The organism is Brevundimonas sp., assembly GCF_051860745.1.
GTDB lineage: Bacteria > Pseudomonadota > Alphaproteobacteria > Caulobacterales > Caulobacteraceae > Brevundimonas.
Map to the genome: position 1 here is coordinate 1 of NZ_JBHYDN010000007.1, position 55,131 is coordinate 55,131.

56 protein-coding genes (1 of these 56 only partly in view) are annotated in these 55,131 nt (G+C 67.5%); 47 read left to right on the forward strand and 9 right to left on the reverse strand.

The window, feature by feature from the left end; all coding sequences use genetic code 11:
* The first annotated feature begins 324 nt into the window (after positions 1 to 324).
* The 16 genes from ACTIEW_RS09370 (at position 325) to nuoI (ending at position 11,866) form a co-directional block, all read left to right on the forward strand.
* Complete coding sequence (locus ACTIEW_RS09370) at positions 325 to 702, forward strand: NADH-quinone oxidoreductase subunit A (RefSeq protein ID WP_439477645.1); 378 nt, start codon at positions 325 to 327, stop codon at positions 700 to 702.
* Positions 672 to 1,343 (forward strand): NuoB/complex I 20 kDa subunit family protein, encoded by a 672-nt coding sequence (locus tag ACTIEW_RS09375; protein WP_439477646.1) that lies wholly within the window; start codon positions 672 to 674, stop codon positions 1,341 to 1,343. Before ACTIEW_RS09370 ends, ACTIEW_RS09375 begins: the two co-directional genes overlap by 31 nt.
* Positions 1,340 to 1,996 (forward strand): NADH-quinone oxidoreductase subunit C, encoded by a 657-nt coding sequence (locus ACTIEW_RS09380; RefSeq protein ID WP_439477647.1) that lies wholly within the window; start codon positions 1,340 to 1,342, stop codon positions 1,994 to 1,996. The genes ACTIEW_RS09375 and ACTIEW_RS09380 overlap by 4 nt, the downstream gene beginning before the upstream one ends.
* A 2-nt stretch (positions 1,997 to 1,998) precedes the next feature.
* Positions 1,999 to 2,403: a hypothetical protein gene (locus tag ACTIEW_RS09385; protein ID WP_439477648.1), complete on the forward strand. Its 405-nt coding sequence runs from the start codon at positions 1,999 to 2,001 to the stop codon at positions 2,401 to 2,403.
* Positions 2,396 to 3,655 carry an NADH-quinone oxidoreductase subunit D gene (locus ACTIEW_RS09390; RefSeq protein WP_439477649.1) on the forward strand — a complete coding sequence of 420 codons (1,260 nt, stop codon included), beginning with the start codon at positions 2,396 to 2,398 and terminating at the stop codon, positions 3,653 to 3,655. The genes ACTIEW_RS09385 and ACTIEW_RS09390 overlap by 8 nt, the downstream gene beginning before the upstream one ends.
* A complete protein-coding gene (locus tag ACTIEW_RS09395; RefSeq protein ID WP_439477650.1) occupies positions 3,655 to 4,026 on the forward strand; it encodes an SgcJ/EcaC family oxidoreductase in 372 nt (123 codons plus the stop codon). The genes ACTIEW_RS09390 and ACTIEW_RS09395 overlap by 1 nt, the downstream gene beginning before the upstream one ends.
* Positions 4,023 to 4,424 carry a hypothetical protein gene (locus tag ACTIEW_RS09400; protein WP_439477651.1) on the forward strand — a complete coding sequence of 134 codons (402 nt, stop codon included), beginning with the start codon at positions 4,023 to 4,025 and terminating at the stop codon, positions 4,422 to 4,424. The genes ACTIEW_RS09395 and ACTIEW_RS09400 overlap by 4 nt, the downstream gene beginning before the upstream one ends.
* A 172-nt stretch (positions 4,425 to 4,596) precedes the next feature.
* Positions 4,597 to 5,259, forward strand: coding sequence for an NADH-quinone oxidoreductase subunit NuoE (nuoE, locus tag ACTIEW_RS09405; protein ID WP_439477652.1), 663 nt, complete (start codon positions 4,597 to 4,599; stop codon positions 5,257 to 5,259).
* The gene (locus tag ACTIEW_RS09410; protein ID WP_439477653.1) at positions 5,256 to 5,522 is read left to right on the forward strand and encodes a hypothetical protein; all 267 of its coding nucleotides are present in this window, start codon (positions 5,256 to 5,258) and stop codon (positions 5,520 to 5,522) included. Before nuoE ends, ACTIEW_RS09410 begins: the two co-directional genes overlap by 4 nt.
* Before the next feature lie 3 nt (positions 5,523 to 5,525).
* Entirely contained in the window at positions 5,526 to 6,839 is a 1,314-nt protein-coding gene (gene nuoF, locus ACTIEW_RS09415; protein WP_439477654.1) for an NADH-quinone oxidoreductase subunit NuoF, read from the forward strand.
* Between the two features lie 131 nt (positions 6,840 to 6,970).
* The gene (locus ACTIEW_RS09420) at positions 6,971 to 7,444 is read left to right on the forward strand and encodes a hypothetical protein (protein WP_439477655.1); all 474 of its coding nucleotides are present in this window, start codon (positions 6,971 to 6,973) and stop codon (positions 7,442 to 7,444) included.
* Entirely contained in the window at positions 7,444 to 7,899 is a 456-nt protein-coding gene (locus ACTIEW_RS09425) for a TM2 domain-containing protein (protein WP_439477656.1), read from the forward strand. Before ACTIEW_RS09420 ends, ACTIEW_RS09425 begins: the two co-directional genes overlap by 1 nt.
* A gap of 36 nt (positions 7,900 to 7,935) precedes the next feature.
* Complete coding sequence (gene nuoG, locus ACTIEW_RS09430; protein ID WP_439477657.1) at positions 7,936 to 9,981, forward strand: NADH-quinone oxidoreductase subunit NuoG; 2,046 nt, start codon at positions 7,936 to 7,938, stop codon at positions 9,979 to 9,981.
* 3 nt (positions 9,982 to 9,984) lie between these two features.
* Positions 9,985 to 11,169 carry an NADH-quinone oxidoreductase subunit NuoH gene (gene nuoH / locus ACTIEW_RS09435; protein WP_439477658.1) on the forward strand — a complete coding sequence of 395 codons (1,185 nt, stop codon included), beginning with the start codon at positions 9,985 to 9,987 and terminating at the stop codon, positions 11,167 to 11,169.
* Positions 11,166 to 11,375, forward strand: coding sequence for a hypothetical protein (locus ACTIEW_RS09440; protein ID WP_439477659.1), 210 nt, complete (start codon positions 11,166 to 11,168; stop codon positions 11,373 to 11,375). The genes nuoH and ACTIEW_RS09440 overlap by 4 nt, the downstream gene beginning before the upstream one ends.
* Complete coding sequence (gene nuoI / locus ACTIEW_RS09445; RefSeq protein ID WP_439477660.1) at positions 11,375 to 11,866, forward strand: NADH-quinone oxidoreductase subunit NuoI; 492 nt, start codon at positions 11,375 to 11,377, stop codon at positions 11,864 to 11,866. Before ACTIEW_RS09440 ends, nuoI begins: the two co-directional genes overlap by 1 nt.
* A 4-nt stretch (positions 11,867 to 11,870) precedes the next feature.
* Here nuoI and ACTIEW_RS09450 read toward each other — a convergent pair whose 3' ends face one another.
* On the reverse strand, positions 11,871 to 12,686 hold the full coding sequence (locus ACTIEW_RS09450) for a methyltransferase domain-containing protein (RefSeq protein ID WP_439477661.1): 816 nt from the start codon (positions 12,684 to 12,686) through the stop codon (positions 11,871 to 11,873).
* Positions 12,687 to 12,921: 235 nt separating this feature from the next.
* Between ACTIEW_RS09450 and ACTIEW_RS09455 the strand changes: the two genes are divergently transcribed.
* The 22 genes from ACTIEW_RS09455 to ACTIEW_RS09560 all read left to right on the forward strand — a co-directional run bounded on the left by ACTIEW_RS09455 (position 12,922) and on the right by ACTIEW_RS09560 (position 35,770).
* Complete coding sequence (locus ACTIEW_RS09455; protein ID WP_439477662.1) at positions 12,922 to 13,551, forward strand: NADH-quinone oxidoreductase subunit J; 630 nt, start codon at positions 12,922 to 12,924, stop codon at positions 13,549 to 13,551.
* Entirely contained in the window at positions 13,551 to 13,859 is a 309-nt protein-coding gene (gene nuoK / locus ACTIEW_RS09460) for an NADH-quinone oxidoreductase subunit NuoK (RefSeq protein ID WP_439477663.1), read from the forward strand. Before ACTIEW_RS09455 ends, nuoK begins: the two co-directional genes overlap by 1 nt.
* Positions 13,860 to 13,861: 2 nt before the next feature.
* Complete coding sequence (gene nuoL, locus ACTIEW_RS09465; RefSeq protein WP_439477664.1) at positions 13,862 to 15,958, forward strand: NADH-quinone oxidoreductase subunit L; 2,097 nt, start codon at positions 13,862 to 13,864, stop codon at positions 15,956 to 15,958.
* An 11-nt stretch (positions 15,959 to 15,969) separates the two neighbouring features.
* Positions 15,970 to 17,448 (forward strand): NADH-quinone oxidoreductase subunit M, encoded by a 1,479-nt coding sequence (locus tag ACTIEW_RS09470; RefSeq protein ID WP_439477775.1) that lies wholly within the window; start codon positions 15,970 to 15,972, stop codon positions 17,446 to 17,448.
* 7 nt (positions 17,449 to 17,455) lie between these two features.
* Entirely contained in the window at positions 17,456 to 18,901 is a 1,446-nt protein-coding gene (gene nuoN / locus ACTIEW_RS09475; RefSeq protein ID WP_439477665.1) for an NADH-quinone oxidoreductase subunit NuoN, read from the forward strand.
* Between the two features lie 6 nt (positions 18,902 to 18,907).
* Positions 18,908 to 19,657, forward strand: a complete 750-nt coding sequence (locus ACTIEW_RS09480) for a biotin--[acetyl-CoA-carboxylase] ligase (RefSeq protein ID WP_439477666.1) — start codon at positions 18,908 to 18,910, stop codon at positions 19,655 to 19,657.
* Positions 19,657 to 20,424: a type III pantothenate kinase gene (locus ACTIEW_RS09485; RefSeq protein WP_439477667.1), complete on the forward strand. Its 768-nt coding sequence runs from the start codon at positions 19,657 to 19,659 to the stop codon at positions 20,422 to 20,424. Before ACTIEW_RS09480 ends, ACTIEW_RS09485 begins: the two co-directional genes overlap by 1 nt.
* Positions 20,425 to 20,431: 7 nt before the next feature.
* Positions 20,432 to 22,105 (forward strand): ribonuclease J, encoded by a 1,674-nt coding sequence (locus tag ACTIEW_RS09490; RefSeq protein WP_439477668.1) that lies wholly within the window; start codon positions 20,432 to 20,434, stop codon positions 22,103 to 22,105.
* A 201-nt stretch (positions 22,106 to 22,306) separates the two neighbouring features.
* Positions 22,307 to 23,047, forward strand: coding sequence for a UMP kinase (gene pyrH / locus ACTIEW_RS09495; RefSeq protein WP_439477669.1), 741 nt, complete (start codon positions 22,307 to 22,309; stop codon positions 23,045 to 23,047).
* Positions 23,048 to 23,082: 35 nt separating this feature from the next.
* Complete coding sequence (gene frr, locus ACTIEW_RS09500) at positions 23,083 to 23,640, forward strand: ribosome recycling factor (RefSeq protein ID WP_292064570.1); 558 nt, start codon at positions 23,083 to 23,085, stop codon at positions 23,638 to 23,640.
* Between the two features lie 30 nt (positions 23,641 to 23,670).
* Positions 23,671 to 24,453: a polyprenyl diphosphate synthase gene (gene uppS / locus ACTIEW_RS09505; RefSeq protein WP_439477670.1), complete on the forward strand. Its 783-nt coding sequence runs from the start codon at positions 23,671 to 23,673 to the stop codon at positions 24,451 to 24,453.
* Positions 24,453 to 25,268, forward strand: coding sequence for a phosphatidate cytidylyltransferase (locus tag ACTIEW_RS09510; RefSeq protein WP_439477671.1), 816 nt, complete (start codon positions 24,453 to 24,455; stop codon positions 25,266 to 25,268). The genes uppS and ACTIEW_RS09510 overlap by 1 nt, the downstream gene beginning before the upstream one ends.
* A complete protein-coding gene (gene dxr / locus ACTIEW_RS09515; protein WP_439477672.1) occupies positions 25,265 to 26,461 on the forward strand; it encodes a 1-deoxy-D-xylulose-5-phosphate reductoisomerase in 1,197 nt (398 codons plus the stop codon). The genes ACTIEW_RS09510 and dxr overlap by 4 nt, the downstream gene beginning before the upstream one ends.
* Before the next feature lie 23 nt (positions 26,462 to 26,484).
* Positions 26,485 to 27,699, forward strand: coding sequence for a M50 family metallopeptidase (locus tag ACTIEW_RS09520; RefSeq protein WP_439477673.1), 1,215 nt, complete (start codon positions 26,485 to 26,487; stop codon positions 27,697 to 27,699).
* A 32-nt stretch (positions 27,700 to 27,731) separates the two neighbouring features.
* Positions 27,732 to 30,176: an outer membrane protein assembly factor BamA gene (bamA, locus tag ACTIEW_RS09525; protein ID WP_439477674.1), complete on the forward strand. Its 2,445-nt coding sequence runs from the start codon at positions 27,732 to 27,734 to the stop codon at positions 30,174 to 30,176.
* 32 nt (positions 30,177 to 30,208) lie between these two features.
* The gene (locus ACTIEW_RS09530; protein WP_439477675.1) at positions 30,209 to 30,787 is read left to right on the forward strand and encodes an OmpH family outer membrane protein; all 579 of its coding nucleotides are present in this window, start codon (positions 30,209 to 30,211) and stop codon (positions 30,785 to 30,787) included.
* A 7-nt stretch (positions 30,788 to 30,794) separates the two neighbouring features.
* The gene (gene lpxD / locus ACTIEW_RS09535) at positions 30,795 to 31,796 is read left to right on the forward strand and encodes a UDP-3-O-(3-hydroxymyristoyl)glucosamine N-acyltransferase (protein ID WP_439477676.1); all 1,002 of its coding nucleotides are present in this window, start codon (positions 30,795 to 30,797) and stop codon (positions 31,794 to 31,796) included.
* A gap of 25 nt (positions 31,797 to 31,821) precedes the next feature.
* Positions 31,822 to 32,289: a 3-hydroxyacyl-ACP dehydratase FabZ gene (fabZ, locus tag ACTIEW_RS09540; protein ID WP_439477677.1), complete on the forward strand. Its 468-nt coding sequence runs from the start codon at positions 31,822 to 31,824 to the stop codon at positions 32,287 to 32,289.
* Positions 32,286 to 33,074 (forward strand): acyl-ACP--UDP-N-acetylglucosamine O-acyltransferase, encoded by a 789-nt coding sequence (gene lpxA, locus ACTIEW_RS09545; protein ID WP_439477678.1) that lies wholly within the window; start codon positions 32,286 to 32,288, stop codon positions 33,072 to 33,074. Before fabZ ends, lpxA begins: the two co-directional genes overlap by 4 nt.
* A complete protein-coding gene (lpxI, locus tag ACTIEW_RS09550; protein WP_439477679.1) occupies positions 33,071 to 33,913 on the forward strand; it encodes a UDP-2,3-diacylglucosamine diphosphatase in 843 nt (280 codons plus the stop codon). Before lpxA ends, lpxI begins: the two co-directional genes overlap by 4 nt.
* Positions 33,910 to 35,079: a lipid-A-disaccharide synthase gene (gene lpxB / locus ACTIEW_RS09555; protein ID WP_439477680.1), complete on the forward strand. Its 1,170-nt coding sequence runs from the start codon at positions 33,910 to 33,912 to the stop codon at positions 35,077 to 35,079. Before lpxI ends, lpxB begins: the two co-directional genes overlap by 4 nt.
* Before the next feature lie 130 nt (positions 35,080 to 35,209).
* Entirely contained in the window at positions 35,210 to 35,770 is a 561-nt protein-coding gene (locus tag ACTIEW_RS09560) for a hypothetical protein (RefSeq protein ID WP_439477681.1), read from the forward strand.
* Between the two features lie 143 nt (positions 35,771 to 35,913).
* Here the strand turns inward: ACTIEW_RS09560 and gltA are convergent, their stop codons facing one another.
* Both gltA and gltX read right to left on the reverse strand, forming a co-directional pair.
* Positions 35,914 to 37,215, reverse strand: a complete 1,302-nt coding sequence (gltA, locus tag ACTIEW_RS09565; protein ID WP_439477682.1) for a citrate synthase — start codon at positions 37,213 to 37,215, stop codon at positions 35,914 to 35,916.
* A 65-nt stretch (positions 37,216 to 37,280) separates the two neighbouring features.
* Complete coding sequence (gene gltX, locus ACTIEW_RS09570) at positions 37,281 to 38,705, reverse strand: glutamate--tRNA ligase (RefSeq protein WP_439477683.1); 1,425 nt, start codon at positions 38,703 to 38,705, stop codon at positions 37,281 to 37,283.
* On the opposite strand from gltX, the gene ACTIEW_RS09575 reads away from it, so the two are divergent.
* Complete coding sequence (locus tag ACTIEW_RS09575; protein ID WP_439477684.1) at positions 38,704 to 40,884, forward strand: ComEC/Rec2 family competence protein; 2,181 nt, start codon at positions 38,704 to 38,706, stop codon at positions 40,882 to 40,884. The genes gltX and ACTIEW_RS09575 overlap by 2 nt on opposite strands.
* Here ACTIEW_RS09575 and lexA read toward each other — a convergent pair.
* From lexA to ACTIEW_RS09595, 4 genes are all read right to left on the reverse strand, one after another.
* Entirely contained in the window at positions 40,865 to 41,557 is a 693-nt protein-coding gene (gene lexA / locus ACTIEW_RS09580; RefSeq protein WP_439477685.1) for a transcriptional repressor LexA, read from the reverse strand. The two genes, ACTIEW_RS09575 and lexA, sit on opposite strands and share 20 nt — an antisense overlap.
* 92 nt (positions 41,558 to 41,649) lie before the next feature.
* Complete coding sequence (gene trpC / locus ACTIEW_RS09585) at positions 41,650 to 42,441, reverse strand: indole-3-glycerol phosphate synthase TrpC (protein WP_439477686.1); 792 nt, start codon at positions 42,439 to 42,441, stop codon at positions 41,650 to 41,652.
* Positions 42,438 to 43,472, reverse strand: a complete 1,035-nt coding sequence (trpD, locus tag ACTIEW_RS09590; protein ID WP_439477687.1) for an anthranilate phosphoribosyltransferase — start codon at positions 43,470 to 43,472, stop codon at positions 42,438 to 42,440. Before trpD ends, trpC begins: the two co-directional genes overlap by 4 nt.
* Positions 43,472 to 44,062, reverse strand: coding sequence for an anthranilate synthase component II (locus tag ACTIEW_RS09595; RefSeq protein ID WP_439477688.1), 591 nt, complete (start codon positions 44,060 to 44,062; stop codon positions 43,472 to 43,474). Before ACTIEW_RS09595 ends, trpD begins: the two co-directional genes overlap by 1 nt.
* A 104-nt stretch (positions 44,063 to 44,166) precedes the next feature.
* Between ACTIEW_RS09595 and ACTIEW_RS09600 the strand changes: the two genes are divergently transcribed.
* Positions 44,167 to 44,349 carry a peptidoglycan-binding protein gene (locus ACTIEW_RS09600; protein ID WP_439477689.1) on the forward strand — a complete coding sequence of 61 codons (183 nt, stop codon included), beginning with the start codon at positions 44,167 to 44,169 and terminating at the stop codon, positions 44,347 to 44,349.
* Here the strand turns inward: ACTIEW_RS09600 and trpE are convergent.
* Positions 44,346 to 45,857 carry an anthranilate synthase component I gene (gene trpE / locus ACTIEW_RS09605; RefSeq protein WP_439477690.1) on the reverse strand — a complete coding sequence of 504 codons (1,512 nt, stop codon included), beginning with the start codon at positions 45,855 to 45,857 and terminating at the stop codon, positions 44,346 to 44,348. The genes ACTIEW_RS09600 and trpE overlap by 4 nt on opposite strands.
* Positions 45,854 to 47,782 carry a peptidylprolyl isomerase gene (locus ACTIEW_RS09610; protein WP_439477691.1) on the reverse strand — a complete coding sequence of 643 codons (1,929 nt, stop codon included), beginning with the start codon at positions 47,780 to 47,782 and terminating at the stop codon, positions 45,854 to 45,856. The genes trpE and ACTIEW_RS09610 overlap by 4 nt, the downstream gene beginning before the upstream one ends.
* A gap of 210 nt (positions 47,783 to 47,992) precedes the next feature.
* On the opposite strand from ACTIEW_RS09610, the gene tpiA reads away from it, so the two are divergent.
* The 7 genes from tpiA to ACTIEW_RS09645 all read left to right on the forward strand — a co-directional run.
* Positions 47,993 to 48,739: a triose-phosphate isomerase gene (gene tpiA / locus ACTIEW_RS09615; protein ID WP_439477692.1), complete on the forward strand. Its 747-nt coding sequence runs from the start codon at positions 47,993 to 47,995 to the stop codon at positions 48,737 to 48,739.
* Between the two features lie 84 nt (positions 48,740 to 48,823).
* Positions 48,824 to 49,240 carry a preprotein translocase subunit SecG gene (secG, locus tag ACTIEW_RS09620; protein WP_439477693.1) on the forward strand — a complete coding sequence of 139 codons (417 nt, stop codon included), beginning with the start codon at positions 48,824 to 48,826 and terminating at the stop codon, positions 49,238 to 49,240.
* Between the two features lie 88 nt (positions 49,241 to 49,328).
* Entirely contained in the window at positions 49,329 to 50,981 is a 1,653-nt protein-coding gene (locus ACTIEW_RS09625; protein WP_439477694.1) for a CTP synthase, read from the forward strand.
* A gap of 385 nt (positions 50,982 to 51,366) precedes the next feature.
* A complete protein-coding gene (gspJ, locus tag ACTIEW_RS09630) occupies positions 51,367 to 51,978 on the forward strand; it encodes a type II secretion system minor pseudopilin GspJ (RefSeq protein WP_439477695.1) in 612 nt (203 codons plus the stop codon).
* Positions 51,975 to 52,961 (forward strand): type II secretion system minor pseudopilin GspK, encoded by a 987-nt coding sequence (gspK, locus tag ACTIEW_RS09635; protein ID WP_439477696.1) that lies wholly within the window; start codon positions 51,975 to 51,977, stop codon positions 52,959 to 52,961. Before gspJ ends, gspK begins: the two co-directional genes overlap by 4 nt.
* Positions 52,962 to 53,075: 114 nt before the next feature.
* A complete protein-coding gene (locus tag ACTIEW_RS09640) occupies positions 53,076 to 54,473 on the forward strand; it encodes a multiheme c-type cytochrome (RefSeq protein WP_439477697.1) in 1,398 nt (465 codons plus the stop codon).
* A protein-coding gene (locus ACTIEW_RS09645) for a heme-binding protein (protein WP_439477698.1) crosses the window boundary here: on the forward strand, positions 54,470 to 55,131 show its beginning. The gene runs 1,315 nt beyond the window's last position; the window shows 662 of its 1,977 coding nt (coding positions 1-662); the start codon lies at positions 54,470 to 54,472; its stop codon lies off the right edge, out of view. The genes ACTIEW_RS09640 and ACTIEW_RS09645 overlap by 4 nt, the downstream gene beginning before the upstream one ends.

The window sequence follows — 55,131 nt, forward strand, 5'->3', positions numbered from 1 at the left end:
CTCGAACCCGCGACCTCCGGCGTGACAGGCCGGCACTCTAACCAACTGAGCTACACCCGCGTACTCCCGACGCGAAGCAGTGCTCCGCGGCGAGGGGCGTCGTTTAGGCGGGGGGGGCTCGCACTGTCAAGCGACGAAGCCGCGGCCCGCGACAGTTTTTCGGTCGCGTCAGGGGCCTGCGCAGAGCCCCGTCGAAGGGGCGGCAGGGTTGCGAACCGTTCGCAAGAAAAACCTTTCGTCACATGGGTTTGAACGGGCGCGGTTCCAAGGCTAGAAAGCGCCGAATCCGCCCCTCCCTTTGACGGCGGACAAGGTCCCTTCCGGATGAACGCATTCCTGCTCGAATATCTGCCGATCGTGATCTTTCTCGGGATCGCGGCGGCGCTCGGCGTCGGTTTCATGCTGGCGGCCTGGGTGCTGGCCCCGAAGAACCCGGACAGCGAGAAGCTGTCGGCCTATGAGTGCGGCTTCAACGCCTTCGACGACGCGCGCATGAAGTTCGACGTACGCTTCTATCTGGTGTCGATCCTGTTCATTATCTTCGATCTGGAAGTGGCCTTCCTGTTCCCCTGGGCGGTGTCGATGTTCGATCTGTCGCGCTCGGGCATGGTGTTCGCCTTCTGGTCGATGATGGTCTTCCTCGGCGTGCTGGCTGTCGGTTTCATCTACGAATGGAAGAAGGGCGCGCTCGAATGGGAGTGACGACCAATACCGTGCCGCTGATCGGCGTCGGCAACCAGGGCGCTTCGCCCGTGGGGCCGGCGTCCTCGCGCCTGGCCGGGCCGATGAGCACGACCATGTTCAACACCGGCGCCCGCTCGTCTGTCGAGGGCTATGACCCGGCCATCCACGACAAATTCTTCGAGGCCGTGAACGCCGAACTGGGCGAGCGCGGCTTCATCACCACTTCGCTGGATGACGTCATCAACTGGGCCCGGACGGGTTCGCTGATGTGGATGACCTTCGGGCTCGCCTGCTGCGCCGTCGAGATGATGCAGGCGTCCATGCCGCGCTTCGACATGGAGCGGTTCGGCATGGCCCCGCGCGCCAGCCCGCGTCAGTCGGACCTGATGATCGTGGCCGGCACCCTGACCAACAAGATGGCTCCCGCGCTTCGTAAAGTATACGATCAGATGCCGGACCCGCGTTACGTACTTTCGATGGGTTCATGCGCTAACGGTGGCGGGTATTATCACTATAGTTACAGTGTTGTTCGCGGTTGCGATCGCATTGTGCCGGTGGACGTCTATGTCCCCGGCTGTCCGCCGACGGCGGAGGCGCTGCTGTACGGGCTGCTGCAGCTGCAGAAGAAGATCCGCCGCACCGGGACGATCGACCGATGAACGCGCTCGCCCGTATCCAGGAACTCGAGACCGCCCTGACGCCGCTGGGGGCGGAGATGGTCGGGGCCCTGGGCGTCGAGGCCCAGATAGCGTTCGGCGAACTGACGCTGATCACCGACCGCGACAGCATCCTCGAGGTGCTGACGGCGCTGAAGGACCGGTTCGGCTTCCAGCAGCTGCTGGACATCTGCGGGGTCGACTTCCCTGATCGCGAGGAGCGGTTCGAGGTCGTCTATCACCTGCTGTCGATGACCCGGAACGCGCGCGTGCGGGTCAAGCTGACGACCGACGAGGTCCAGCCTGTGCCCAGCGCCGTGGGCGTCTTCCCTTGCGCCGACTGGTTCGAGCGCGAGGCGTTCGACATGTACGGCATGCTGTTCGAGGGCCACCCCGACCTGCGCCGGCTGCTGACCGACTACGGCTTTCAGGGGCATCCGCTCCGCAAGGACTTCCCGATGACCGGGTATGTCGAGGTCCGGTACGACGAGGAGCAGAAGCGGGTTGTGTACGAACCCGTCAAACTGACCCAGGAATTCCGGAACTTTGATTTCCTGTCGCCATGGGAGGGCGCCGAATATCCGGCGACGATCCTGCCCGGCGACGAGAAGGCCGTGGCCGGTTCGGCCGCGCCGCCGCCAAAGGGTGGAGCATGACCATGAACCGCACCGCCATCCGATCGGCCTCTTCCTTCTTTCTGGTGACCTTTTCGACGGCCTTCCTGTTCACGCTCGGGGCGCGGCTGACCGGCTGGTTCACGCGGGCGCCCGAGGTGGAGCCGGCGCAGCTGCAGTCGCTGGGGGTGGCGATCATGGTGGCCGTGGTCTGTCTGGCGGTCGGGGCAGGGATCCGTCGGCTGTCGGCCGGCGAGCTGCAGAGCGCGCTGCTCGGCGCCTCGGCGGTGCTGCTGTCGACGCCGCTGGCGCTGGCGGTGCTGACCGGCAACTGGGAGCTTTCGACCGCCGCGGTCTCGGGCATGGGCGTGCTGACGCTGGCCCTGGGCTGGCTGGTGGCGCTGACCCGCAAGGGGCGTTTGCACGACGAGGATTCCGTTGATGGCTGACGGCCACGCCCCCCAGACGCCGATCGGCGCCACCGACATCTTCGATGACGGCCTGACCGACCACGCCCGCGCGCTGGACGACCGGAAGTTCACGATCAATTTCGGTCCGCAACACCCGGCCGCCCACGGCGTGCTGCGCCTGGTGCTGGAGCTGGACGGCGAGCTCGTCACCCGCGTCGACCCGCACATCGGCCTGCTGCATCGCGGCACCGAAAAGCTGATGGAGGCCCGGACCTACCTCCAGAACGTGCCCTATCTGGACCGCCTCGACTATGTCGCGCCGATGAACCAGGAGCACGCCTTTTGCCTGGCCATCGAGAAACTGCTGGGCGTGGACGTGCCCTACCGGGCCCAGCTGATCCGGGTGCTGTATTCCGAGATCGGCCGCATCCTCTCGCACCTGCTGAACGTGACCACCCAGGCCATGGACGTCGGCGCCCTGACGCCGCCGCTGTGGGGCTTCGAGGAACGCGAGAAGCTGATGGTGTTCTACGAGCGCGCCTCGGGCGCCCGTCTGCACGCCAACTATTTCCGGCCTGGCGGCGTCCATCAGGACCTGCCGAACGACCTGATCGATGACATCGGTCGCTGGTGCGCGGAGTTCCCGGCGGCGCTGAAGGACATTGAGTCTCTCGTCACCGAGAACCGCATCTTCAAACAGCGCAACGTCGACATCGGCGTGGTGTCGAAACAGCAGGCGCTTGAGTGGGGCTTCACCGGCGTGATGCTGCGCGGCTCGGACATTCCGTGGGACCTGCGCAAGTCGCAGCCGTACGAATGCTACGCCGACCTCGAGTTCGACATCGCCGTCGGCAAGAACGGCGACTGCTGGGACCGTTACCTCTGCCGTATCGAGGAGATGAAGCAGTCGGTTCACATCATGGAGCAGTGCATCCACAAACTGCGCAACTGCCCCGGCGAGCCGGTGATGACCGAGAACAACAAGATCGTCCCGCCGCGGCGCGGTGAGATGAAGCGGTCGATGGAAGCCCTGATCCACCACTTCAAACTCTATACCGAGGGCTTCCGTACGCCCGAGGGCGAGGTCTATGCCTCCGTCGAGGCGCCCAAGGGCGAGTTCGGCATCTATCTGGTCTCGGACGGCACCAACAAGCCGTACAGGGTCAAGATCTCGGCCCCCGGATTCCGCTCGCTGCAGGCCATGGACTGGATGAACCGCGGCCACATGCTGGCTGACGTGAGCGCCATCCTGGGGTCGCTCGACATCGTGTTCGGGGAAGTGGACCGGTGATGTTCGACTGCGATCCCGCCGCCGTCATCGACCAGCAGCTCGCCGCATGGCGCGCGCGCGACGCGGAGGCGTTCGCGTCGCACTATGCCGCCGATGCGGTGATGACGGACCATCCGGGCGTGGTGACGTTCAGCGGACGCGAAGCCATTCAGGCGCGCTATGCCCAGGCCTTCGCAGCGAGGGGACCAGCGGAAGTCGTCATCGAGACGCGCATTGTCTCGGGCGAATACGTCATCGACGACGAGGCGATCTCGAGCGCGCAGGGGTCAGCACGCGGCGTGGTGATCTACCGGGTGCAGAACTGCCTGATCGGGCGGGCCGACTATCTGCCGTTCCAGAGGACCCCAGCCGCGACGGAGGCGGCCCGGTGACCGCCTTCGCCGTCGATCCGATCTTCACCCAACTGCAGGCGATTGCGTTCGCCGGGCTGCTGACGTTCGCCGTCGCGATTCAGTTTGCCTTCTCGCCCAAGCGGCGCGCCATCATGGGCGGGCTGAAATTCGCTCTGGCCAGCGCCGTGGTCGCCGCCCCGGGCCTGGCGGGCGTGACCTTCGTGCGCGGCGCTTACCGGCTCGGCTATCTGGAAGAGGGTCGGGGGTTCTGGGAGGCCAATCTGCGTTCGCTCGTCTGGATGAGCGGCGCAATCTTCGCGGGCCAGATGGCCGTGCGTTTCCTGCCGCCGATGTCGTGGCTTTTGCGCGATCTGCGCGACGCCGGGCGCGTGGTGTGGAGCGAGCGGCTCGGCCGCTGGATGGGGAGGGCGCGATGATCCCGGCCCACCCCAACCCCGTCATCCTCGGGCTTGTCCCGAGGACCCATGGCGCCGACCAGGGCAAGATCTCAACGTGCGTCCGAGCCTTCGGCGCACAACTTTCATCCGTCCATGCGGCGGGACAATGGGTCCTCGGGACAAGCCCGAGGATGACGGAGTTTTGGACACGATGAGCGTTCGTCGTCTCGCCAAGGTACAGCCGGCCTCGTTCGCCTTCTCGAAGGCGACCAAGGCGAAGTGCGACTGGTGGATCGCCAAATACCCCGCCGACCGCCGCCAGTCGGCGGTGATCCCGATCCTGTGGCTGGTGCAGAAGCAGGAGGGCTGGTGCCCGGAGCCGGCGCTGCGCGCCATCGCCGACCTGCTGGGCATGCCCTACATCCGGGTGCTGGAGGTCGCGACCTTCTACACCATGTTCATGCTCGAGCCGGTCGGCTCGGCCGCTCTGATCCAGGTCTGCGGCACCACGCCCTGCATGCTGCGCGGCGCCGGCGAGCTGATGGACGTCTGCAAGAAGAAGATCGGGCCCAAGGACGTGCTGAGCGCCGACGGCCGCTTCACCTGGCAGGAGGTCGAGTGTCTCGGCGCCTGCGCCAATGCGCCGATGGCCCAGATCAACGACTATTATTTCGAGGACCTGACCGCCGACAGCATGGCGCAGATCATCGACGACTTCGCCGCCGGCAAGAAGCCGAAACCGGGCAGCCGCGTCGGCCGGACCAGTTCGGAACCGGAAGGCGGGGCCCTGACCCTGACCGATCCCCAACTCTATGACGGCTCGGCGGCGAAGAAGATCGAAAAGCTGCCAAACTCTGATCCGGTGACGGGATGAGCCGGCCTGATCTGACCGACGAGGCGAAGATCGCGGCCTACCGAGCCGAGCTGCGCTCGGTCGGTCGCAACCAGCGACTGGGCGGGTTCGCTCTGGTCATCCTCGGCGCCATCGCCGTCTGGGGCGCCGGCTATGCGGGCGGTGCGGCCGAGGCGGTCCAGTGGGTCGGCTACGCCGCCCTGGCCCTCGGCTGGGCCCTGATGCTGGCCGCCATCTTCCTGCGCACCCGCTATCACCGCCACCGCATGCGGGAGACGAACTGAACCATGGTCGGCATCCTCGAAGACAAGGACCGCATCTTCACCAACCTGTACGGTTTCCATGACTGGACGCTGGAGGGGGCGAAGACGCGCGGCGCGTGGAACGCCACGAAGGACATGCTCGACCTCGGGCGCGACTGGATCATCTCCAACGTCAAGAACTCGGGCCTGCGCGGACGCGGCGGCGCGGGGTTCGGCACGGGGCTGAAATGGTCCTTCATGCCGAAGGAGGTGAAGGACCGGCCGCACTATCTGGTCGTCAACGCCGACGAATCCGAACCCGGGACCTGCAAGGACCGGGAGATCATGCGCCATGATCCCCAGCTGCTGATCGAGGGCTGCCTGATCGCCTCCTTCGCGATGCAGGCCCACGCCTGTTACATCTATCTGCGCGGTGAATATGTGCTGGAACGCGAGCGCATGGAGGCGGCGGTCAAACAGGCCTATGAGGCGAAGCTGATCGGCAAGAACAACGTCCACGGCTGGGATTTCGACGTCTACATCCACCACGGCGCGGGCGCCTACATCTGCGGTGAAGAGACGGCTCTGCTGGAGTCGCTCGAGGGCAAGAAGGGCCAGCCGCGACTGAAGCCGCCGTTTCCGGCCGGCGCCGGCCTGTACGGCTGCCCGACCACGGTGAACAACGTCGAGTCGATCGCGGTCGTCGGCACCATTCTGCGCCGCGGGGCCGAATGGTTCGCGGGCTTCGGCCGGCCGAACAACACGGGCACCAAGATCATGTCGATCAGCGGCCATGTGAACCGGCCGTGCAATGTCGAAGAGGCGATGTCGATCCCGCTGCGCCAGCTGCTGGAAGACCATTGCGGCGGCGTGCGCGGCGGCTGGGACAATCTGAAGGCCATCATCCCGGGCGGATCGTCGGTGCCGCTGATCACGCGCGAGATGAGCGAAGTCGCGCTGATGGATTTCGACAGCCTGCGCGACATGAAGTCGGGCCTCGGCACGGCGGCGGTAATCGTCATGGACCAGTCGACCGATCTGGTCCGCGCCATCGCCCGCATCAGCTATTTCTACAAGCATGAGAGCTGCGGCCAGTGCACGCCGTGCCGCGAAGGCACGGGCTGGATGTGGCGGGTGCTTGAGCGGATGGCGGTCGGCGAGGCCGATCCGACCGAGATCGACCTGCTGCTGGACGTTTCGACCCAGATCGAGGGCCACACCATCTGCGCGCTCGGCGACGCCGCCGCCTGGCCGGTACAGGGGCTGATCCGGCATTTCCGTCACGAGATCGAGGAGCGCATCTCCTCCTACCGCAGCCGCCGCGCGAATTTCGCCGGTCATGCGATCGCGGCGGAGTAGGGATGAAGGATCACCCCATTTTCTCCGTCATCCTCGGGCTTGTCCCGAGGACCCATGGCGCTCCGGCACGGGCGTCAGGGCTTTCGCGCGCTCGTGCGACGGACAAATGGGTCCTCGGGACAAGCCCGAGGATGACGGGATTGGGGGCGGCGGCGCTCCTTTCGCTGGCGGCCTGCAACGCTGAATCCGAAAAGGCGGCGCCGACGCCGGAGGAGACGGTCCCGGCCGCGAGCCCGGCCCTTGACGCCGAGCCCCGCGCGCCCGTCGCCCTGACCGACGCCGATCTGCGCCGGGTCTGCCGCGCCGGTCTTGCGGCTATCCACGGGCAGGATGAAAACTCGATCACCATCGACGCGCTGAATGGCCCCATCGCCCATGTTTCGTGGCGCGCGCCGGTCGACGGGGGACGCCGCCGCGCCCAGTGCCGGGTCGATGGCGATCTCGTCATCTGGAAGCCGGCGGATCGTACCAGCCCCATTGACGACCGCTGGATGGACCAGGCCGGCGATCCGGTGACGCGGTTCGTGCTCGACGGCGAGACTGTGACGATCAACCAGACCCTGCCTGACAGCGGCGCGGTCGCAGACGATCAAGGGCGGGGCTGATGCGCGGCAAGGTTCTGAGTTACGACGACTACACCGGCTCCGGTCTGATCAGCGGCGACGACGGCGTGCGTTATACCTTCACGCGGGGCAGCCTGATGGGCGGCGCGCGGGAGGCATTTCCGGGGTCGCAGGTCGATTTCGAGATCGCCGACGGCGTGGCGACCAATATCTACGTCATCGCCGGGGCCTCGCTGAATCTGTCGGGCGACAAGAACCGGATCGTCGCGGCCCTGCTCGCCTTCTTCCTCGGCTGGCTCGGCATCCACAAATTCTACCTCGGCAAGACAACCGCCGGGGTGCTCATGCTGCTGGGCGGGACGATCGGCTGGATCACCTTCGGCATTATTCCCTTCATCGTCGGCGTCATCGCCTTCATCGAATTCATCATCTACCTGGTCAAATCCGACGGCGAATTCCACCGCGACTATGTCGCGGGGAACAAGTCCTGGTTCTGATCCGGTCCGCTTGTAAGAACGCAGAGGTCGCGGCGAATGCCCATCGCGAAAGTCAACGGCGTAGAGGTCGAGTTCGAGCCCGGGATGACCGTGCTCCAGGTCGCCGAACGCGCCGGACAGGAGATCCCGCGCTTCTGCTATCACGAGCGGCTGTCGATCGCCGGCAACTGCCGCATGTGCCTGGTCGAGGTGAAGCCGGGACCGCCGAAGCCGCAGGCTTCGTGCGCCCTGCCGGCCGCCGAGGGCCAGGAGATCTTCACCGACACGCCGATGGTCAGGAAGGCGCGCGAAGGGGTGATGGAGTTCCTTCTCATCAACCACCCCCTGGACTGTCCGATCTGCGACCAGGGCGGCGAATGCGACCTGCAGGACCAGTCGGTCGGCTATGGCCGCGACGGCTCCCGCTATGCGGAGAACAAGCGCGCGGTTGAAGAAAAGAACATGGGTCCGACCATCAAGACCTTCATGACACGGTGCATCCAGTGCACCCGCTGCGTGCGGTTCGTGACGGAAGTGGCGGGCGTGCCGGACATCGGCATGATCTCGCGCGGCGAGGACGCCGAGATCACCACCTATCTCGAGAAGGCGGTCGACAGCGAACTGTCGGGCAACGTCAACGACCTGTGCCCGGTCGGCGCCCTGACCCACCGGCCGTGGCAGTACCACTATCGTCCGTGGGAGCTGAAGAAGACCGAGACCATCGACGTCATGGACGCCCTCGGCTCCAACATCCGCGCGGATGCGAAGGGCAGTGAGGTCATGCGCATCCTGCCGCGCGTCAATGAGGGCATCAACGAGGAGTGGCTGTCGGACATCAGCCGGTACGCCGTCGATGGCCTGCAACGCCAGCGGCTGGACCGGCCCTGGGTGCGCGAGAACGGCAAGCTGCGCGCCGCGTCGTGGGAAGAGGCTTTGGGCGTTGTCGCGGCCAAGCTGAACGCCGCCCCGGCCGACCGGATCGGCGTCATCGCCGGCGACCTGCAGGACGCGGAGTCGATGAAGGCGGCGCTGGACCTGTTCCGCGCGCTGGATTCGGCCAATACCGACTGCCGTCAGGACGGCTCGGCGCTGGGCTATGGGCCGCGCGAGGGCTGGCTGTTCAACTCGGGCCTGGCGGGCGTCGAGAACGCCGACGCCGTGCTGATCGTGGGCGCCAATCCGCGCACCGAGGCGCCGCTGCTGAACACCCGCCTGCGCAAGGCGTGGCTGGGCGGCAAGACCGGGATCGGTCTGATCGGCGAGCAGGCGAACCTGACCTATGACTACAGTTGGCTGGGCGCGGGTTCGAAAACACTGGCCAAACTGCCCAAGGCGGCGATGGACTTCTTGAGCAAGGCCGAGCGGCCGGCGATCATCATTGGTTCGGGCGCCGTGTCAGGCCCGGACGGCGCAGCCGTGCTGAACGCGCTCGGCATGCTGGCGAAGAAGGTCGGCGTGGTCACCGATGGCTGGAACGGCTTCAATGTGCTGCACAGCGCGGCGTCGCGGGTGGCCGGCCTCGACATGGGCTTCGTCCCGGCCGAGGGCGGCAAGACGGCGGCGCAGATGGCGGCCAAGGGCGCGCTGGATGTGCTGTTCCTGCTCGGCGCCGATGAGATTGACCTGTCGAAGTCCAAGGCTTTCCGGGTCTATCTGGGCAGCCACGGGGACCGGGGCGCTCATGGCGCCGACGTGATCCTGCCGGGTGCGGCCTATACGGAAAAGTCGGGCCTGTACGTCAACACCGAGGGCCGGGTGCAGATGGCCGAACGGGTCGTCTTCCCGAAAGGCCAGGCCAAGGAAGACTGGGCCGTGCTGCGCGCCCTGTCGGCGCTGGTCGGTCAGACCCTGCCGTACGACACGCTCGACGCCCTGCGCGGCAAGCTGATGGCGGACCACCCGACGTTCGGCCGGATCGACTATCTGCCGGCGCCGGCGTCGTTCGATGTCGGTTCGCTGGGCCGGAAGGGCGAGCTGGGCGACAGCGCCTTCGTTTCGGCGGTGCGCGACCCCTATCTGAACAACCCGATTACGCGCGCCAGCGTGACCATGGCCGAGTTGTCCGCCCAGCGGATCGCCCCGGTCGCGATGGCGGCGGAGTAAGCGATGACCGACGTCGTGAAACACCGCTCCAACCCGCTGGCGACCATCTTCCTGACGGTGGTCGGCCTCGCTGTGGCCGCCGGCCTCGCCTTCCTGGCGGTCTGGCTGTGGGGTCAGATTCCGCCGACCTTCTGGACCAGCCCGGTCGGGTGGCTGCTGATCACCGCCGGCGGCATCCTGCTGGTCACGGTCGGCATCCTGATCTCGCTGGCCTTCCTGCTGCTGGCGGACCGGAAAATCTGGGCCGGCGTGCAGATGCGCAAAGGGCCGAACGTCGTCGGGCCGTTCGGCCTGCTGCAGTCGTTCGCCGACTTCTTCAAATTCGTTCTGAAGGAAATCATCGTCCCGGCTGGCGTCGACAAGGTGGTGTTCCTGCTGGCGCCGCTGCTGACCTTCACCCTGGCGTTCGTCGCCTGGGCGGCCATTCCGTTCGCACCCGGCTGGGTTATTTCCGATCTCAACGTCGGCATCCTCTACATCTTCGCGATCAGTTCGCTGGGCGTGTACGGCATCATCATGGGCGGCTGGGCTTCGAACTCGAAGTATCCGTTCCTGGGATCGCTGCGGTCCGCCGCGCAGATGGTGTCCTATGAGGTCTCCATCGGTCTGGTGATCATCAACGTCATCCTGCTGGCCGGGTCGATGAACCTGACCTCGATCGTGACGCAGCAGTCGGGCATGTTCTGGAACTGGTTCGCCTTCGGCGGCGGGGCCGGGACATGGCCGCTGATCGTGGTGATGTGGCCGATGGCGATCATCTTCTTCGTCTCGGCCCTGGCCGAGACCAACCGCCCGCCGTTCGACCTGCCCGAGGCCGAGTCCGAGCTCGTGGCCGGCTATCAGGTCGAATATTCCTCGACCCCCTACCTGCTGTTCATGATCGGCGAATACGCCAACATCGTCTTCATGTGCGCCATGATCACCCTGCTGTTCTTCGGCGGCTGGAACCCCGGCGTGCCGCAGGACTGGCTGGACGCCCTGCCGGGCTGGCTGGAGCAGGGGATCTATCTGGTCACCTTCCTGGGCAAGACCGTGTTCTGGTTCTGCATGATCGCCCTGGTGAAGGCCTTTGTGCCTCGTTACCGCTATGACCAGCTGATGCGTCTGGGCTGGAAGATCTTCCTGCCGACCTCGCTGGTCTGCGTCGTCGTGGTCGCCGCCTGGCGCGTGTTCGCGGTGGGTGCATGAGCCGGATCCTGACCCTTCTGCTGGCCGCCGCGACGCTGTCGGCCTGCGCTCCCTATGAGCCCGAGCCGGTCTCGCCGTATCAGTGGCAGCAGCGGCAGGAGCGTATCGAGCGGCAGGAGGCCGAGCGCCTGCGCCGCTGTGCAACCATGGACCAACAGAGCGAGCGTTACGCCCGCGAGTGCCCGCGCACCGGAGCCAGCCAGTAATGTTGAACCGTCTCGTCCAGGCCGCGAAGGGTGCGCTTCTGATCGACGCCGTCGGCGCGATCGGCCTGTCGCTGAAATACATGGCCCGGCCCAAGGCCACAGTGAACTATCCGTTCGAGCGCAATCCGCAGTCGCCGCGCTTCCGGGGCGAGCACGCCCTGCGCCGCTACGCCAACGGCGAGGAACGCTGCATCGCCTGCAAGCTCTGCGAGGCCATCTGCCCGGCCCAGGCCATCACCATCGAGGCCGAACCACGCGCCGACGGCAGCCGGCGCACGACCCGCTACGACATCGACATGGTCAAATGCATCTACTGCGGCCTGTGCGCGGAAGCCTGCCCGGTCGACGCCATCGTCGAGGGCCCGAACTCGGAGTTCACCGTCGAGACGCGGGAAGAGCTGCTCTATGACAAGGACCGGCTGCTCGCCAACGGCGACCGCTGGGAGCGACTGATCGCGAGGAATCTGGAGATCGACGCGCCGTACCGGTGACCCGTCATACCTTCTCGGCGATGATCTCCAGCACCATCGGGGTGATGATAACCGCGTCCGGATCGGCCTCGGCGGCGTCGAAGGCGGCGGTGACGCGATCGGCCCAGGCCTGATCGACCTTGCCGGCCTCGACCAGATGGCGCGGATAGTTGCGCCCCCAGGTCGCCGGCCACTGCCAGACGAGATCGCCCTTGCGCACCGTCTCGACGAGGGGCTGCATCGAGCGGATGCGGAAGCCCGCTGCGGGCAGCAGGGCGGGCAGGAAGCGGCCGATGTCAGGCTCGCCGCCCGAGGCGCGCCAGTCGTCGACGACCAACTGCTTGAAATCCTCGATGGCCGGCTGGTCGGGCAGGATCGAGAATGTCCCGTAGTCCAGATACTCATGGATCACAGCCACGCCGCCGGGGCGCAGGGCCGCGTGCAGCTTGGCCAGGACGGCGGCCGGATCGTTGACGAAGGCCAGAACCCAACGAATCCAGAAGGCGTCGGTGCCGGTGATCGGCAGGGGATCGGTGACGAGGTCCACGGTCGCGGCGTCGATGTTGCGCAGGCCACGCGACGCGGCCGAGCGGTTCAGGACCTCGACGAACCGTGCTGACCGCTCCAGCGCCTTCACCCGGCCCTCGGGCCCGACGATTTCGGCCAGATCCAGACTGGCCCAGCCGGGGCCGGCGCCGGCGTCGATGACGGTCGAGCCCACCGTGATTCCGGCCCTGCGCCAGGCGTCCAGTACGCGCGGACGCCACACCCGATGCTGCAGGCCGAGGCGTTCGACCTCGGCGTCGTGGGTGCCCAGCAGATAGTCGCGCTCTTCGCTCATGACGGTCCCTTTGGTTCGCAATCAAACTGGGCGCGCGAGCCCCGATGGACAAGGCGTCGCCGAGCGGCAATCGGTCGTCGCATTCGGTCTTTGCAAAGGCCCCGGCGGCGGTTAGAAGTCGCGCGCTTTCCGAGGCTTTCCGGGCGGGATTCGCGCGCCGGGTTTCGGGTTTTGTCTGAACCGTCCGCTGGCCGCCGCCTCGCTCGCCGGCAAAGCGTGAGGAGCCGATCGCGCGATGCTCTTGCAAGGCCTGGCCTTCTATCTTCTGTCGGCTGTGGCCGTGCTGGGCGGCCTGATGGTCGTGACGGCGAAGAACCCCGTGCACAGCGTGCTCTGGCTGATCCTCGCCTTCTTCTCGTCGGCGGGGCTGTTCGTCCTGCTCGGGGCGGAGTTCCTGGCGATGCTGCTGGTCGTCGTCTATGTCGGCGCCGTCGCGGTGCTGTTCCTGTTCGTGGTGATGATGCTGGACGTCGACTTCGTGCGCCTGCGCGAGGGCTACGCCCGCTATCTGCCGCTGGCGGCCATTGTCGCGGGCATATTGCTGGCCGAGATGATCATGATCTCGCTGGCCGTGGTCAGCGGCGGCGCCGCCGCTGATGCGACCGGGCCGGTCGCCGCCACCGCTGACGCGTCCAATGTCGAGGCCATCGGGCGGGTGCTCTACACCGACTATGTCTACATCTTCCAGGCGGCGGGGATCGTGCTGCTGATCGCCATGATCGGCGCCATCGTCCTGACCCTGCGTCACAAGCCCAACGTCAAGCGCCAGAACGTCGCCCGCCAGGTCGGCCGCGATGCGAAGACCGCCATGGAGGTCAAGTCCGTGACCACCGGCGCCGGCGTCACCCCCGAGGATCTGGTCTGATGGAAGTGACCCTGCAGCACTATCTGGCGGTGGGCGCGATCCTGTTCACCATCGGCGTCTTCGGCATCTTCGTGAACCGCAAGAACGTCATCATCATCCTGATGTCGATCGAGCTGATCCTGCTGGCCGTGAACATCAATTTCGTCGCCTTCTCGGCCTATCTGAACGACGTGCAGGGGCAGATCATGGCCATGTTCGTCCTGACCGTCGCCGCGGCCGAAGCCGCCGTCGGTCTGGCCATTCTGGTGACCTTCTTCCGCAACCGCGGCGACATCGCGGTTGACGACGCCTCCGTGATGAAGGGCTGACCGTGGATCTCGTGCTTCTCGTCACCCTCGGCGTCTTCGCCCCGCTGCTCGGCGCGATTATCGTCGGCCTGAGCGGCCGGCGGCTCGGCGACCTGGTCTCCAAATCCATCACCACCGGCCTGCTGTTCTTCTCCTGCGCCGTCGCCTGGATCGTGTTCAGCCAGTGGACCTGGGGCGGTCTCGAGGCCTTCACGGTCGAGCTGTTCCCCTTCATCAATGTCGGTGATTTCCAGTCGGTCTGGTCGATCCGCATCGACGCCCTGTCGGCGGTCATGCTGGTCGTGGTCACCAGCGTGTCCTCGCTCGTCCACCTCTATTCGTGGGGGTATATGGCCGAGGATCCCGACAAGCCGCGCTTCTTCGCTTATCTGTCGCTGTTCACCTTCGCCATGCTGGCGTTGGTCACCGCCGCCGACTTCATGCAGCTGTTCTTCGGCTGGGAAGGGGTGGGGCTGGCGTCCTATCTGCTGATCGGCTTCTGGTACAAGAAGTCGACCGCCAGCGCCGCCGCCATCAAGGCGTTCGTGGTCAACCGCGTCGGCGACTTCGGCTTCGCCCTCGGCATCCTGACCGTCTTCTGGATGTTCGGCACCATCCAGTTCGCCGAACTGTTCCCCATGATCGCCTCGAAGGCGGGCACGGGCTGGGACTTCCTCGGCCACACATGGTCGGCGCTCGACCTCGCCGGAGCCTTGCTGTTCGTCGGCGCCATGGGCAAGTCGGCCCAGTTCTTCCTGCACACCTGGCTGCCGGACGCCATGGAGGGCCCGACCCCGGTCTCGGCGCTGATCCACGCGGCGACCATGGTCACCGCCGGCGTCTACATGGTCTGCCTGCTGTCGCCGATCTATGAATACGCCCCGGTCGCTTCGGCCATCATCGCCCTTACCGGCGCGGTGACAGCCCTGTTCGCCGCCACCGTCGGTCTGGCCCAGAACGACATCAAACGGGTCATCGCCTATTCGACCTGTTCGCAGCTCGGCTACATGTTCTTCGCGGCAGGCGTCGGCGCCTATCAGGCCGCCATGTTCCACCTGTTCACCCACGCCTTCTTCAAGGCCCTGCTGTTCCTCGGCGCCGGCTCGGTGATTCACGGCATGCATCACGAGCAGGACATGCGGAAGATGGGCGGGCTGTGGAAGCTGCTGCCCGTGACCTATGCCGTCATGACCATCGGGACCATCGCCATCACCGGCCTGGGTATTCCCGGCGTCGGCGGTCTGGCGGGCTTCTATTCCAAGGACTCGATCATCGAGAGCGCCTTCGCCTCGTTCTCCAGCGGCCATTCGGCCATGGGGCTGTTCGCCTTCTTCGTCGGCATCCTCGCCGCCGGCCTGACCGCCTACTATTCCTGGCGTCTGGTGTTCATGACCTTCCACAACAAGCCGGTGTGGAAAGACGTGCATCACGATGACCACGCGCATGACGACCACGCCTCGCATGCCCAGCTGGAAACCCATTCGGAGCCCATCGCCGACGGTCACGCGGAAGATGGGCACGCCCATGACGACCACGCGCATCACGGCCCGCTGAAGCCGCACGAGAGCCCGTGGGTGATGCTGGTTCCGCTGTTGCTTCTGGCGCTCGGGGCGATCGCCGCCGGCTTCGTCTTCGCGCCCTGGTTCATCGGCGATCACGAGCATGGCTTCTGGCGTGGAGCGATCTTCGTGGCCGAGACCAACCATGTCCTGCACGACAGCCACTCCGTCCCGACCTGGGTGAAGTGGTCGCCGCTGGTCCTGACGCTGATCGGCACCTTCGCGGCCTTCTGGCTCTATGTGATGAAGGAAGGCATGGCGCGCCGGATGGCCGATCGCGGCGGTGTGGTCCACGCCTTCCTCTACAACAAATGGTATTTCGACGAGCTGTATGACGTCGTGTTCGTGAAGGGCGCCAAGGCGGTCGGCGACCTGTTCTGGAAGGTCGGCGACGTGAAGATCATCGACGGCGGCGGGCCCAACGGTATGGCGTGGCTGTCGCGGAAATTCGCGGGCGGCCTGAGCCGCTTCCAGTCCGGCTATGTCTATTTCTACGCCTTCGTGATGTTGCTCGGTCTGGCCGGCTTCCTCGCCTTCGCCATCTATGCGTGGGGAGCCTGATCTTGCCCCAGATCCCCTATATCCTCAGCGTCGCCACCTTCCTGCCGCTCGTCGGCGCCGGCCTGATCCTGCTGGCGCGCCTGTTCAACAAGGCCGGGGCCGACGGCGCTGCGCGCTGGATCGCCCTGTTGACGACCGTGGTCACCCTGGCTGTCTCGGCCGTGCTGGTCGCGACCTTCGATCCGTCGAGCGCCGCCTATCAGTTCGTCGAGCGCTATGTCTGGTTCGTGGGCGCCCAGTACCACATGGGCGTCGACGGCATCTCGATCCTGTTCGTGCTGCTGACCGCCTTCCTGATGCCGATCTGCATCCTCGCCAGCTGGACCACGATCAAGGACCGGGTGGTCGACTACATGATCGCCTTCCTCGTGCTGGAGACGCTGGTCATCGGGGTGTTCACCTCGCTGGACCTGTTTCTGTTCTACATCTTCTTCGAAGGCACCCTGGTGCCGATGTTCATCATCATCGGCGTGTGGGGCGGGGCGAACCGGATCTACGCCTCGTACAAATTCTTCCTCTACACCCTGCTGGGGTCGGTGCTGATGCTGCTGGCCATGCTGTGGATGGCGGCCGAGACGGGCACCACCAGCATTCCGGCGCTCAAGGAATACGCCTTCTCCGCCGAGGCCCAGCCGCTGCTCTGGCTGGCCTTCTTCGCCTCGTTCGCGGTCAAGATGCCGATGTGGCCGGTGCACACCTGGTTGCCCGACGCCCACGTCCAGGCGCCGACCGCGGGCTCGGTCATCCTGGCCGGCATCCTGCTGAAGCTGGGCGGCTACGGCTTCCTGCTGTTCAACCTGCCCATGTTCCCGCAGGCGTCGCAAACCTTCGCGCCGCTGGTCTTCACCCTGTCGGCCATCGCCATCGTCTACACCTCGCTGGTCGCCTTCCGGCAGACGGACATGAAGAAGCTGATCGCCTATTCGTCGGTGGCCCACATGGGCTTCGTGACCATGGGCATCTTCGCCGGCAATGATCAGGGCGTGCAGGGCGCGGTGTTCCAGATGCTGAGCCACGGCCTGATCTCGGGCGCGCTCTTCCTCTGCGTTGGCGTGGTCTATGACCGGATGCACACCCGCGAGATCGCCCTGTACGGCGGCCTGACCGCGCGGATGCCGTGGTTCGCGGCCATCTTCATGCTGTTCACCATGGCCAACGTCGGCCTGCCGGGCACCTCGGGCTTCATCGGCGAGATACTGACCATGGTCGGCATCTATGAGGTCTCGACCTGGACGGCGCTGTTCGCGGCCTCGGGGGTGATCTTCTCGGCGGTCTATGCGCTGACGCTGTACCGCAACGTCATGTTCGGCGAGATCACCAATCCGGCGATGAAGGCGATCACCGACGTCGACAAGCGGGAACTGCTGATCTTCGCGCCGCTGATCATCGGCACCCTGTGGCTGGGCGTTCAGCCCGGTCTGGTGCTGGACTACACCGCCGCCTCGGTCGAGGCCCTGACGACCACCTATCGCGCCGCGATCGGCGGGTGAGACGATGATGCCAGATCTTGATTTCGCCCTGCGCCTGTCCGCCCCCGAGAGCACGCTCGCGGTCGGCGGTCTCGTGCTGCTGATGCTCGGCGCCTTCATGGGCGAGAAGAGCGCGCGCTTCATCTCGATCCTGTCGGTCGGCCTGCTGGTCGCCGCGACCGCGGTCACCGTCACCGGCCCGCTGGGCCAGGCCTTCAACGGCGCCTATGTAGCCGATCCCCTGGCCGTCTACGGCAAGGCCCTGATCTTCCTCTCGAGCGCCGTGGCCATCGTGCTGGGCGACGGCTGGATGGCGCGGACCCGGATCGCCCGGTTTGAATATCCGATCCTGATCGTGCTGGCCTCGGCCGGCATGGGGATGATGGCGTCGTCGGGAGACCTGATCTCGCTCTATGTCGGCATCGAGCTGCATTCGCTGGCCCTCTATGTGCTGGCCGCCTTCCACCGCGACGACCTGAAGGCGTCCGAGGCGGGGCTGAAGTATTTCGTGCTGGGCGCCCTGTCGTCCGGCCTGCTGCTCTACGGCGCCAGCCTGATCTACGGCTTCACCGGCTCGATGCGATTCGACGAGATCGCCGCATACGCCGCTGCCAACCAATCGACGGGGCTGATCTTCGGTCTGGTGTTCCTGATCTGCGGCCTGGCCTTCAAGGTCTCGGCCGCGCCGTTCCACATGTGGACGCCTGACGTTTATGAGGGCGCGCCGACGCCGGTCGTGGCCCTGTTCGCCACCGCCCCCAAGGTCGCCGCCATGGTGCTGATCGCGCGGACGCTGGAGGGCGCCTTCGCAGGGTCGCACGACCAGTGGGCGCAGGTGCTGATCCTGATCTCGCTGATCAGTTTCGCGGTCGGCGCGTTCGGTGGTCTTGTGCAGAAGGACCTGCAGCGGCTGCTGGCCTATTCGTCGATCGCCAACATCGGCTACGCCCTGCTGGGCATCGCCGCCGGGACCACGGCGGGCGTTCAGGCCATGTTGGTGTTCATGACCCTGTATGTCATCGACCAGTTCGGCTTCTTCGCCATCCTGCTGTCGCTGTCGCGCGGCGGACGGCCGATCCGCAAGATCGCTGATCTGGCCGGTCTGCGGAAGGACAAGCCTCTAACAGCCATTGCGCTGACGGTGCTGTCGCTGTCGGTGCTGGGCATGCCGCCGCTGGCGGGCTTCTGGGCCAAATTCTATGTCTTCGGCGCGGCCGCTGACGCCGGCTACTGGATGGTCGGAGCCGCCGGTCTGGTCGCCTCGGTCGTGGCGGGCTTCTACTATCTGCGCATCATCAAACTGATGTGGTTCGATCCAACGCCCGAGGGCGTGGGGCCGACGGATGCGTCGCCGGTCGAGGCGAAGACCATCGCCTGGGCCTCGGCGGCCTTCTCCTTCCCGCTGGTCATCGTCGCCATCGGCTGGATCGACCATTTCGCCGCGAGGGCCGCGACCGGCTTCGGAGCCGGGTAGGGGCGGATGCCCGCCGCGCCCATCCTGCTGCTCGACCAGACCGACTCGACCAATGCGGAGGCCCGCCGGCGCGCGGACGCGGGCGAGACCGGCCCGCTGTGGATCGTCGCGCGGCGGCAGACCGAGGGCCGCGGACGGCGTGGGCGGCAATGGGAAAGCCAGGACGGAAACCTGTTTTCCACCCTGCTGCAATTGACCCGAAAATATCCCGCCGAAGCGGCGCAGGTGACGTTCGTGGCCGCCCTCGCCATCGCCGACCTGCTGGATGCGTATGCGCCGGCGTCGCTGGTGACGATCAAATGGCCGAATGACGTCATGCTGGCCGGCGAGAAAGCATCGGGCGTGCTGGTCGAGTCCGGGGCGCATGAGAGCGGCGGGCTGTGGCTGGCCATCGGGATCGGGGTTAATCTGGCACGTGCGCCCGAGGGGACCGAGCGACCGGCGACGGCGCTGGTCCACCACCTGCGCGGGGACGTGACGGCGGCGCCGACGGTCGAGGCCGCAGCGGCCCGATTGGCCGAGGCCTTCGCGGTCTGGATGGAGCGGTGGGAGGCGCTGGGGTTCCAGCCGATCCTCAACGCCTGGCAGGCCCGGACGCCGGGGCTGGACGGGCCCGCCGTGGCGCGGCTGGGGCGCGAGACGGTCGAGGGCACGGCCGAGGGCGTAGCGCCCGACGGCGCGCTGAAATTGAGGCTGGCGGACGGGAGCCTGCGGCTGATCTCCGCCGGCGACGTCTTCTTCGGGGAGGCCGCGTAATGCTGCTGGCGATCGAGCAGGGCAACACCAATACGCTGTTCGCGGTCCATGACGGGAGCGACTGGATCGCCCAGTGGCGCACCGCCACGGAGAGCAGCCGCACGGCCGACGAATACGCCGTCTGGCTGAGCCAGTTGCTGGCCATGCGCGGGCTGGCGATCGGCCAGCTGGACGGCTGCATCATCTCCAGCGTCGTGCCGCAGTCGATCTTCAACCTGCGCAACCTGTCGCGCCGCTATCTGTCGGTCGAGCCGCTGGTGATCGGCGACAATGTCGAGCTGGGCATGACGTCCCGGATCACCAAACCCAGCGAGGCCGGCGCCGACCGGCTGGTCAACGCCATCGGGGCGCATCTGATGTATCCCGGCGACCTGATCGTCATCGACAGCGGCACGGCCACGACCTTCGACGTCATCGCCGCCGACGGGGCCTTCGAGGGCGGCGCCATCGCCCCGGGGATCAATCTGAGCCTTCAGGCGCTTCACGAGGCGGCGGCCATGCTGCCGCGCATCGCCATCCAGCGACCGGACCGGGTGATCGGCAAGGACACCGTCTCAAACATGCAGTCCGGCGTCTTCTGGGGCTATGTCGCCCTGATCGAGGGCATGGTCGCACGTATCAAGGCGGAGTGGGGCAAGCCCATGACCGTTATCGGCACCGGCGGCGTCGCCAGCCTGTTTGAAGGCGCAACTGATTCAATCGACCGGTTCGATCCGGACCTGACTATCCGCGGCCTGCTCGAAATCTGGCGGCGGAACACCATCTAAAGGACGCATGAAAAAGAAAACCAGTGACGAACTCGTCTTCCTGCCGCTGGGCGGGTCGGGCGAGATCGGTATGAATTTGAATCTCTACGGCTACGGGCCGGAGGCGAACCGCGAGTGGATCGTGGTCGACGTTGGCGTGACCTTCGGCGACCTGTCGACGCCCGGCGTCGATGTGATCGTGCCCGACCCCGCCTTCCTCGACGGCGAGACCATTCGCGGCATCGTCCTGACCCACGCCCACGAGGACCATATCGGCGCCCTCGGCTGGCTGTGGTCGCGCATGAAGGCGCCGCTGTACGCCACCCCGTTCACCGCCTTCCTGATCCGCGAGAAGCTGCGCGAGGCGGGCATTCTGGATCAGGTGACGCTGATCGAGGTGCCGCTGGGCGGAACCATCGACCTGGGCCCGTTCCAGGTGACGATGGTCACCATGACCCATTCGATCGCCGAGCCGAACGGCCTGGCGATCCGGACTCCGCTCGGCACGGTGCTGCACACCGGCGACTGGAAGATCGACGACGATCCGATCATCGGCCAGGTGACCGACTCCGGCGCCATCACCCGCCTCGGGGACGAGGGCGTGCTGGCCATGGTCTGCGATTCCACCAATGTCTTCGTCGAGGGTTCGGCGGGGTCGGAAGGCGGCGTCCGCAACGCCCTGATCGAACTGATTGGCGGACTGAAGGGCCGGATCGCGGTCGGATGTTTCGCCTCGAACGTCGCGCGGATGGACAGCGTCATCCGCGCTGCCGAGGCTGCCGGACGCCGTGTATCCCTCGCCGGCCGTTCGATGCACCGCATCACCTCGGCGGCCAAACACGTGGGCATGATGCAGGACATCAAACCCTTCCTGTCGGAGCAGGAGGCCCGCGTCTGGCCGGCGGATGAAATCCTGTATCTATGCACCGGCAGTCAGGGCGAGGCCCGGGCGGCCCTGTCGCGCGTGGCCGAGGGCACCCATCCCTACATCAAGTTAAGCAAGGGCGATCACTGCCTGTTCTCGTCGCGGGTCATCCCCGGCAATGAGCTGTCGATTGGCCGTCTGCAGGACAAGCTCGCGGATCGCGGGGTGCGCCTCTACACCGAGAAGGACCATCCCGGCATCCACGTCTCGGGACACCCATGCCGCGACGAACTGCGTCAGATGTACGCCTGGGCCCGGCCACAGATCGCCGTGCCGACCCACGGTATGCGCCGGCATCTGGCCGAGCACGTCAATCTGGCCAAGGATATCGGCGTGCCTGAGACGGTGTCGCCACGCAACGGCGACATGGTGCGCCTGGCCCCCGGACCGGCGGCCATTATCGACGAGGTTCCCAGCGGTCGACTCTATGTCGATGGCGGCCGTCTGGTCACCGAACAGGGCGAGGCCCTGCATGAGCGGCGTCACGCCTCAACCAACGGCGTGCTGATCGTCAGCTTCGCCATGGACAAGCGCGGCAAGATCGTCAGCGACATCGACGTGCGCGCCATCGGCCTGCCGGGCGACGCGGAATCGCCGCTGGGCGACGCCCTCGACGACCTGGCGGAACGCGCCGAACAGGCGGTCAACAAGCTGAAGGGCGCGGCCCTCGAGGACGAGATGGTCATCGAACAGGCCGTCTCGCGCGCGCTGAAGAAGGCCAGCCAGCAGATCTGGGATCGGCGGCCTATCGTCGAGACCATCATTCTGAGGCTGTAAAACGAATTCCGCTCATCCCGGCGAATGCCGGGACCCGGATCGTATGACCCGATCCTGCCAAAGCGCCGCTTGTTTCCTGTCCGACTTCCTTTGCTTTGGCATCTGGGTCCCGGCATTCGCCGGGATGAGCGGATTTGTGGGCCTTTGAACCGGCTCGCCCTCTCCCTATAAGAAGCCGAATCCTCCGCCCAAGGTCTTCCCATGCCCGACGCCCCCCCCGAGTTTCTCTACAAACGCATCCTGCTGAAGGTCTCGGGCGAGGTGCTGATGGGTGATCAGGCCTATGGCATCGACATGAAGACCGTCGCCGGCGTGGCCCAGGCCGTGGCCGACGTGGCGCGCGAGGGCGTCGAGATCTGCCTCGTCATCGGCGGCGGCAACATCTTCCGGGGACTGAGCAAGGCCGCCGGCGACATGGAGCGGGCCACCGCCGACTATATGGGCATGCTGGCCACGGTGATGAACGCCCTGGCCATGCAGGCGGCGCTGGAGAAGATCGGCGTCCAGACCCGGGTGCAGAGCGCCCTGACGATGAACGCCGTGGCCGAGCCCTATGTGCGGCGCCGGGCCCTGCGTCATCTCGAAAAGGGCCGGGTGGTGATATTCGCCGCCGGCGTCGGCGCGCCCTTCTTCACCACCGACTCGGGCGCCGCCCTGCGGGCCGCTGAAATGGGCTGCGACGCCCTGCTGAAGGGCACCAGCGTGGACGGCGTCTACACCGCCGATCCCAAGAAGGACGCCAGCGCCACCCGCTACGAGACCCTGACCTATCACGATGTGCTGGCCAAGGACCTGAAGGTCATGGACGCCTCGGCCATCGCCCTGATGCGTGACTCGGGCATTCCGATCGTGGTCTTCTCGATCCGGGAAGACAATTCGCTGCGCCGGACGTTGACGGGGGAGGGGACCTTTACGGTCATCTCGTCCAAAAAAGCCGCCTGAGCCGACAAAGCCAAGAAAACGCGAGAGAAACGACCATGGCCAAGCCTGATCTGAAAACCTATCGCGAGCGCATGGACAAGTCCGTGTCCGCCCTGAAGGAAGAGTTCAACGGCCTGCGCACCGGCCGGGCCAACGTCGGCCTGCTGGATCCCGTGCAGGTGCAGGCCTACGGCTCCAACGCCCCGCTGAACTCGGTCGCCGCCATCAGCGTGCCCGAGCCGCGGATGATCTCGGTCAATGTCTGGGACAAGTCGATGGTCGGCCCGGTCGAAAAGGCCATCCGCGCCGCCGGCCTGGGGCTGAACCCGATCGTCGACGGCCAGACCCTTCGCATCCCCGTACCGCCACTGACCGAGGAACGCCGCAAGGACCTCGCCAAGCTGGCCGGCAAATACACCGAGCAGCAAAAGATCGCCGTCCGCAATGTCCGCCGAGACGCCAATGAGGATCTCAAGAAGGCCGAAAAAGCCGGCGAGATCAGCCAGGACGAGCAGAAAAAGATGGAAACCGAAGTCCAGAAGGACACCGACGCGGCGATCAAGCGCATCGACGAGGCCTTGAGGGCCAAGGAAGTTGAGATCATGCAGGTTTGACGGCGCGATTTGCCGTAGGATACGCCCCGCATGCCCGCCGAACCCCTTCACACTGCGCCGACTGACGGATCACGCCCCGGCGATCCCAGGCATGTCGCCCTGATCATGGACGGCAACGGACGCTGGGCCGAGGCGCGTGGCTTGCCGCGCGCCATGGGCCACCGCGAGGGCGTGCAGGCGCTGAAGCGGACGGTGGAGGCCGCGCCCCGATTCGGAATCCGCTGCCTGACGGTGTTCGGCTTTTCGACCGAGAACTGGAGCCGGCCGGCGGAGGAGGTGTCAGACCTGATGGGGCTGGTTCGATCCTATGTCGCCAGCGATCTGAGGCGGCTGGAGCGCGCGGGTGTGCGGGTCCGGGTGCTGGGCCGTCGCGCGGGGCTGCCTGACGACATCATCGCAATCATCGAACGGGCCGAGGCAAGTACGGCCCACAACGACAAATTCCTGCTTCAGGTCGCCTTCAACTATGGCGGCCGGGCCGACATCGTCGATGCGGCCCAGCGCCATGTCGACGACGTGTTGGCCGGACGAGCGACCGGCCGGCTCGACGAGGAATCGTTGGAGCGGGGCCTGTCCACCGCGGGCGCGCCGCCGGTCGATGTGATCGTGCGCACCTCGGGCGAGCAGCGGCTGTCGAACTTCCTGCTGTGGGAGGCCGCCTACGCCGAACTGGTCTATCAGAATGTGCTCTGGCCGGACTATGGCGCCGAGGGACTGGCCGACGTGATCGAACAATACCGCAACCGGGACCGCCGCTTCGGCGGCCGGGCTGCGCCAGCCGAGGCCGCTGCGCCCGCCCTTGCGGCCGGCTGATGGCGTTTCGGGCCCGCGACATAGGCCTGAGGGCCGCATCGGCCGTCGTGCTGGCGCCCGCCGCGGTTCTGGCCATCTGGGCCGGCGGCCTGTGGTTCCTGGCGCTGATGCTGCTGGCCTGCGCCCTGCTGGCTGTCGAATGGGCGATGATGAGCGCGGCCAAGGCCTGGCGGGTGATGGCGGGGGCCGTCGCTTTCGGCCTCGTCGCCGGTGTGGTGGCGGCGCACGCCGGGCAGCTTTCGCTGGCCCTCGTCATGCTGGTGTTCGGCGCGGTGGCGGCCGGTCTGTTCGCGCGCAACCGCGGGCAGGAGGCGCTGGATGCCGCCTATGGCGTGCTCTACCTCGGCTGGCCGGCGGTGCTGCTGATCTGGTTGCGGGACGTCGACACCCCGAGCGGTCTGGCCTGGACGGTGTCCGCCTTCGCCATCGCCTGGGCGTCGGACATCATGGCCTATCTGGTCGGCAGTCTGGTCGGCGGACCCAAGCTGTGGCCGCGCTTCTCGCCCAACAAGACATGGTCCGGCTTCATCGGCGGCCTGGGAGCCGGCACAATCGCAGGCGCTGCCCTGGGGACCTTTCTCGACATGGGCATCGGCGCCTACTGGGGCGCGGCCCTGGGGTTGGCCGCTGCACTGGCCACCATGGCCGGCGACCTTTGGGAGTCAGCGCTGAAGCGACGTTATGGGGTCAAGGACGCGGGCAAGCTGATCCCCGGCCACGGAGGTCTGCTCGACCGGGTGGACGGACTGATGTTCGCCGTCGTGGTGGTGGCCTGCGGCCGGCTGATCGTCGGCCTGACGGGCGGGGCCGCATGATCCGGCGGCGGGTGACGGTGCTGGGCGCGACGGGCTCGGTCGGCTGTTCGACGCTGGATTTGATGGATCAGGCCGAGACTGCCGGAACCGGCGTGTTCGAGGTCGAGGCCCTGACCGGCGGCGCCAATATCGCCCGACTGGCCGAACAGGCGCGGCGCTGGAAGCCAAAGCTGGCGGTTACGGCCGATCCGGCCCGGCTGGACGAGTTGCGGGCGGCGCTGGCCGGAACCGGGATTGAGACCGCCGCGGGCGATCAGGCGGTGATCGAGGCCGCGGCCCGGCCCGCAGACTGGATCATGGCCGCCATCGTCGGCGCGGCGGGACTGCGCTCGGCCTGGGCGGCCGCTGCGACCGGCGCGACCCTGGCCCTGGCCAACAAGGAAAGCCTGGTCTGCTGCGGCCCGGCCCTGATTGAACGGGTCCGGCGATCAGGCGGCCGGCTGCTGCCGGTCGATTCCGAACACTCGGCCATCCATCAGGTCTTTCCGCACGAGGCGCCGGAGCGGGTCGCAAGACTGGTCCTGACCGCCTCGGGCGGACCGTTCCGCAATGCGCCGCTCGAGGCGCTGAAGTCGATCACGCCCGAACAGGCCGTCGCCCATCCGAACTGGAGCATGGGGGCCAAGATATCGGTCGACAGCGCCACCATGGCCAACAAGGGGCTGGAGATGATCGAGGCGGCCTATCTGTTCGATATGCCGGCCGAGCGGATCGGCGTGGTGGTTCATCCGGAGTCCATCGTCCACAGCCTGGTGGAGTATGTCGACGGCTCGACCCTGGCCCAGATGGGCCCGCCGGACATGAAGACGCCGATCGCCTACGCCCTCGCCTGGCCCGACCGGATCGCCTGGAATGCGCCGCAGCTGGACCTCGCGGCCCTCGGTCAATTGACATTCGAAGCTCCGAACGACGAGCGGTTCCCGGCCCTGAAACTCGCGCGACAGGCGTTACAGGCGGGCGGCGCGGCGCCCATCGTGTTCAATGCCGCCAATGAGGTTGCGGCCCTGGCCTTCCTTGACCGTCGACTCGGCTTTCTCAATATTGCCGCAGTCGTCGCCGACACCTTGTCGCGCGTGACGGCCTCGGGGGTGGATTCCGGTTCCGAAAGCGCCTGCGACGCGGCCCTGGCCGTGGATGCGCAGGCGCGACGGATGGCGGAATCCATAATCCATGGCATCGCGGCGGCGGCCTGAATGACGGAGGGACCGATAACGGCATGACGGGCTTTCTCGGTCAGGCGCTGCTCTACATCGTACCCTTCCTGCTGGTGCTGACCTTTATCGTCACCATCCATGAGCTCGGCCATTTTCTCGTCGCGCGCGCCTTCGGCGTGAAGATCGACCGGTTCTCCGTCGGTTTCGGAAAGACCATCGTCGCCCGCACCGACAAGCACCGCACGGAGTGGCGGCTGGCCTGGCTGCCGCTGGGCGGCTACGTCAAATTCTCGGGCGATCTGGACGCCTCCAGCGTGCCGGACCAGGCGGGTCTGGCTGAGCTGAGGCAGCGGGTGATCGCCGAGAACGGCCCGGGCGCCGAGCGCGACTATTTCCATTTCAAGCCGATCTGGCAGCGCGCCCTGATCGTCGCGGCCGGCCCGGCGGCCAATTTCCTGCTGGCCATGGTGCTGTTCACCGTTCTGTTCAGCGTCGTCGGCGAGCAGATCGCGGCCCCGCGTGTCGCCGCCGTCGTGCCCGGGAGCCCGGCCGCAGTCGCCGGCTTCCAGCCGCGCGACCTGATCACAGCCGTCAATGGCCGGCCGGTCGAAGAGGGCCTCCAGGTCACCCGCACCGTGATCATGAGCGCGGGAGACCCGGTTCGCTTCACGGTGGACCGGGGCGGGCAGGTCGTGAATCTGGTGGCCACGCCCGAACGCCTGCTGGTGGAGGACGAACTCGCCGGCCGGGTGCGGATCGCCCGCATCGGGCTGGATATGCAGCCGTTGCCGCAGGACTTCCGTTTCCGGCGCCTGAATCCGGTCGAAGCAGCCGGCAAGGGCGTCGAGACGATCGGAACCACCGTCGGAACGACCGCGACCTATCTCGGCCGCATCTTCAGCGGCAAGGAATCCGGCGATCTGCTGAACGGGCCTCTGGGAATCGCGAAGGCCGCCGGCGGGGTCACCCGTCAGGCGGTGGCGGCGAATCCGGACCCGGGCTACATGGCCGCCAACCTCGCCCTGACGTTTCTTCAGTTCGCCGCCATAGTTTCGATCGGAATTGGCATTGTTAATCTGCTGCCGATTCCGGTTCTGGATGGGGGACATCTGCTGTTCTACGCTTATGAAGCTGTGGCCCGCAGGCCAGTCCCCGCGCGCGTTCAGGAGGTTGGCTACCGTGTCGGTCTTGCTTTGCTGGCGGGATTGATGTTGTTCGCGACTTGGAACGACCTGCAGAAGCTGAGCCTGTTCAAATTCCTCGGCGGGTTCGCATGACGAGCCGACGCCAGCCCCCGATGGTTTCCCGTATGATCCGACAAGATGCGTCCGCCCTTCGTTTCGCCAGGGCCCTGAGCCCCAGCCTGCTGGCCCTTGCGGTCGCCGCAGGGCTGGCCGGTCCGGCCATGGCCCAAAGCCAGGCTCCGGCCGCACCGGTGATCCAGCCGGCGCCGGTCGAGGCCGGTCCGCCCGCAGCGGCCCAGCCGGCGCCTCCGCAGGAACAACGGGTCACGATCAATCGCATCCTGGTGCGCGGCAACCAGCGCATCGATCAGACCACAGTCCTGTCCTATCTGCCGATCCAGCCGGGCGACCTGGTCGATGCCGCGGTGCTGGACGTCGCCGTCCGCACCCTGACCCGCACCCAGCTGTTCGCCGACGTCCAGTTGGGCGTCCAGCCGAACGGCGACCTTGTGGTCGAGATCGTCGAGAACCCGATCATCAACCAGGTGGTGTTCGAGGGTAACGGCGCGGTCAGCGAGGACAAGCTGCGCGAGGAAGTCACGCTCAAGCCGCGCGGCATCTACACCCGCGCCCGGATCCAGGAAGACGTCGGCAAGATCGTCGAACTGTACCGCCTGTCCGGCCGGATCTCGGCCACCGTCACGCCCAAGATCGTCCAGCTGGACCAGAACCGCGTCGACGTGGTGTTCGAGATCAACGAGGGTCCGGAGACCGGCGTGCGCGCCATCACCTTCCTTGGCAACAGCGCCTATTCGGACAGCGACCTGCGCGAGGTCATGGTGACGCAACAGTCGGCCTGGTACCGGCTGTTCACGACCAACGACAACTACGACCCCAACCGTCTGGACTACGACCGGGAGCAGCTGCGGAAATTCTACACCAACCGCGGCTACTACGACTTCCGGGTCCTGTCGGCGATTTCCGAACTGGCGCCGGACGACAGCGCCTTCGGCATCACCCTGACCGTGGATGAGGGCGATCGCTACAATTTCGGCGAGGTCGATGTCGTCACCGAGAACGACCGTCTGAATCCAGACTTCCTTAAGCTGCTGCTGCCGATCCGGACCGGGGATCTGTACGAGAGCGACAAGATCGAGTCGGCGGTCGACGCCCTGACCTTCGCGGCCGGCTCGGCGGGCTATGCCTTCGTTGAAATCGAGCCGACCTATCGCGCCAATCCCGAGACCGACACCGTCGACGTCACGTTCAACGTCAAGGAAGGCCAGAGGGTCTACGTCGACCGGATCAACGTTATCGGCAACACCCGTACGCTGGACAATGTCGTCCGGCGCGAGATGATGCTGACCGAAGGAGACGCCTTCAACCGCACCCTGCTGGAGCGTTCGCGCAACAATCTGCGGGCCCTGGGCTTCTTCAAGGATGTCACCGTCGAGGAGGCCCGCGGCACGGCGCCCGACCGGTCCGTGGTCAATGTCACCGTCACCGAACAGCCGACCGGCGAGCTTTCTGTCGGCGCCGGTTTCAGCTCCGTCGACTCCTTCGTGGTCAACCTGGGCATCACCGAGCGCAATTTCCGCGGCCGTGGCCAGAACGTCGTCGCCCGTGTGGAATGGGGCTCGCTGCGCCAGCAGGTCGACTTCCGCTTCACCGAGCCCAAATTCCTTGGACGCGACCTGCGCGCCGGCTTCGACGCCTTCCACTCGCGTTACGACCTCAGCGAATATTCCTCGTACGACTACCGCTCTACCGGCGGCGGCGTGCGCCTGTCCTATCCGCTGAACGGCTACACCCTGTTGAGCACCCGCTACTTCCTGAAGAGCGACGAGATCATCGTGCCGCAGGGGTATTGCAACGGCGGCGGCGGGGCCAATGCGCTTTGCGATCAGGTCGGTTCGTTCCTGAACTCCTCGGCCGGCTACACCCTGCTGGTCGACCGCCGGAACGACCCGGTGCGGCCCACGCGCGGCTGGACGGGCACCCTGCGCCAGGATTTCGCCGGCGTCGGCGGCGATGTGAACTACATCAAGTCAGAGGCGGACGTTACGGCCTATTGGGGCATCACCCCGGACTGGGTCGTCACGGCCACGGCCTCGGTGGGCTATATCGCAGGCTGGGGCGGCGATCCGATCCGGATCAACGACCGCTTCTTCAAGGGCGGCAACAGCTTCCGCGGCTTCGAGACCGCCGGTATCGGCCCGCGCGACCTGACGCCCGGCACCAACAACGACGCCCTGGGCGGTAATTTTTACGTCATCGGCACGCTGGAGATGACCGTCCCCAACGGTCTGCCGGAAGAGTATGGCATCCGCACCTCGGTGTTCACCGACGTCGGCACCCTGGGCGTTCTCGATGACCGTTATACGACGACGACCGGCGGCTTGCCGAACGCGAACATCGTCGATGAGCTTGCCCTGCGGGCCTCCGCCGGCGTCAGCGTTCACTGGCGTTCGCCGATGGGTCCGATCCGCTTCGACCTGAGCCAGATCATCGGCCAGCAAGAGTACGACAAAACAGAAACGTTCCGCTTCTCGACCTCCACCCAGTTCTAGCGCGGGCGATTTTTCCGCATCAAAGGTTCACGATGAAACTGTTCGCAATCGGCGTTTTCGCCCTCGCGTCACTAGCCGCCGGCTCCGCCGCGGCTCAAGCCGCCGCTCCGGCCAACCCCGGTCCGGTCCTTCCCGGCGTCTGTGTCTTCCACAACGACCGGCTGCTGGCCCAGTCGACGGCCGGTCAGTCCGTCCAGGCCGGCATGCAGCGGCTGGTCACCGAAGTGCAGGGCGAACTCGCCCCCTACGGCGCCACCCTCCAGACCGAGGCCGAGGCCTTGCGGCAGGGCGGCCAGGCGGCCGATCCGGACGGCACGCGTGCCCGCGCCTGGCAGGCGCGCGCCCAGGAAGCCCAGCAGTTGGAGCAACGCCGTCAGGCCGAGCTGCAATACACCCAGCAGATGCAGATCCGCGCGATCGCCCAGTCTGCCGACCCCATCCTGGTCGCCGTCTATCAGGAGCGCGGCTGCGGCCTGATGCTGGACCGTTCGGCGGTCTATATCTCAAACCCGGCCATGGACGTGACCGACATCGTCATCCAGCGCCTGAACACGGCCCTGCCGTCGGTTTCCTTCAACCGTCTCGAAGTGCCGGCCCAACTGCAGCAGTAAGGCCGCCATGCCCGATCCGCGCTTCTTCGACAGCCTGACGGCGCTGAGCGTCGCCGAGCTGGCCGAACGGATCGGCGGCGAAGTCCTGCGGGGCGGGGACCGGCAGGTCTCCGCCGTCGCGCCCCTCGGGGCCGCCGGGGCCGGGGACGTCGCCTTTCTCGGCGATCGCAAATTCGTCGCCGCCCTGGGCCAGACCCGGGCCGGATGCGTGATCCTGCCCGCCGCCGCGCTTGAGGCCGCGCCAGCAGGCGCCGCCATAATCGTTTCCGGCGAGCCGCAGGCCGCCTGGGCGCGGGCGTCCGAGTCCTTTCACCGGGCCATCCCGCTCTCCGCGGCCGACCGCGACGAGGCTGCCGAGGACGGCGCCGTCGTGTTCGAACCCGGCGTCGTCATCGGCGCCGGCGCGCGCATCGGCCGGGGCACGCGTATCGGCGCCAACAGCGTCATCGGTCCCGGCGTCCAGATCGGCCGCGACTGCGTCATCGGCTACAATGTCAGCGTCGGTTTCGCCCTTGTCGGTGATCGGGTCCGACTGATGTCCGGCGCACGGATCGGCGAGGCGGGGTTCGGCACGGCGCGCTCGAAGACCGGTCCGGTCGATGTACCCCAGCTGGGTCGTGTGATCCTGCAGGACGGCGTCACGGTCGGAGCCAACTCCTGCATCGATCGGGGCGCCTATGACGACACTGTCGTCGGCGAGAACACCAAGATCGATAATCTGGTCATGATCGCCCACAACTGCGTCATCGGCCGGAATTGCCTGTTGGCCGCCCATACCGGCATTTCGGGTTCCTGCATCGTCGGAGACAATGTCATCTTCGGCGGCCAGGCGGGCATCGGCGACCATATCCGCATCGGCGAAGGGGCCCGCGTGGCGGGCGGAGCCGGGGTTCTGGCCGATATTCCAGCCGGCGAGACCTGGTCGGGCTATCCGGCCAAACCGATCCGACAGTCCTTGCGCGAAGCGGTCTGGCTCGCCAAACAGGCGTCAGGAAAGGCGCGTTCCTAGCGCTTACGGCGAGGAAGGCCGCAGGATGAGCGACGACGGCAAGATCGACTATGCCGAGGTGATGCGCAGGCTGCCGCACCGCTATCCCTTTCTGCTGGTCGACAAGGCCGAGGATTTCATCGCCAACACCTCGATCACCGGCATCAAGAACGTCACCCACAACGAGCCCTATTTTCCGGGGCATTTCCCGATCGATCCCGTCATGCCCGGCGTGATGATCATCGAGGCCATGGCCCAGACCGGCGCCCTGCTGATGTCCAGGTCGATGAACGTCACGGTCGAGGGCAAGGTGATCATGTTCATGTCCATCGACGGCGTCCGCTTCCGCAAGCCGGCCCGGCCCGGCGACCAGCTGCGGATGAATGTGGTGGTCACGAAGATCCGCGGCGACATCTTCAAATTCCGCGGCGAGACCTTCATCGACGGCAAACTGGCGTCCGAGGCTGAATTCGCGGCCATGATGGTCACCATCGACAAGTCGGCCGCGTCGTGAGCCGCATCCACCCGACAGCCCTGGTCGACAGCAGCGCTGTTCTGGCCGACGGAGTCGAGGTCGGGCCGTGGTGCGTCGTCGGACCAGGCGTGACCCTGGGCGAGAATGTACGCCTGCTCAGCCATGTCGTGGTCCAGCAGGACACCACGGTTGGAGCCCGGACCGCGATCCACCCCTTCTGCGTCATCGGCGGCGATCCGCAGCACGGTGGCTACAAGGGTGAAACGGTGCGGCTCGAGATCGGCGAGGACTGCCTTGTCCGGGAGCACAGCACCTTCAACCGGGGAACTCCTGTCGGCGGCGGGCTGACCCGTATCGGCAGGGGCTGTCTGTTCATGACCGGCGCCCATGTCGGCCATGATGCGGTCGTGGGCGACAATGTCACCTTCGCCAATCACGCGACGCTCGGGGGACACACGGAAATCGGCGACCGGGTCTTTCTGGGCGGACTGGCGGCGATCCATCAGTTCGGCCGGGTCGGACAGGGCGCCATCGTCGGCGGTCTCGCGGCCGTTACGCGCGACGTCATTCCGTATGGTTCGGCCTGGGGCAATCATGCGCGGCTGCACGGGCTCAATCTGATCGGGCTGAAGCGCAAGGGCTATGACAAGACGGCCATCCGTCGATTGCTGGCGGCCTACCGCGATCTGTTCGAGGGCGACGGGACCTTCGCCGAGCGGCTCGACGCGGTCGAGGCCGGATATGTCGACCTGCCTGAGATCATGGAGATCACCGCCTTCATTCGCGAGCCCGGAAAACGTCCGCTTTGTCTGCCGGGCGAATGAGCAAGCTGGGCCTGATCGCTGGCGGTGGGGCGCTCCCGGTGTCGGTGGCGGCGCGGTGCGAGGCCGAGGGCCGGCCGGTGTTTCTGGTGCGGCTGACGGGCTACGCCGACACCCATCTGGCCCGCTATCCGGGCATAGAGGCGGGGTTAGCCGAATTCGGCAAGACCCTTTCGGCGTTGAAGAAGGCCGGCTGCACCGCCGTCTGTTTCGCGGGCACGGTCAGCCGTCCGGACTTCAAGACCCTGAAGCCCGATCTGAGGGGCGCAACCCTTCTGCCCGCCATCATCGCGGCGGCGACCAAGGGCGACGACGCCCTGCTGCGCAAGGTCCTGTCGGTATTCGAGGCCGAGGGCTACGTCATCGAGGGCGCTGACGACATCCTGGGCGGAGAGACGCTGCCGAAGGGGGCGCTGGGGGCGATCCAGCCAACGGAACTACAGCTGTCAGATCTAAGAAAGGCGCTGTACGTCGCGGAAAAGGCGGGCGAACTTGATATCGGTCAGGGCGCCGTCGTCTGCGAGGGCCTGGTTCTGGCGGTCGAGGCCCAGGAGGGCACGGACGCCATGCTCGCCCGTGTCGCGGGCTTGCCGGCTGACCTTCGTGGCACGGCGGCGGACCGCAGGGGCGTGCTCGGCAAGGCGCCCAAGCCCATCCAGGATTTGCGGGTGGATATGCCGGTGATCGGCGCCAGGACCATCGAGATGGCCGCCGCGGCGGGGCTGGCCGGGGTCGGCGGCGTGGCCGGCAAGCTGATCCTGATCGATCAGACCGGGCTGGTCGAGGCTGCTGACCGGCTGGGACTGTTCGTCTGGGGCGAGGCGCCCGGAAACGCCCGATGAGCCGCCCGCTGAAGATCATGCTGGTCGCCGCCGAGGCCTCTGGTGACGCGCTGGGGGCCGGACTGGCCGGGGCGCTGAAGGCGCGGCTGGGGGCGGATGTAGTCTTCGTCGGCATCGGCGGACCGCGCATGGCGGAGCAGGGGGTAGAGAGCCCCTTTGACATCGCCGAACTGTCGGTGCTGGGCTGGATCGAGGGGCTGAAGGCCTATGGGATCGTCAGGCGGCGGGTCGCCGACACAGTAGCGCTCGGCGCAGCCGAAAAGCCCGACGCCGTGGTGTTGATCGACAGCTGGGGCTTCACCATCCGGGTGGCCAAGGCTCTGCGGACGGTCCTGCCGGGCGTGCCGCTGATCAAATATGTCGGGCCGCAGGTCTGGGCCTCGCGGCCGGGACGGGCGAAGACGCTGGCGGCGGCGGTCGACCACCTGCTGGCCCTCTACGCCTTTGACGCGCCGTGGTTCGAGCGCGAGGGTCTGGCCACGACGGTCGTAGGGTCACAGGCGCTGCACGTCGACATGAGCGGCGCCGACCCGGCCGCGTTCCGCGCGGAGCGGGGGATCGCAGCCGGGGCGCCCCTGCTGGTCGTCCTGCCCGGCAGCCGGCCGTCCGAAATCCGTTTGATGACGCCTGTCTATGAGGCCGCGATCGCCCGGCTGAAGGCCGCCGATCCTGCGCTGGAAATCGTCGTGGTCGCCGCCGGAACCGTCGCGGCGGATGTCACGGGGCGGGTCGCGACCTGGCCGTTCCGCGCCCATGTGGTCGGCGAGGACCAGAAATACGCCGCCATGCGCGCCGCCACCGTGGCCCTGGCCACCAGCGGCACCGTTTCGACGGAACTCGCCCTGGCCGGGGCCCCGACGGTCATCGCCTACCGCTTCCAGCCGCTCAGCTATGCGATCATGAAGCCGTTCTTCACAGGGAAATACGCCACCCTGTTCAACCACGCCGCTGACGAGGAAATCGCCCGCGAGCTGATCCAGAATGACGCCACGCCCGAAAAAGTGGCGGCCGAGGTGGGGCGGCTGTTGGGCGATCCGGAGGCGCGGCGGACGCAGGCCGAATGTCAGGCGGCGGCGCTGGACCTGATGGGCCGCGAGGGGCGTGACCCGTCGGAAATCGCGGCGGAAGCGGTGCTGCGGGTGATCGCGGGCAAGGCGGGCCGGTAGCCGAACCGGTCGGAAATATCCGCCATCCCGCGCGGTCGTTGCATTTCAGGGAAAGATCACAAGTTGCTCATGCCGCTCACCGGCGCGGGAGCCTAACAGGCGGCCTTCTGGATGAGCAGGAAAGACCAACATGACCAACAACACCGACGTCGGACGGCGCGGACTTCCCTGGCGGCTGATCGGCTGGGGGGGTGTCGCGCTCGTCCTGCTGCTTCCGCTGGTCACGGGCGCGCCCTGGACGCTGTTCGACTACATCGTCGCGGGCGCGCTTCTCGGCGGGGCCGGGCTGGTTCTGGAACTGGTGGTGAGGGCGTCCGGCAGTCTGGCCTATCGCACCGGCGCCGGCCTGGCGGTCGCGGCCGCCTTCCTGCTGGTCTGGGTCAACGGCGCTGTCGGCTTCCTCGGCAATGAGGACAATCCCGCAAACCTGATGTTCGCCGGGGTGATCGCCATCGCGGTCCTCGGCTCGGTGATCGCCGGCTTCAGGGCGAAGGGCATGGCCTGGGCCATGTTCGCCGCCGCCGCCGCCCAGGTTTCGGTGGGCGCGATCGCGCTCGCCCGGGGATGGAGTTCGCCGGGCAATGCCGGACTCCATGAGGTCGTCATGGGGACCAGCGTCTTCGGCGCCCTGTGGCTGGTGTCGGGCGGGTTGTTCCGTCTGGCGACGAACCGGCCCGTGGACGCGGCCTGACCCTGTTTCAACGAAAACGCCGGGGCTCTGGCCCCGGCGCTCAGAATGTCGCGCATGTCGCGACTTGTCCCGGTTGTAGTGGTCCGATTGTCGCGCTTGTCGTGGTCGAATTGTATTGGTCGATTCGACCCTGAACGCTCGCCTCAGCCTCGCGACTGGATCGGCACGTAATCCCGCTCGGTCGGGCCCGTGTAGAGCTGGCGCGGGCGGCCGATTTTCTGGCCGGGGTCTTCCATCATTTCCTGCCACTGGGCGATCCAGCCGACCGTCCGGGCCAGCGAGAACAGCACGGTGAACATCGAGGTCGGGAAACCCATCGCCGACAGGGTGATGCCCGAATAGAAGTCGACGTTCGGGAACAGTTTGCGCTCGATGAAATATTCGTCGTTCAGGGCGATCCGCTCCAGCTCCTTGGCGACCTGGAACAGGGGGTCGTTGGGATCGCCGACGGCGGCCAGCACCTCGTCGGCGCTTTCCTTCATCACCTTGGCGCGTGGATCATAGTTTTTGTACACGCGGTGGCCGAAGCCCATCAGCTTGTATTTCTTGTCCTTCACGCCCTGGATAAACTCCGGGATCTTGTCCGGGGTGCCGATCTCCTTGAGCATGTTCAGCGCCTCCTCGTTGGCGCCGCCGTGCGACGGGCCCCACAGGCAGGCGATGCCGGCGGCGATACAGGCGAACGGATTGGCGCCCGACGAACCGGCCAGGCGGACGGTCGAGGTCGAGGCGTTCTGCTCGTGGTCGGCGTGCAGGATGAAGATGCGGTCCATGGCCTTGGCCAGCACCGGATTGACGACATAGTCCTCGGCCGGAACCGCGAAACACATGCGCAGGAAATTCTCGGCGTAGTTCAGGTCGTTGCGCGGCGACACGAAGGGCTGGCCGATCGAATATTTGAACGCGCGGGCCGCGATGGTCGGCATCTTGGCGACCAGACGGATGGCCGAGATGTTGCGCTGGACCGGGTCATGGATATCCAGGCTGTCGTGATAGAAGGCCGACAGAGCCCCCACGGTCCCGACCATGATCGACATCGGGTGGGCGTCACGGCGAAAGCCCTCGAAGAAGCGGTCGAACTGGGCGTGCAGCATGGTGTGGGTGGTGATGTTGCGCTCGAAGGCCTCGTACTCGGCGGCCGTCGGCAGTTCGCCGTGCAGCAGCAGGTGGCAGACCTCGATGAAGTTGGACTTCGACGCCAACTGGTCAATCGGATAGCCACGGTGCAGCAGGGTGCCGACGTCGCCATCTATGAAGGTCAGGGCGCTCTCGCACGCCGCCGTGGAGGTGAAGCCCGGGTCGTAGGTGAAGGCGTCCGTCGCCGCATACAGTTTGCGGATGTCGATCACATCAGGGCCGGTTGATCCCGAAAGCACCGGCAGGTCCACGGTCCTGTCGCCGTAGGTCAGGGTCGCCGTGCCGGCGGGTTTGGCGTGTTCGGTCATATCAGCCCCTTGGTTCAGTCTGCGGTCTGGCGCGGGGAGGCGGCGGTCGCAGGGTGTGTGATAGGTCAGATAGTCTGTTGCAGCGCATCATCCAAGCGCCCGAGGCTTTCTTCGCGTCCGAGCGCGGCGAGGGTCTTGGCGATGTCGGGCGAGACGCCATCGCCCGTCAGGGCGGCCCGTACGGCCGGACCGATCTTGCCGAAGCCGACCGCCTCTTCCTCGGCGAACACCTTCAACTCGGCCTCGAGGGCGAAAACGTCCCAGCTGGCGAAGAGTTTGAGCCGGTCGCGCAGGCGGTCGATCCGCTCGCCTGATTCGCCGCTCAGCATCGGCAGGGCCTTCTCATAGATGGCCAGCGGCCGGACCTTGAGGGCGAAGGCGGTCTGGTCGGCCAGTTCCAGCATGGTTTTCGCGCGGTCCTTTACGAAGGGCATGGCGCGCAACAGCCGGGCCTCGTCATCGGGACCGAGGGCGTGGCCGCGGCCCAGGTGGACATCCAGCGTCATCTTGGCCAGCCGGTCGTCGTCGGCGAGGCGGATCCAGTGGGCGTTGACGTGGGCCAGTTTGTCGAAGTCCAGCCGGGCCGGGGCCTTGCCGACGCCGGTGAGGTCGAACCACTCCAGCGCCTGGGCGTCATTGAACAGCTCGTCGTCGCCATGGGCCCAGCCCAGTCGGGCCAGATAGTTGCGCATGGCCTCGGGCAGATAGCCCATCTCGGCGTATTCATGGACGGCCTGGGCCCCGTGCCGCTTGGACAGTTTGGCTCCGTCCGGGCCGTGGATCAGGGGGATGTGGGCGAAGCTCGGCCGGGTCCAGCCGAGGGCGTCATAGATCAGGCTCTGGCGGGCGGCGTTGTTCAGGTGGTCGTCGCCGCGGATCACATGGGTGACCCCCATGTCGTGGTCGTCGACCACCACGGCCAGATTGTAGGTCGGCGCGCCGTCGCTGCGCAGCAGGACCAGGTCGTCGAGATCGTCATTGGCCCAGCTGACCGTTCCCTGCACCTGGTCCTCGACCGTCACCTGACCGGGGAGGGGCCGTCGGAACCGGACCACGTGAGGCTGGGACAGGTCATCGACGGTTGGCTCGCGGTCGCGCCATGGGGATTCGAACGTGCGCCGCTCGGCCTTGGCCAGGTCGCGCAGACGGCCCGTCTCCTCGGCCGAGGTGAAGTCGCGATAGGCGGCGCCGCGCTCCAGCAGCTCATTGACCACCTCGCGGTGACGGTCGGCGCGGCTGTACTGGAACACCGGCTCCTCGTCGGCGAACAGCTCCAGCCAGCTCAGACCGTCGAAAATGGCCTTCACGGCGGCGTCCGTGGAGCGCTCACGGTCGGTGTCCTCGACCCGAACAAGAAACTTCCCGTTGTGTCCCTTTGCATACAAATAGTTGAAAAGCGCCGTCCGGGCGCCTCCTATGTGCAGGGAACCCGTGGGCGAAGGGGCGAAACGCGTGACGACAGGGGGCCTGGAGTCTGAAGGGCAGGTCATGGCGGGCGTTATAGCGCCGGCGCGGGCAAATCCCAGCCTCGCGGCGCGGGCCCGACATTTCCTCCGCGCGCAGGTCGCCGACCAGACGCTGCGCTGGCGGCTGTGGGCCCCGGTGGCGTTCGGCGGCGGCTGCGCCGTCTATTTCGCCCTGAAGTCAGAACCGCCGGCCTGGCTACTTCTGGTGAGCGCGGCGATGGCCGCCGGTCTGTGGTTTGGCGCCCGCCCTCTGGCGCTGGCGCGGGCCTGGACGCTGGGCCTGATGCTGCTGGCCTGTTTCGCGCTCGGGATCGCCGTGGCCAAGCTGCGGACCGATGCGGTGGCGGCGCCGATCGCGCCCGCCATGGACCGGCCCACCGTGGTTGAGGGCTGGGTTATCGATGTCGACAGTCCGGGTTCGGTCGGGCCGCGGGTGGTGATCGCGCCGGTCCGCATACAGGGTCTGACGCCGGAAGAGACGCCGACCCGCCTGCGGGCCACGGTACGGGGCGCGGCGCCCGAGCCGGGGCAGGCCGTGCGGCTGTTCGCCCTGATCAATCCTCCGCCGGCCCCCGCCAGCCCCGGAGCCTACGACTTCGGCCGCAACGCATATTTCCAGAGCATGGGCGGCGTGGCCTTTTCGCTCGGCGAGACCCGGCCCGCATACCTGTCGCCGCCGCCCTGGAACGTGCGGGCGGCCATGGCGGTCAACGGCCTGCGCTATGATCTGGCCAAGCGGATCGTGGGGCGGCTCGGCGAACGCACCGGGGGGGTGGCCGCGGCCATGACCACGGGCCATGAGGCCTGGCTCGACCCGGCGCAGGTCGATGTCATGCGCGATTCCGGCCTGGCGCACATCCTGTCGATCTCGGGCCTGCATATGGCGGTGGTCGGAGGCTTCGCCTTCTTTCTGGTGCGTTTGCTGGTCGCGGCCTGGCCGTGGCTGGCGCTGCGGGTCTCCGGCAAGAAGGTCGCGGCCTGGGCGGGATTGGGGGCGGTCGCGACCTATCTGGTCATCTCCGGCTCGCCGGCGCCGGCCGAACGGGCGGCGATCACCGCCTCGATCGCCTTTCTGGCCGTTCTGCTGGATCGCCAGGCCATCACCATGCATGCGCTGGCGGTCGCGGCCTTCGTGGTCCTGCTGTTCCAGCCGGAGGCCATCGTCACGCCGGGCTTTCAGATGTCGTTCGCGGCGACGGCCGCTCTGGTGGCCCTGGTCGAGGCCTGGCCGGCAAGGCCGCGCGAGATTTCGGCGCCATTGCCGATCCTGATCGTGCAGCGCGCCGGGGCCTGGCTGGGGATCGCCATTCTGGCCAGTCTGGTCGCAGGCGCGGCGACGGGTCCGTTCGCCATGCAACATTTCAACCGCACGGCCATGTACGGCCTGCTGGCCAATCTGGCGACGGCGCCGGTGTCTGACTTCATCATCATGCCCGCCCTCGCGCTCGGGGCCGTGCTGGAGCCGTTGGGGGTCGGCGCGCCCTTTCTCTGGCTGGCGGGGCAGGGGGCCGGGCTGATGCTGGCGATCGGGGAGTGGACGGCGGGCTTGCCGGGCGCTGTGAGGACGGTGGCCAGTGCGCCGGACTTCGTCCTGCCCATCGCCTTCCTCGGGGTGCTGTTCTGCTGCCTGTGGCGGGGGCCGCTGCGCTGGCTGGGCCTGCCGTTCGCGGCGGCGGTCATGCTGTGGCCGCGCGATCCCACGCCGGACCTGTGGATCGGCGACGGAGGCACCAACGCGGCCTTCGTCGTAAGCGGTCAGGCCGTGGTGATGCGTACGGGGGTGCGGCAGTTCGCGGTCGACGTCTGGTCGCGGCGGCGTGGCGTGGCGCCGACGGCGCGGTCGCCCGAAGGCTGGACCTGCACGCGATTCTCCTGCGCCCCGGCCCAAGCCGGAGCGGGACCCCTGGCGATGTGGTGGGGCCGTCGGGCGCCGTCCACCGAGCAGGTCGAGGCCCTGTGCCGATCGGCGCCGGTGGTCAGCGTCCGGGCGACCGTGACGGCCTTGCCGCCGTCATGCGCGGGCCGGCTGGTTCTGGATGGAACCGACTATTCGCGGGGTGGGGCGGTCGAGCTATGGCGCGAAAGGCCCGCCGCGGCCAACCGCTGGCGCGCCGTCTGGGCGGCCGATGTGCGCGGCGACCGCCCGTGGAGCAAGCTCGGCGACGCCTCATTCGATTTTGGCGTCAGTGATAGCGGCGGATGAGACCGACCAGCTTGCCCTGAACCTCGACCTGATCGGGGCCGAAGATGCGGGTCTCATAGTTGCGGTTGGCGGGCTCCAGCGCGATCGAGCCGCCCTTCTTGCGCAACCGCTTGAGGGTGGCTTCCCCGCCTTCGACCAGGGCCACGACGATCTCGCCGGAGGAGGCAGTGTCGACGCGTTTGATGACCACCATGTCGCCATCGAGAATGCCGGCCTCGATCATCGAGTCGCCCTCGATCTCGAGCATGTAATGCTCACCCGCGCCCAGCATGGCCTCGGGCACCGGATAGCGGGCGGTCTCGTGTTCGATAGCGGCGATCGGCGTGCCGGCGGCGATCTTGCCCATCAGGGACAGTTCGCGAGTGTCGTTTGCGGCCTCGGCGCCCTGTGGTCGTCCGCCGCCCTGGATCACGCCGGGGGTGAAGCCTGATCGGCCGCGCGGTGCGCCGGCCGTGGCCTGTTCCGGCAGTTTCGTCACCTCAAGCGCCCGGGCGCGGTGCGCCAGACGGCGGATGAAGCCGCGCTCCTCCAGCGCCGTGATCAGCCGGTGAATGCCCGATTTGGACGCCAGATCGAGCGCCTCCTTCATCTCGTCGAACGAGGGGGAGACGCCGGTCTCCTTGATCCGTTCGTGGATGAACATCAGGAGTTCGTGCTGTTTGCGCGTGAGCATGGCGTCGAATCGTCCAGAACAAGGCGTGAACCGTTGCCGATGTTCTGTAAGTGTTCTTGCCTAATGTCAACTTAACGGGAAACGGCTCGGCTTCAGGCCAACAACGCCCGCGTCGCCGCCTCGACGTCGTCCTGCCGCATAAGGCTCTCTCCGACCAGCACCGCCTGCGCATGGGCGTCGGACACGCGCGCCACGTCGTCCGGCGTGAAGATCCCGCTCTCGGCCACCAGCAGGGCGTGGACGGGGCTGAGCAGGGCCAGTCGTTCGGTAACGGCCAGATCGACCTCGAACGTCCGCAGCGAGCGGTTGTTGATGCCCACCAGATCGCCGCCCAGCTTGCAGGCGCGGGCCATCTCCACCTCGTCGTGGGTTTCGATCAGGGCGTCCATGCCGAACCGTTCGGCCTCCGCCAGCAGGTCGGCGGCGAGGGCGTCGTCGATCATGGCGAGGATGATCAGGATGCAGTCGGCGCCGAGGGCCCGGCTCTCGGCCACTTGCCACGGATCGACGAGGAAGTCCTTGCGCAGACAGGGCAGGGCGGTCGCGTTGCGGGCGGCGGCGAGGAAGGCGTCGTCGCCCAGGAAGCTGGGGGCGTCCGTGAGCACAGACAGGCAGGTGGCGCCGCCGCGTTCATAGGCGCGGGCGAGGACCGGTGGATCGAAATCGGCGCGGATCAGCCCCTTGGACGGGCTGGCCTTCTTGATTTCGGCGATCAGGGCCGGGCGGCCCGTGTGCTCGACATGGTGTTCGAGGGCGGCGCGGAAGCCGCGCGGGGGCGAGGCGACGCGCGCCAGCGACTCGATCGAGTCCTGCGAGGTCGCGGTCTTGCGCGCGGCCACGTCCATCCGCTTGTAGGCGGCGATGCCGGCGAGGACGTCGCTCAAGCGGGGTCTTCCTCGATGACCGTATTGGTGGCCTCGACCAGATCGGTCAGGGCCTTGGCCGCCCGGCCGTCGTCGATGACGGCGGCGGCCTGGGCCGCGCCCTCGGCCAGATCAGCGGCGCGGTCGGCGACGACCAGGGCGGCGGCGGCGTTCAGCAGGACAATGTCGCGATAGGCGCCCCTGGCCCCGTCCAGCAGGGCGCGCAGGGCGACGGCGTTCTCTTCCGCGTCGCCGCCGCGCAGGGCCGCGAGGTCGGCGCGCGGCAGGCCGGCGTCCTCGGGCGTGACTGTGAAGCGGCGGACGGCTCCGTCCTTCCATTCGGCCACCTCGGTCTCGCCCGTGGTGGTCAGTTCGTCCAAGCCCTGACCGTGGACGGTCCAGGCGCGGGTCGCGCCCAGCCGGCCCAGCACTTCCGCCAGCGGCTCAAGCAGGCGGGGGTCATAGACGCCCATGACCTGACGTTTCGCGCCGGCTGGATTGGACAGCGGGCCCAGGAGGTTGAAGACCGTGCGAAAACCGATTTCGGCCCGCACCGGCCCGACATGGCGCATGGCGCCGTGGTAGGCGGGGGCGAACAGGAAGGCGATGCCGGCCTCGTCCAGCGAGCGGCGCTGCTGGGCCGGGCTGGCCTGCAGGTTGACGCCCAGCACCGACAGCACGTCCGACGAGCCCGACTTCGAACTCATGGCCCGGTTGCCGTGTTTGGCGACCTTCAGCCCGGCTCCGGCCAGCACGAGGGCTGCAGCGGTGGAGATGTTGAAGGTGTGCTGGCCGTCGCCGCCGGTGCCGCAGGTGTCGATCACGTCATAGGGGTGGTCAAGCGTCCGGGCGGCCTCGCGCATGGCGGTGGCGAAGGCTGCGATCTCTTCCACTGTCTCGCCGCGGATGCGCAGGGCGGTAACGGCGGCGGCGACCTGGGCCGGGGTCGGTTCACCGCGCAGGCAGGCGGCGAAGAAGGCGTGGGCCTCGTCTGCCGAGAGCACGCGGCCGTCGACCAGTTTGGCCAGCAGGGGCTTGAAGGAATCAGCCATCAGACCATCGCCCGGCGCTTGATGTTGGCGAGGTCGAGGAAGTTGGCGAGCAGGTCGTGGCCGTGTTCTGTAGCGATGGACTCGGGATGGAACTGGACGCCGTGGATCGGGCGGGTCTTGTGGGCCAGACCCATAATCTCGCCGTCGGCGGTCGAGGCGGTGACCTCAAGCACGTCCGGCAGGGTGTCGCGGCGGACGGCCAGCGAGTGATAGCGGGTGGCGGTGAACGGCGAGGGCAGGCCCTTGAAGACGCTGCGGCCGTCATGCTCGATCGGCGACGTCTTGCCGTGCATCAGGGCTTGGGCGCGGATGACCTCGCCGCCAAAGGCCTGACCCATGGCCTGATGGCCGAGGCAGACGCCGAAGATCGGCATATCCAGCGGCGCGGTGTCGAGGATCGCCAGGCAGATGCCCGCCTCGTTGGGCGTGCACGGGCCCGGCGAGAGCAGCACCGCCTCGGGCTTCAGGACCCAGGCCTCGGCGGCGGTCAGGTCGTCGTTGCGCACGACACGAGTCTCCGCGCCCAACTCCGCGAGGTAGTGGACGAGGTTCCAGGTGAAGCTGTCGTAGTTGTCGACGACGAGGATCATGGTCTGGCTTCTAGGGGCTCGACGGGACCGCGCCAAGCGGCTGTGACGGTAAGTCTTCGTTAACCGAACCCACCCGAACCTGCGGCCTCTGTCCGGGGAGTTCCATGGCGCACACCAGCATCACGAAGGCGCGCAACCTGCTGACGCCGTCCACGTCGCGGCCCAGCCCCTACGCCGCCCTCGGCGCGGCGGCCCTGGCGGCGATGGCGGCGGTGTTGATGGCCGGCGTGATGGTGCTGGGACCGGGTGTGCGGTTCGACGAAACGGCTGTGTTCGCCCAGCCCTAGGTGTTGCCGAAGGGGTAGCGCCAGGCGTCCTCGGCGGCGCGCATCGGGGCGCGGGCCTTGGCGAGGGTCTCGGCGTATTCTGCGGCCGGGTCGCTGTCGGCCACGACGCCGGCGCCGGCCTGGACGTGGATCTTGCCGTCGGCGAACAGGGCGGTCCTGAGCACGATGCAGATGTCGGCCTCGCCGCCGGCCGAGATGTAGCCGACGCCGCCGCCGTAGCCGACGCCGCGCTTCTCGCTCTCCAGCTCGTCGATGATCTCCATGGCCCGCACCTTGGGCGCGCCTGACAGGGTGCCGGCGGGGAGGGCGGCCAGCAGGGTGTCGACCGCATCGAGGTCTGGATGGGCGTCGCCCTGGACTTCCGAGACGATGTGCATGACCGAGCTGTAGCGTTCGACGCGGAAGCTCTCGATCACCTCGACAGTGCCGGGGGCGGCGACCCGGCCGACGTCGTTGCGGCCCAGGTCCAGCAGCATCAGATGCTCGGCCCGTTCCTTGGGATCGGCCAGCAGTTCGATCTCGAGCGCCCGGTCGGCCTCGGGCGTCTCGCCGCGCGGACGAGTGCCGGCAAGCGGCCGGATGGTGACGCGGCCGTCCTTGAGCCGGACCAGAATCTCCGGGCTCGACCCGGCCAGCTGGAAGTCGCCGAAGTCGAGGTAGAACAGATAGGGCGAGGGATTCCGCCGCCGCAGCGAGCGGTAGAAGGCGAACGGGTCGGTCGTCCAGGGCGCGGCGAACCTGTGGCTGAGCACGACCTGAAAGATGTCGCCGGCGGCGATGTAGTCCTTGGCCCGCGCGACCATGGCCGCGAAGTCGGGTTCCCCGACCGGCGAGCGGAAGGGCGCGATGGCGGTCTCGACCGGGGCGGGGAGGGCCGGCAGGGGCGTCCGCAGGTCGGCCTCAAACCGGTCCAGCCGCGCCCTCGCCGCGTCGAAGGCCGTTACGGCGTCGAGCCCGCTGTCGGGGTAGGCGGCGGAGACCAGCACGATCTCGTGGCTGACAGAGTCGAAGATGGCGACGAGCGCCGGCCGGGTCAGAACCGCGTCAGGCAGGTTCAGCGGATCGGGATTGGGGGCACCCAGCGGCTCGAGCAGCCGCACCATGTCATAGCCGAACACCCCGAACAGGCCCGCGGCCATGGGCGGCAGGCCGGCGGGCAGGTCGAACCGGGACGCCGCCATCAGGCTTCGCAGGGAGGTCAGGACGTCGGCGGTTTCAGGCTCGAACCGGCCAGCGGTGATGTCCGCGCCCCGCGCCAGGTGGGCCTCTCCGCCCCGACAGCGCCAGACCACGTCAGGCTCTCGGGTGATGATGGAATAGCGGCCGTTGACGGCGCCGCCCTCGACCGATTCCAGCAGGAAGGCGTGGGTGCGGCCATGCCCCACCTTGAGGAAGGCCGAGACCGGTGTCTCGAGGTCATCCACCAGCCTGCGGATGACGACCTGCGGCCGGCCTTGCGACCAGCCGCGTTCGAAATCGGTGAAGCCGCCTTCGCCGTCGGCCGTCATTGCGCCGGCGGGGCGCCCGGCGATGCGGGGGCGGCGGGCGCTTCGGCCGGCAGGCCCAGGGACGTACGGGCCAGGGGCTCGTCGAACTCGGCCTTGCTGCGCGCGGCTGCGGCGGCGATGGCCACCTCGCCTACGGCGTTAACGTGGTCGCCGCCCATGCGCTGGCGGAACTGTTCGGCGACCGGAGCGGCCAAGGCCGGCACCGCCGCCGTAATCCGGTCCGTGCGGCCGATGACGAAGGTGTCGGCTGAGTTCTGCTGTGAGAAGGGCTCGCCGCGGCCGCTGCTGAATACACCGGCGATGACGCCCTGGCCGTTCTGTTCGGCGGATTGGCGGTTCAGCCCGGTTCCGGTCTGCAGCGCAGCGCCGACCGAGGCGGCCACTGCGGCCAGATCCTCGCCGCCGCGTACGCGGGCCGCCAGGGCGCTGGCGCGGGCGCTGAGCAGCCGGGCGTTCTCGCGCAGCACCCATTGCTGGGCCAGCGGCTCACGGATGCCGGCCAACGGCGGCAGGGCCGCCGGCATGATGTCGTCGAGGCGGACCACGAAATACTGGCCCTGGCCCATGTCGACCACTTCGCTCTCGGCGCCCTTGCCGAGACTCCACATGGTCTGGATCAGCTGCGGCGGGAGCGGCGGGTTGATGTCCTGGCCGTTGCGGAGTTTTCCGTCCTGACGGATGGGCGGAATCCTGATGAGCCGGGCGCCGACCTCTCGCACGGCGACGTCCAGCGTCTTGCCGTCCTGACGCGCTTTCTCATAGGCCGCGACCCGAAGATAGACGGCTTCGCGAGCATCCTCGGCGCGCAGTTCGGCGATTACCTGTTCGCGGACGTCGGCCAGGGTCGCGGCGCGGCCCGGCTGGATGCTGGTCACCCTCAAGACGACAAAGCCCACGCCGGCCTGGATCGGGGCGGACACCTGATTGGCGGCCAGGCCGAAGACGGCGGCGGCGACGGCCGGGTCGCCCAGGGCGCTGCGCGGCGTATCGGCGTATTCGGCCGGCTGGATGTTGTTGGCGCGGGCCACGTCAGCCGGGGACTGACCGGCGCGCAGTGCGGCGGCGATACGGTCGGCCGCGGCGCGGTTCGGCGCCGTCAGGGTGACGAAGCTGCGCTTCTCGGGCAGCGACAGGGCGTCGCGGCGGAAGTTGAACCGCTCCTGGATGCGGGCCTCGGCGAGCTCGGCAGGGGCGGCCGCGCCGTCGTCGAACAGCACCACCGAGGCGGTGCGGGATTCGGGAAGACGCAGCTGGTCGGCGTTCTGGTTCATCAGGGCGATCAGCTGGGCGTCGGTCGGAGCGCCCGCCGTGCCCGCCATGGCCTGGGTCACTGTGAACCAGCGTCCGTCGCGAGTCTCAAGCGCCTGGCTGGCCAGGATCGCGCCATAGATGCGCGGCAGGCGCATGCCGGCGCCGAGGGCGGCGCCGTAATGCTGGGTGGAGTACTGGTCGCGCAGCTGCGCCTCGAACATCTCCGGCGTGGCGTTCCCCTCAGCCAGGGCGGCGCGATATTGCTCTTCGCTGAACTGGCCGGTGACGCTGTCAAAGAAATTGGGCGCCTGACGAATCTCGCGCAGGACCAGCTCCTTGCCCGGGCGAATGCCGGCCTTCCAGGCCCAGTTCACGAAGCCGAGCTGTTGGGACTTCTGTTGCAGGTACTGCAGCAGGCCGCCTTCACCGATCAGTTCCTCGAAGGTCAGGGCCCTTCCGGCCTGTTGCTGGGCCTGCTCGCGGATGCGGTCCAGTTCGCCCCGGAATTCGGTCTGGCTCAAGCTGCGGTCGCCGGCCGAAACCACATGCCTCGGACCAAGGTTGGCCAGAACATCCATCTGCGATCCGCCGGTGACCAGCAGGCCGAGGGCAAGGAGGATCAGCAGGCCGATGGCCCATTTCGATTTGGCGAAGGTGCGGAAGGCGGTGAGCATGGTCGGTCCTGGCGGATCAGCGGCAAGGGTGCTGCTTGGCCTATAGGGTGTCAGCGGCCCGCACGGCAAGACGATGGCATACTTGTTGGGCCGCGGTCGTCGGCCCTGCGGGGCCTCCCGACCCGACGCGGCCCGGAATTTGGTGCGGTCCGGCCTGTCACTGCTCGCGGACGGCTTGGCTTGTCGAAGGGCGCCGCATAGAAGTCCCGGATGATGAAAACCGCAAAACTGATCGCCGGAAACTGGAAGATGAACGGCCTGGGCGCGAGCTTGGGCGAGGTGGCGGCGCTGCGCGCGGGTCTGGCGGAGGCGGCTCCGGCCTGCCGCGTCGCCCTGTGCCCGCCCGCGACCCTGGTCGAGCGGATGGCCCGCGCGGCCGGGGACGGCGTCGAGATCGGGGGGCAGGACTGCCGGGCCGAGATCCACGGCGCCTTCACCGGCGACGTCTCGGCGGCCATGCTGAAGGATGCGGGCGCGACCCTGGTGATCCTGGGGCATTCCGAACGCCGTCAGGGGCATGGCGAGACCGATGCGCTTGTGGCGTCCAAGGCCGAGGCGGCCCTGGCCGCGGACCTGGCCCCGATCATCTGCATCGGCGAGACTCTTGAACAACGCGAGGCGGGCCGGGCGGTCGAGGTGGTGCGCGGACAGATCCTTGGATCCCTGCCGCTGGCTCTGGCCGGCCGGGACTTCGCCGTGGCCTACGAACCGGTCTGGGCCATCGGCACAGGGCTGACGCCCACGCTGGAGGAGATCGAGGAAGTGCACCGCGCCGTCCGCGCGGCGATGATCGAGCGGCTGGGGCTGGGCGTCGCCGCCACGCCCATTCTGTACGGCGGCTCGGTCAAGCCGGACAACGCCCGCGAAATCCTCGCCGTGCCCGAAGTGGGCGGCGCCCTGGTCGGCGGCGCCTCGCTGAAGGCGGATGACTTCCTGAGGATCATACGCGGCGCGTGAAGCGCTTCGTTTGCTCCCGTCCGCCATCAATGTTAGACGCCGCCGCTTGATCGGCGCCGTCTCGCGCCACACATATCGGCTGCCATGCTCCAGACCATTCTCCTCGTCGCCATGATCCTCATCTCGGTCGCGCTCGCCGGCGTGATCCTGATTCAACGTTCAGAGGGCGGCGCCCTCGGGATGGGCGGCGGTCCGTCGGGCTTCATGACCGCGCGCGGCGCGGGCAATCTGCTGACCAAGACGACCTGGGTTCTGGCGAGTCTCTTCTTCGCCTGCGCCATCGGCCTGACCATTCTTGGCAACGTCGAGCGTTCCAACCGCTCGATCGTGGACGCCGACGCCGTGGGTGAGTTGATCGCTCCGACGACGTCTGACGCGGCTCCGGCCGTTGATCCGGCGGCTCCGGCGCAACCGGTCGCACCGTCGCTGCAGAATCTGGAATCCAGCCTGTCGGGCGTCTCCGCCGCTCCGGCGCCGGCCCAACCGGCTCCCTCGAACTAGGATGGGCGGGGACCTTATCCCCGCCTTCCTCTCCCGCCCTCAAAGTCTCCGCAAATCGCCGCTCGAATCAGCGGTAGAGTGATCTCCCATGGCCCGTTACGTGTTCATCACCGGCGGCGTGGTTTCCTCATTGGGAAAAGGCCTCGCCTCCGCCGCTCTTGGCGCGCTCCTCCAGGCGCGCGGCTATAAGGTCCGGCTGAGGAAGCTCGACCCGTATCTGAACGTCGATCCGGGCACGATGAGCCCGTATCAGCACGGCGAGGTCTTCGTTACGGATGACGGCGCCGAGACCGACCTCGACCTGGGCCACTATGAGCGGTTCACGGGCGTGTCGGCGGCGCGGTCTGACAACATCACCACCGGCCGCATCTATTCGACCATCCTCGAGAAGGAGCGGCGCGGCGACTATCTGGGTGCGACGGTCCAGGTGATCCCGCACGTCACCGACCAGATCAAATCCTTCTGCCTGACCCCCGCCCTGACCGACGAAGGCGAGGACGTGGACTTCGTGCTGGTCGAGATCGGCGGCACAGTTGGCGACATCGAAGGCCTGCCCTTCTTCGAGGCCATCCGCCAGCTGGGCCAGGACCTGCCGCGCGGCCAATCCTGCTTCGTGCACCTGACCCTGCTGCCCTTCATCAAGACCGCCGGCGAGATGAAGACCAAGCCGACGCAGCACTCGGTCAAGGAGCTGCGGTCCATCGGCATCCAGCCCGACATCCTGCTGTGCCGCTGCGAATTCCCGATCCCGCCCGAAGAGAAGCGCAAGATCGGCTTGTTTTGCAACGTCCGTCCGACGGGCGTCATTCAGGCGATGGATTCCAACGACATCTACGCCGTGCCTCTGGACTATCACCGCGAGGGGCTGGACGCCGAGGTGCTGGCCCATTTCGGCATCACCGACGCACCGGCGCCCGACCTGACGATGTGGGAAGAGATCGCCCGCCGTCGGCAGCACCCGGACGGCGAGGTCACCGTGGCCGTGGTCGGCAAATATACGGTCCTGAAGGACGCCTACAAGTCCCTGATCGAGGCCCTGCATCACGGCGGCGTGGCCAACAACGTCAAGGTCAATATCGACTGGGTCGAGGCCGAGACCTTCGAGGGCGACCGCGAGGCCTGCGACGCGCGGCTGCAGGAGGCCCACGCCATCCTGGTGCCCGGCGGCTTCGGCGAGCGCGGCTCGGAGGGCAAGATCGAGGCGGCCCGCTTCGCCCGCGAGCGCAAGATCCCTTATTTCGGCATCTGTTTCGGAATGCAGATGGCGGTGATCGAGGCGGCCCGGAACCTGGCCGGCTATCCCAGGGCGTCCTCCACCGAGTTCGGTCCCACGACCGAGCCCGTCGTCGGTCTGATGACCGAATGGACCCAGGGCAATCAACGGGTGCTGCGTCAGCAGGGCGGCGACATGGGCGGCACCATGCGGCTTGGGGCCTATGACTCGACGCTCAAGCCCGGGTCGCGGATTGCACAGATGTACGGCTCGACCACGATCAGCGAGCGCCACCGTCACCGCTATGAGGTCAATATCAACTATCGCGACGCCATCGAGGCGAAGGGCGGTCTGACCTTCGCCGGTTTGTCGCCGGACGGCGTCCTGCCCGAGACGGTCGAGCGCGAGGACCACCCGTGGTTCATCGGCGTGCAGTATCATCCGGAACTGAAGAGCCGGCCGTTCGCGCCGCACCCGTTGTTCGCGGGCTTTATCGCGGCGGCGGTGGTGCAGAGCCGGCTGGTCTGAGTCAGTCCATTAGAGAGCCGCCCGTCGGCGCGTCCGGCTCAACCGTTCGGGGATGAGCCGCTGTCGGATTCAGCATGGCTGTCGGACCTTCTGGCGACTCCTTCGAACGGCTTGCGATGTCGGCAGCGGACGCAGGTCTGCGTACCCGGCTGACTACGACTGTCGACGTACAGGTGTCCGTTCAAAAGACATTTCAGTGACTTGAACATAGGCCGTCCCGCGCACAGCGTGCGATCTCCGTAAAGAGCGAACGATGTTACATATCTTGCTGCGCTGCAAGATGGAACCGGCTGACCGCGTGAACTCCTGTCGGCCAGGCTCCGGGTCCGGGATTGTGCATGCACCTGCGCCGGGGTGTAATCCTCTTTACGGAAGAAGGGGGGCGATGAGAATCATGTTCACCCCGACCGCCGTCCGGTCCGGCTTCACCCTGGTCGAGGCGCTGGTCGCGCTGATGCTGTTCGGCCTGATCGCTGCGGCGGGCGCGGCCGTGCTGTCCGTCTCGATCGACAACCGGTTCGCCGTCCGCTCGGCCACGGACCGCACCGCCGGATTGCAACGGACGCGCAGCCTGCTGAAGGCCGACCTCGGCCAGGCGACGGGCCGTCGTACGCGCGACCGCAACGGTGAGCCGCATCCCCTGGCGCTGGCGGGCGCAACGGCCCGGGGCGACCCTGTCCTGGTCGTCACCCGCGCCGGCTGGAGCAATGCCGGCGGCGCGGACAGGTCGTCGTTGCAACGGGTGGAGTACAGGCTGGTCGGGGACCGGCTGGAGCGCCGTGTGTCGCCCTTTCTGGACGGATCGCGTCCGGGGCCGCCCCAGCAGTTGTTGGCCGGCGTGACGGACCTGACCGTGACCTTCCTGCAGGACGGCCGCGAGACCCCGGCGCCGACCCTTGGGGCGACGGGAAGGCCACCTGACGCCGTGCGTCTGGACCTGACGGTGGAGGGATACGGCCGGCTGACCCAGCTGTTCCTGATCGGAGGCGGGCGATGAGGGTCAGGCGCCTGCGAGATCGTGAAGGCATGGCCCTGCTGGCCGTATTGCTGCTCGTGGCGGTCATGGCTGTGGTGGCGGTGGCCGTGCTGGACGATGTCCGGTTTTCGGTGCGGCGGACCACCAACGCCGAAACCGGCGCCCAGGCCCAGTGGTACGCTGACGGCGCCGAGACCCTGGCGAGACGAAGGATTGAGCGTTTGGGGGCGCTTGACCCGGACCGGACGCCGCTGACGCCGGAATGGAACGGACGCGCCTTCGCCCTGCCCATCGACGGCGGGACGCTGACAGCCGTGGTGCGCGACGGCCAGGCCTGTTTCAACCTGAACAGCGTCGTCTCCTGGACCGGAGACCGGCTGGCGGCCCGGCCGGCCGGCGAGGCGCAACTGATGGCCCTGGGGCGAGCCGTCGGCATCGACGAGGGGCAGATGAGGACGATCACCGACAGTCTGATCGACTGGATCGATACCGACACGACGTCCCGACCTCTCGGTGCCGAGGACAGCACCTACGCCGCTCTGGCCGAGCCTTATCGAACGGGCGGCGTGCCTCTGGCCGAGGTCTCGGAACTGCGGACCGTGCGCGGGGTGGATGGAGAAGCCTATAAGCGGCTGCGGCCCCATCTGTGCGCCCTGCCGACCGACCGCTCGCCGATCAACGTCAACACCCTGACGCCCGGGGATGCGCCCATTCTGGTCATGCTGACGGACGGGTCGCTCAGCCTGCCCGCCGCCCGGGCCGTCATCGCCGCCCGTCCGGCCGGAGGGTGGCCTGATCCGGCCGGCTTCTGGAGCCAGCCGGCGCTGAACGGGCTGCAGGTCGAGCCGGAAACGCGCGACCAGGTTACGGTCCGGACGGACTATTTCGCCGTCCGCATCCACGTCGATCACGGTGGAGTCCGCGTCGTACGCACCGCCCTGATTGCATCGCGCCCGGGCGGCGAGGCACGGACGGTGATCCGGCGCTGGACGCTCGAGGACTAGGTCGGAGACCTCGCTGCTGGCTCAGGGGGAGTTGGCTGACAGCCCGTCAGGATTGGTGCTAACGTCGTTCCGTCGAACCTTCGCAAGCGGGCCGACGGGGGAAGCGGGGACCTATTGAGCACGACGACGATCAGCGTGGGTCGTATCCGCCCGATTGCGGTCTGGGCGAGCGCGGCCCTGTTCCTGGCGCTCTGCGTCGGGATCGGCGCCGTCCTGCCCTCGAGGGCTTCCGCCACCCAGTTGTCCTCTCCCGGCGTCCACGAGGGCGTGGCGTCCTGCGCCGGATCGACCTGCCATGGCCGTCAGGCCCCGGACGGGGCGGTGGTGCGCCAGAATGAACTGGTCAGCTGGCAGGACCCCGCGGGTCCCGGGGGATCGCACAGCCGGGCCTGGCGCACCCTGACCTATGCGCGAGCCCAGGCCATCACGCGGCGGCTGGGTCTGGGACCGGCCCAGAACGCGCCGGCCTGTCTGGGCTGCCATGTCGAACCCGCGGCCGTGCGCGGCGGCCGGTTCCAGGTTTCCGACGGCGTCGGCTGCGAAGGCTGCCATGGACCCTCGGGCGGCTGGATCGCCAGTCATTACACAGTGGGCGTCAGCCACGCCGCCAATGTGGCGCGCGGCATGACCCCGCTGGAGGACCCGGTCGTCCGGGCCAACGTCTGCCTCGACTGCCACTGGGGCAGCGACAAGCCCAACCAGTTCGTGACCCATGAGATGATGACCGCCGGCCACCCGCGCCTGTCGTTCGAGCTGGAGCTGTTCACTGCCTTCCAGCAGCACCACGACGTCGACGCCGACTATGTGCAGCGCAAGGCGACCATGGATTCCGCCCGGCTGTGGGCCATCGGCCAGGCCGTGGCCCTGCAGCGCATCCTGACCGTCTATGGCGATACGGGGCGGGCCGGGAACGGCGTCTTCCCCGAGTTCTATTTCTTCGACTGTCACAGCTGCCACCGGCCGATTTCGGACGAGCCGAATGCGCCCCTGCTGGTCGAGGCCAATCCGGGGCGGCCGATCCCCGCGGGCATGCCGCCGTTCAACGACGAGAACATGATCATGCTGGCAGCCGCGGCCCGGACCGCGCCCGCCTCGCTGGCCCAGCGGTTCCAGACCGACTCGCGCGCCTTCCATCAGGCCCTGGGTTCGGACCGCGAAGGGGCAGTTGAGGCCGCCCGCCGACTGGCGGGAACAGCCGGCCAGCTGTCGGCGAGTTTCGCCTCCAGCCCGTTCAGCCGCGCCGACACCATCGCCATTCTCGAGGATGTGCTGGGGGAGGCGCTGGCTCCGCGCTACACCGACTATTCCGGCGGGGCGCAAGCGGTCATGGCGGTCGATACCCTGCTGAACGCCCTGGTTGCCCAGGGCCAGATCGAGGCGGGCGCCGTCGGGGCCATGCGGCCCGACATCGACCGCGCCTACGCCGCCGTGCGTGATCCCAACCGCTATCGGCCGCAGGAATTCCGGCGCGCCATGGGCGGCGTCGCGACCGCTGTGAGGCGCGCACGATGACCGTGCGGGCGAGGGGTCTGGTTCTGGCGGCGCTGGCGGGTCTGTTGTTGGCAGGGTGCGGCGGAGGCGGCGGATCGTCCAGCGGCGGGGGCGGCGGAGGAGGCGGCGGAGGAGGAGGCGGTGGGAGCGGCGGCGCCCTCTATGCTGTTCCCGCGGCCGAGGCGCTGTCCGTGGCCGATGTCGAAGGCGTGCTGGCCCGGGCCATAGCCGAGGCCCGCGCGCGTTCGCGACCCGCCGTGATCGCGGTGACCGACCGGGTGGGCAATGTGCTGGCGGTCTATTCCATGACCGGAGCGCCGGCGACGGTGACCCTGCGTCCGGGCGCGACGGTCGACGTCGATCTGCAGGGCGTGGTGGCGCCGGCGGCCGCGGGGGCGATCGCGAAGGCGGTCACCGGGGCCTACCTCTCGTCCGGCGGCAACGCCTTTTCCAGCCGCACGGCCAGTATGATCGTGCAGCAGCATTTCCCGCCTGCGCCCTCGACCGTGGGCCTTGAGAGCGGGCCGCTGTTCGGGGTGCAGTTCAGCCAGCTGCCCTGTTCCGACATTTCCAGCCGGTTCACCGGAGGCGGCGGGCCGTCGGCCCTGATCGGACCCAAGCGCTCGCCCCTCGGTCTGGCGGCCGATCCCGGCGGCTTTCCGCTGTACAAGAACGGGGT

What these genes read in the sequence shown, in the direction of transcription:
- nuoN (WP_439477665.1), top strand. Translation starts at nt 17,456, where the DNA reads ATGCCAGATCTTGATTTCGCCCTGCGCCTGTCCGCCCCCGAGAGCACG.
- tpiA (WP_439477692.1), top strand. Translation starts at nt 47,993, where the DNA reads ATGATGAAAACCGCAAAACTGATCGCCGGAAACTGGAAGATGAACGGC.
- ACTIEW_RS09410 (WP_439477653.1), top strand. Translation starts at nt 5,256, where the DNA reads ATGAGCCGGCCTGATCTGACCGACGAGGCGAAGATCGCGGCCTACCGA.
- gspK (WP_439477696.1), top strand. Translation starts at nt 51,975, where the DNA reads ATGAGGGTCAGGCGCCTGCGAGATCGTGAAGGCATGGCCCTGCTGGCC.
- nuoE (WP_439477652.1), top strand. Translation starts at nt 4,597, where the DNA reads ATGAGCGTTCGTCGTCTCGCCAAGGTACAGCCGGCCTCGTTCGCCTTC.
- ACTIEW_RS09380 (WP_439477647.1), top strand. Translation starts at nt 1,340, where the DNA reads ATGAACGCGCTCGCCCGTATCCAGGAACTCGAGACCGCCCTGACGCCG.
- dxr (WP_439477672.1), top strand. Translation starts at nt 25,265, where the DNA reads ATGATCCGGCGGCGGGTGACGGTGCTGGGCGCGACGGGCTCGGTCGGC.
- ACTIEW_RS09390 (WP_439477649.1), top strand. Translation starts at nt 2,396, where the DNA reads ATGGCTGACGGCCACGCCCCCCAGACGCCGATCGGCGCCACCGACATC.
- pyrH (WP_439477669.1), top strand. Translation starts at nt 22,307, where the DNA reads ATGCCCGACGCCCCCCCCGAGTTTCTCTACAAACGCATCCTGCTGAAG.
- ACTIEW_RS09610 (WP_439477691.1), bottom strand. Translation starts at nt 47,782, where the DNA reads ATGCTCACCGCCTTCCGCACCTTCGCCAAATCGAAATGGGCCATCGGC.
- ACTIEW_RS09600 (WP_439477689.1), top strand. Translation starts at nt 44,167, where the DNA reads ATGGCGCACACCAGCATCACGAAGGCGCGCAACCTGCTGACGCCGTCC.
- lpxD (WP_439477676.1), top strand. Translation starts at nt 30,795, where the DNA reads ATGCCCGATCCGCGCTTCTTCGACAGCCTGACGGCGCTGAGCGTCGCC.
- ACTIEW_RS09440 (WP_439477659.1), top strand. Translation starts at nt 11,166, where the DNA reads ATGAGCCGGATCCTGACCCTTCTGCTGGCCGCCGCGACGCTGTCGGCC.
- bamA (WP_439477674.1), top strand. Translation starts at nt 27,732, where the DNA reads ATGATCCGACAAGATGCGTCCGCCCTTCGTTTCGCCAGGGCCCTGAGC.
- lpxI (WP_439477679.1), top strand. Translation starts at nt 33,071, where the DNA reads ATGAGCAAGCTGGGCCTGATCGCTGGCGGTGGGGCGCTCCCGGTGTCG.
- ACTIEW_RS09450 (WP_439477661.1), bottom strand. Translation starts at nt 12,686, where the DNA reads ATGAGCGAAGAGCGCGACTATCTGCTGGGCACCCACGACGCCGAGGTC.
- ACTIEW_RS09530 (WP_439477675.1), top strand. Translation starts at nt 30,209, where the DNA reads ATGAAACTGTTCGCAATCGGCGTTTTCGCCCTCGCGTCACTAGCCGCC.
- ACTIEW_RS09560 (WP_439477681.1), top strand. Translation starts at nt 35,210, where the DNA reads ATGACCAACAACACCGACGTCGGACGGCGCGGACTTCCCTGGCGGCTG.
- secG (WP_439477693.1), top strand. Translation starts at nt 48,824, where the DNA reads ATGCTCCAGACCATTCTCCTCGTCGCCATGATCCTCATCTCGGTCGCG.
- fabZ (WP_439477677.1), top strand. Translation starts at nt 31,822, where the DNA reads ATGAGCGACGACGGCAAGATCGACTATGCCGAGGTGATGCGCAGGCTG.
- ACTIEW_RS09425 (WP_439477656.1), top strand. Translation starts at nt 7,444, where the DNA reads ATGCGCGGCAAGGTTCTGAGTTACGACGACTACACCGGCTCCGGTCTG.
- nuoG (WP_439477657.1), top strand. Translation starts at nt 7,936, where the DNA reads ATGCCCATCGCGAAAGTCAACGGCGTAGAGGTCGAGTTCGAGCCCGGG.
- ACTIEW_RS09485 (WP_439477667.1), top strand. Translation starts at nt 19,657, where the DNA reads ATGCTGCTGGCGATCGAGCAGGGCAACACCAATACGCTGTTCGCGGTC.
- gltX (WP_439477683.1), bottom strand. Translation starts at nt 38,705, where the DNA reads ATGACCTGCCCTTCAGACTCCAGGCCCCCTGTCGTCACGCGTTTCGCC.
- ACTIEW_RS09420 (WP_439477655.1), top strand. Translation starts at nt 6,971, where the DNA reads ATGACGGGATTGGGGGCGGCGGCGCTCCTTTCGCTGGCGGCCTGCAAC.
- ACTIEW_RS09385 (WP_439477648.1), top strand. Translation starts at nt 1,999, where the DNA reads ATGAACCGCACCGCCATCCGATCGGCCTCTTCCTTCTTTCTGGTGACC.
- ACTIEW_RS09395 (WP_439477650.1), top strand. Translation starts at nt 3,655, where the DNA reads ATGTTCGACTGCGATCCCGCCGCCGTCATCGACCAGCAGCTCGCCGCA.
- uppS (WP_439477670.1), top strand. Translation starts at nt 23,671, where the DNA reads ATGCCCGCCGAACCCCTTCACACTGCGCCGACTGACGGATCACGCCCC.
- ACTIEW_RS09625 (WP_439477694.1), top strand. Translation starts at nt 49,329, where the DNA reads ATGGCCCGTTACGTGTTCATCACCGGCGGCGTGGTTTCCTCATTGGGA.
- nuoI (WP_439477660.1), top strand. Translation starts at nt 11,375, where the DNA reads ATGTTGAACCGTCTCGTCCAGGCCGCGAAGGGTGCGCTTCTGATCGAC.
- ACTIEW_RS09595 (WP_439477688.1), bottom strand. Translation starts at nt 44,062, where the DNA reads ATGATCCTCGTCGTCGACAACTACGACAGCTTCACCTGGAACCTCGTC.
- ACTIEW_RS09575 (WP_439477684.1), top strand. Translation starts at nt 38,704, where the DNA reads ATGGCGGGCGTTATAGCGCCGGCGCGGGCAAATCCCAGCCTCGCGGCG.
- ACTIEW_RS09375 (WP_439477646.1), top strand. Translation starts at nt 672, where the DNA reads ATGGAAGAAGGGCGCGCTCGAATGGGAGTGACGACCAATACCGTGCCG.
- nuoH (WP_439477658.1), top strand. Translation starts at nt 9,985, where the DNA reads ATGACCGACGTCGTGAAACACCGCTCCAACCCGCTGGCGACCATCTTC.
- nuoF (WP_439477654.1), top strand. Translation starts at nt 5,526, where the DNA reads ATGGTCGGCATCCTCGAAGACAAGGACCGCATCTTCACCAACCTGTAC.
- frr (WP_292064570.1), top strand. Translation starts at nt 23,083, where the DNA reads ATGGCCAAGCCTGATCTGAAAACCTATCGCGAGCGCATGGACAAGTCC.
- ACTIEW_RS09370 (WP_439477645.1), top strand. Translation starts at nt 325, where the DNA reads ATGAACGCATTCCTGCTCGAATATCTGCCGATCGTGATCTTTCTCGGG.
- ACTIEW_RS09490 (WP_439477668.1), top strand. Translation starts at nt 20,432, where the DNA reads ATGAAAAAGAAAACCAGTGACGAACTCGTCTTCCTGCCGCTGGGCGGG.
- gltA (WP_439477682.1), bottom strand. Translation starts at nt 37,215, where the DNA reads ATGACCGAACACGCCAAACCCGCCGGCACGGCGACCCTGACCTACGGC.
- trpE (WP_439477690.1), bottom strand. Translation starts at nt 45,857, where the DNA reads ATGACGGCCGACGGCGAAGGCGGCTTCACCGATTTCGAACGCGGCTGG.
- nuoK (WP_439477663.1), top strand. Translation starts at nt 13,551, where the DNA reads ATGGAAGTGACCCTGCAGCACTATCTGGCGGTGGGCGCGATCCTGTTC.
- gspJ (WP_439477695.1), top strand. Translation starts at nt 51,367, where the DNA reads ATGAGAATCATGTTCACCCCGACCGCCGTCCGGTCCGGCTTCACCCTG.
- lpxB (WP_439477680.1), top strand. Translation starts at nt 33,910, where the DNA reads ATGAGCCGCCCGCTGAAGATCATGCTGGTCGCCGCCGAGGCCTCTGGT.
- ACTIEW_RS09520 (WP_439477673.1), top strand. Translation starts at nt 26,485, where the DNA reads ATGACGGGCTTTCTCGGTCAGGCGCTGCTCTACATCGTACCCTTCCTG.
- lexA (WP_439477685.1), bottom strand. Translation starts at nt 41,557, where the DNA reads ATGCTCACGCGCAAACAGCACGAACTCCTGATGTTCATCCACGAACGG.
- ACTIEW_RS09455 (WP_439477662.1), top strand. Translation starts at nt 12,922, where the DNA reads ATGCTCTTGCAAGGCCTGGCCTTCTATCTTCTGTCGGCTGTGGCCGTG.
- ACTIEW_RS09510 (WP_439477671.1), top strand. Translation starts at nt 24,453, where the DNA reads ATGGCGTTTCGGGCCCGCGACATAGGCCTGAGGGCCGCATCGGCCGTC.
- trpD (WP_439477687.1), bottom strand. Translation starts at nt 43,472, where the DNA reads ATGGCTGATTCCTTCAAGCCCCTGCTGGCCAAACTGGTCGACGGCCGC.
- ACTIEW_RS09480 (WP_439477666.1), top strand. Translation starts at nt 18,908, where the DNA reads ATGCCCGCCGCGCCCATCCTGCTGCTCGACCAGACCGACTCGACCAAT.